This window comes from Nonomuraea sp. NPDC050663, from assembly GCF_044456985.1.
GTDB lineage: Bacteria > Actinomycetota > Actinomycetes > Streptosporangiales > Streptosporangiaceae > Nonomuraea.
This window is the reverse complement of record NZ_JBITGL010000005.1, coordinates 335759-390082: the sequence shown is the minus strand read 5'-3', so window position 1 is coordinate 390082 and position 54324 is coordinate 335759. Positions and strand designations below refer to the sequence as shown.

At 70.7% G+C, this 54324-nt stretch carries 57 protein-coding genes and 1 riboswitch (2 of these 58 only partly in view); of the genes, 36 read left to right on the top strand and 21 right to left on the bottom strand.

From position 1 onward, the window contains the following. The 3 genes in view from ACIBH1_RS18795 to ACIBH1_RS18785 are tightly spaced (at most 58 nt apart) and all read right to left on the bottom strand, a layout consistent with a single transcriptional unit that may run on beyond the window. Positions 1-593, bottom strand: the 5' portion of a protein-coding gene (locus tag ACIBH1_RS18795; protein ID WP_397315046.1) for a pentapeptide repeat-containing protein. Its footprint begins 145 nt before the window's first position; 593 of the gene's 738 nt are visible here — the first part of the coding sequence; it begins with the start codon at positions 591-593; the stop codon falls past the left edge of the window. Between the two features lie 38 nt (positions 594-631). Further along, positions 632-1156: an EF-hand domain-containing protein gene (locus ACIBH1_RS18790; protein ID WP_397315045.1), complete on the bottom strand. Its 525-nt coding sequence runs from the start codon at positions 1154-1156 to the stop codon at positions 632-634. A 58-nt stretch (positions 1157-1214) separates the two neighbouring features. Next, on the bottom strand, positions 1215-1631 hold the full coding sequence (locus ACIBH1_RS18785) for a DUF6463 family protein (RefSeq protein ID WP_397315043.1): 417 nt from the start codon (positions 1629-1631) through the stop codon (positions 1215-1217). Between the two features lie 65 nt (positions 1632-1696). Between ACIBH1_RS18785 and ACIBH1_RS18780 the strand changes: the two genes are divergently transcribed. Continuing rightward, positions 1697-2272: a TetR/AcrR family transcriptional regulator gene (locus ACIBH1_RS18780; protein ID WP_397315042.1), complete on the top strand. Its 576-nt coding sequence runs from the start codon at positions 1697-1699 to the stop codon at positions 2270-2272. On the opposite strand, the gene ACIBH1_RS18775 is transcribed toward ACIBH1_RS18780, so the two are convergent. Continuing rightward, a complete protein-coding gene (locus ACIBH1_RS18775) occupies positions 2243-2872 on the bottom strand; it encodes an RICIN domain-containing protein (protein WP_397315041.1) in 630 nt (209 codons plus the stop codon). The two genes, ACIBH1_RS18780 and ACIBH1_RS18775, sit on opposite strands and share 30 nt — an antisense overlap. A gap of 117 nt (positions 2873-2989) precedes the next feature. After that, on the bottom strand, positions 2990-3571 hold the full coding sequence (locus ACIBH1_RS18770) for a TetR/AcrR family transcriptional regulator (protein WP_397315039.1): 582 nt from the start codon (positions 3569-3571) through the stop codon (positions 2990-2992). Positions 3572-3658: 87 nt separating this feature from the next. Between ACIBH1_RS18770 and ACIBH1_RS18765 the strand changes: the two genes are divergently transcribed. Together ACIBH1_RS18765 and ACIBH1_RS18760 are read left to right on the top strand one after the other, a co-directional pair. Beyond that, the gene (locus ACIBH1_RS18765) at positions 3659-4048 is read left to right on the top strand and encodes a nuclear transport factor 2 family protein (protein ID WP_397315038.1); all 390 of its coding nucleotides are present in this window, start codon (positions 3659-3661) and stop codon (positions 4046-4048) included. Then, complete coding sequence (locus ACIBH1_RS18760) at positions 4041-5045, top strand: NAD(P)-dependent alcohol dehydrogenase (RefSeq protein WP_397315037.1); 1005 nt, start codon at positions 4041-4043, stop codon at positions 5043-5045. The genes ACIBH1_RS18765 and ACIBH1_RS18760 overlap by 8 nt, the downstream gene beginning before the upstream one ends. A 719-nt stretch (positions 5046-5764) precedes the next feature. Here ACIBH1_RS18760 and ACIBH1_RS18755 read toward each other — a convergent pair. Both ACIBH1_RS18755 and ACIBH1_RS18750 read right to left on the bottom strand, forming a co-directional pair. Further along, positions 5765-6697, bottom strand: coding sequence for a tetratricopeptide repeat protein (locus tag ACIBH1_RS18755; RefSeq protein ID WP_397315035.1), 933 nt, complete (start codon positions 6695-6697; stop codon positions 5765-5767). Next, the gene (locus tag ACIBH1_RS18750; RefSeq protein WP_397315034.1) at positions 6681-7211 is read right to left on the bottom strand and encodes a MarR family winged helix-turn-helix transcriptional regulator; all 531 of its coding nucleotides are present in this window, start codon (positions 7209-7211) and stop codon (positions 6681-6683) included. The genes ACIBH1_RS18755 and ACIBH1_RS18750 overlap by 17 nt, the downstream gene beginning before the upstream one ends. Positions 7212-7377: 166 nt before the next feature. Here ACIBH1_RS18750 and ACIBH1_RS18745 point away from each other — a divergent pair, with 166 nt between their 5' ends. The 6 genes from ACIBH1_RS18745 (at position 7378) to ACIBH1_RS18720 (ending at position 12108) form a co-directional block, all read left to right on the top strand. Further along, a complete protein-coding gene (locus ACIBH1_RS18745; RefSeq protein ID WP_397315033.1) occupies positions 7378-8724 on the top strand; it encodes a hypothetical protein in 1347 nt (448 codons plus the stop codon). Positions 8725-8752: 28 nt separating this feature from the next. Next, positions 8753-9394 carry a DUF4230 domain-containing protein gene (locus ACIBH1_RS18740; RefSeq protein WP_397315032.1) on the top strand — a complete coding sequence of 214 codons (642 nt, stop codon included), beginning with the start codon at positions 8753-8755 and terminating at the stop codon, positions 9392-9394. Between the two features lie 312 nt (positions 9395-9706). Continuing rightward, positions 9707-10276 (top strand): hypothetical protein, encoded by a 570-nt coding sequence (locus tag ACIBH1_RS18735; RefSeq protein WP_397315030.1) that lies wholly within the window; start codon positions 9707-9709, stop codon positions 10274-10276. Between the two features lie 2 nt (positions 10277-10278). Beyond that, positions 10279-11151: a hypothetical protein gene (locus ACIBH1_RS18730; RefSeq protein ID WP_397315029.1), complete on the top strand. Its 873-nt coding sequence runs from the start codon at positions 10279-10281 to the stop codon at positions 11149-11151. 51 nt (positions 11152-11202) lie between these two features. Continuing rightward, the gene (locus ACIBH1_RS18725; protein ID WP_397315027.1) at positions 11203-11343 is read left to right on the top strand and encodes a hypothetical protein; all 141 of its coding nucleotides are present in this window, start codon (positions 11203-11205) and stop codon (positions 11341-11343) included. 12 nt (positions 11344-11355) lie between these two features. Beyond that, positions 11356-11458, top strand: a riboswitch (TPP riboswitch). Then, a complete protein-coding gene (locus ACIBH1_RS18720; RefSeq protein WP_397315026.1) occupies positions 11446-12108 on the top strand; it encodes a TenA family protein in 663 nt (220 codons plus the stop codon). (Overlaps the previous riboswitch by 13 nt.) On the opposite strand, the gene ACIBH1_RS18715 is transcribed toward ACIBH1_RS18720, so the two are convergent. Then, positions 12105-12764, bottom strand: a complete 660-nt coding sequence (locus ACIBH1_RS18715) for a hypothetical protein (protein ID WP_397315024.1) — start codon at positions 12762-12764, stop codon at positions 12105-12107. The two genes, ACIBH1_RS18720 and ACIBH1_RS18715, sit on opposite strands and share 4 nt — an antisense overlap. A 51-nt stretch (positions 12765-12815) precedes the next feature. Beyond that, on the bottom strand, positions 12816-13985 hold the full coding sequence (locus ACIBH1_RS18710; protein WP_397315023.1) for an acetyl-CoA C-acetyltransferase: 1170 nt from the start codon (positions 13983-13985) through the stop codon (positions 12816-12818). A gap of 48 nt (positions 13986-14033) precedes the next feature. Between ACIBH1_RS18710 and mce the strand changes: the two genes are divergently transcribed. Next, the gene (mce, locus tag ACIBH1_RS18705) at positions 14034-14450 is read left to right on the top strand and encodes a methylmalonyl-CoA epimerase (protein WP_397315022.1); all 417 of its coding nucleotides are present in this window, start codon (positions 14034-14036) and stop codon (positions 14448-14450) included. Positions 14451-14659: 209 nt separating this feature from the next. Beyond that, positions 14660-15994 (top strand): DivIVA domain-containing protein, encoded by a 1335-nt coding sequence (locus ACIBH1_RS18700; RefSeq protein WP_397315021.1) that lies wholly within the window; start codon positions 14660-14662, stop codon positions 15992-15994. Positions 15995-16078: 84 nt separating this feature from the next. Here the strand turns inward: ACIBH1_RS18700 and ACIBH1_RS18695 are convergent, their stop codons facing one another. Then, the gene (locus tag ACIBH1_RS18695; protein WP_397315020.1) at positions 16079-16894 is read right to left on the bottom strand and encodes an alpha/beta fold hydrolase; all 816 of its coding nucleotides are present in this window, start codon (positions 16892-16894) and stop codon (positions 16079-16081) included. A 71-nt stretch (positions 16895-16965) separates the two neighbouring features. Next, entirely contained in the window at positions 16966-19599 is a 2634-nt protein-coding gene (locus tag ACIBH1_RS18690; protein ID WP_397315019.1) for an AAA family ATPase, read from the bottom strand. Between the two features lie 97 nt (positions 19600-19696). On the opposite strand from ACIBH1_RS18690, the gene ACIBH1_RS18685 reads away from it, so the two are divergent. Then, entirely contained in the window at positions 19697-20446 is a 750-nt protein-coding gene (locus ACIBH1_RS18685) for an alpha/beta fold hydrolase (protein WP_397315018.1), read from the top strand. 78 nt (positions 20447-20524) lie between these two features. Here ACIBH1_RS18685 and ACIBH1_RS18680 read toward each other — a convergent pair whose 3' ends face one another. Continuing rightward, positions 20525-23233: an ATP-binding protein gene (locus ACIBH1_RS18680; RefSeq protein ID WP_397315016.1), complete on the bottom strand. Its 2709-nt coding sequence runs from the start codon at positions 23231-23233 to the stop codon at positions 20525-20527. Between the two features lie 126 nt (positions 23234-23359). On the opposite strand from ACIBH1_RS18680, the gene ACIBH1_RS18675 reads away from it, so the two are divergent. The 14 genes from ACIBH1_RS18675 to ACIBH1_RS18610 all read left to right on the top strand — a co-directional run bounded on the left by ACIBH1_RS18675 (position 23360) and on the right by ACIBH1_RS18610 (position 38858). Further along, positions 23360-24274 carry an alpha/beta hydrolase gene (locus tag ACIBH1_RS18675; protein ID WP_397315015.1) on the top strand — a complete coding sequence of 305 codons (915 nt, stop codon included), beginning with the start codon at positions 23360-23362 and terminating at the stop codon, positions 24272-24274. A 107-nt stretch (positions 24275-24381) separates the two neighbouring features. Continuing rightward, positions 24382-26577, top strand: coding sequence for a tetratricopeptide repeat protein (locus ACIBH1_RS18670; protein ID WP_397315014.1), 2196 nt, complete (start codon positions 24382-24384; stop codon positions 26575-26577). Positions 26578-26690: 113 nt separating this feature from the next. Continuing rightward, positions 26691-27353, top strand: a complete 663-nt coding sequence (locus ACIBH1_RS18665) for an alpha/beta fold hydrolase (protein ID WP_397315013.1) — start codon at positions 26691-26693, stop codon at positions 27351-27353. Between the two features lie 86 nt (positions 27354-27439). After that, complete coding sequence (locus ACIBH1_RS18660; RefSeq protein WP_397315012.1) at positions 27440-28738, top strand: MFS transporter; 1299 nt, start codon at positions 27440-27442, stop codon at positions 28736-28738. Between the two features lie 65 nt (positions 28739-28803). Then, positions 28804-29625 (top strand): alpha/beta fold hydrolase, encoded by an 822-nt coding sequence (locus tag ACIBH1_RS18655; RefSeq protein ID WP_397315011.1) that lies wholly within the window; start codon positions 28804-28806, stop codon positions 29623-29625. Between the two features lie 14 nt (positions 29626-29639). After that, positions 29640-30440: an alpha/beta fold hydrolase gene (locus ACIBH1_RS18650; protein ID WP_397315010.1), complete on the top strand. Its 801-nt coding sequence runs from the start codon at positions 29640-29642 to the stop codon at positions 30438-30440. Positions 30441-30450: 10 nt separating this feature from the next. Then, on the top strand, positions 30451-31245 hold the full coding sequence (locus tag ACIBH1_RS18645) for an alpha/beta hydrolase (protein ID WP_397315009.1): 795 nt from the start codon (positions 30451-30453) through the stop codon (positions 31243-31245). A gap of 68 nt (positions 31246-31313) precedes the next feature. Continuing rightward, entirely contained in the window at positions 31314-31775 is a 462-nt protein-coding gene (locus tag ACIBH1_RS18640) for a Dps family protein (RefSeq protein ID WP_397315008.1), read from the top strand. After that, positions 31772-32368, top strand: a complete 597-nt coding sequence (locus tag ACIBH1_RS18635; RefSeq protein WP_397315007.1) for a sulfite oxidase-like oxidoreductase — start codon at positions 31772-31774, stop codon at positions 32366-32368. Before ACIBH1_RS18640 ends, ACIBH1_RS18635 begins: the two co-directional genes overlap by 4 nt. Continuing rightward, on the top strand, positions 32361-33050 hold the full coding sequence (locus ACIBH1_RS18630) for a ferredoxin reductase (protein WP_397315006.1): 690 nt from the start codon (positions 32361-32363) through the stop codon (positions 33048-33050). Before ACIBH1_RS18635 ends, ACIBH1_RS18630 begins: the two co-directional genes overlap by 8 nt. 44 nt (positions 33051-33094) lie before the next feature. Next, positions 33095-34048 (top strand): NAD(P)-dependent alcohol dehydrogenase, encoded by a 954-nt coding sequence (locus ACIBH1_RS18625; RefSeq protein WP_397315004.1) that lies wholly within the window; start codon positions 33095-33097, stop codon positions 34046-34048. Continuing rightward, positions 34048-34968, top strand: coding sequence for an AAA family ATPase (locus ACIBH1_RS18620; protein WP_397315003.1), 921 nt, complete (start codon positions 34048-34050; stop codon positions 34966-34968). The genes ACIBH1_RS18625 and ACIBH1_RS18620 overlap by 1 nt, the downstream gene beginning before the upstream one ends. A 98-nt stretch (positions 34969-35066) precedes the next feature. Further along, complete coding sequence (locus ACIBH1_RS18615; protein ID WP_397315002.1) at positions 35067-37655, top strand: chitinase C-terminal domain-containing protein; 2589 nt, start codon at positions 35067-35069, stop codon at positions 37653-37655. A 96-nt stretch (positions 37656-37751) separates the two neighbouring features. Then, on the top strand, positions 37752-38858 hold the full coding sequence (locus ACIBH1_RS18610) for an AI-2E family transporter (protein ID WP_397315001.1): 1107 nt from the start codon (positions 37752-37754) through the stop codon (positions 38856-38858). Between the two features lies 1 nt (position 38859). On the opposite strand, the gene ACIBH1_RS18605 is transcribed toward ACIBH1_RS18610, so the two are convergent. The 5 genes from ACIBH1_RS18605 to ACIBH1_RS18585 form a co-directional block, all read right to left on the bottom strand. Beyond that, positions 38860-39642, bottom strand: coding sequence for an alpha/beta fold hydrolase (locus tag ACIBH1_RS18605; RefSeq protein WP_397315000.1), 783 nt, complete (start codon positions 39640-39642; stop codon positions 38860-38862). A 63-nt stretch (positions 39643-39705) separates the two neighbouring features. Further along, positions 39706-40467, bottom strand: a complete 762-nt coding sequence (locus tag ACIBH1_RS18600) for an SDR family NAD(P)-dependent oxidoreductase (protein WP_397314999.1) — start codon at positions 40465-40467, stop codon at positions 39706-39708. 6 nt (positions 40468-40473) lie between these two features. After that, positions 40474-41187, bottom strand: coding sequence for an alpha/beta hydrolase (locus ACIBH1_RS18595; protein ID WP_397314998.1), 714 nt, complete (start codon positions 41185-41187; stop codon positions 40474-40476). 65 nt (positions 41188-41252) lie between these two features. Continuing rightward, on the bottom strand, positions 41253-41546 hold the full coding sequence (locus ACIBH1_RS18590) for an ATP/GTP-binding protein (protein WP_397314997.1): 294 nt from the start codon (positions 41544-41546) through the stop codon (positions 41253-41255). Positions 41547-41672: 126 nt separating this feature from the next. Further along, complete coding sequence (locus tag ACIBH1_RS18585; RefSeq protein WP_397314996.1) at positions 41673-42563, bottom strand: phosphotransferase; 891 nt, start codon at positions 42561-42563, stop codon at positions 41673-41675. 52 nt (positions 42564-42615) lie between these two features. On the opposite strand from ACIBH1_RS18585, the gene ACIBH1_RS18580 reads away from it, so the two are divergent. The 10 genes from ACIBH1_RS18580 (at position 42616) to ACIBH1_RS18535 (ending at position 51189) form a co-directional block, all read left to right on the top strand. Beyond that, positions 42616-43065, top strand: coding sequence for a hypothetical protein (locus tag ACIBH1_RS18580; RefSeq protein ID WP_397314995.1), 450 nt, complete (start codon positions 42616-42618; stop codon positions 43063-43065). A gap of 47 nt (positions 43066-43112) precedes the next feature. Next, a complete protein-coding gene (gene nucS, locus ACIBH1_RS18575) occupies positions 43113-43775 on the top strand; it encodes an endonuclease NucS (RefSeq protein ID WP_397314994.1) in 663 nt (220 codons plus the stop codon). Between the two features lie 32 nt (positions 43776-43807). Further along, on the top strand, positions 43808-44323 hold the full coding sequence (gene lepB / locus ACIBH1_RS18570) for a signal peptidase I (RefSeq protein ID WP_397314993.1): 516 nt from the start codon (positions 43808-43810) through the stop codon (positions 44321-44323). Between the two features lie 77 nt (positions 44324-44400). After that, the gene (locus tag ACIBH1_RS18565) at positions 44401-45225 is read left to right on the top strand and encodes an ABC transporter ATP-binding protein (RefSeq protein ID WP_397314992.1); all 825 of its coding nucleotides are present in this window, start codon (positions 44401-44403) and stop codon (positions 45223-45225) included. After that, on the top strand, positions 45222-46004 hold the full coding sequence (locus ACIBH1_RS18560; RefSeq protein ID WP_397314991.1) for an ABC transporter permease: 783 nt from the start codon (positions 45222-45224) through the stop codon (positions 46002-46004). Before ACIBH1_RS18565 ends, ACIBH1_RS18560 begins: the two co-directional genes overlap by 4 nt. Next, complete coding sequence (locus ACIBH1_RS18555; RefSeq protein ID WP_397314990.1) at positions 46001-47134, top strand: sensor histidine kinase; 1134 nt, start codon at positions 46001-46003, stop codon at positions 47132-47134. Before ACIBH1_RS18560 ends, ACIBH1_RS18555 begins: the two co-directional genes overlap by 4 nt. Beyond that, entirely contained in the window at positions 47131-47754 is a 624-nt protein-coding gene (locus ACIBH1_RS18550; protein ID WP_397314989.1) for a response regulator, read from the top strand. Before ACIBH1_RS18555 ends, ACIBH1_RS18550 begins: the two co-directional genes overlap by 4 nt. A gap of 34 nt (positions 47755-47788) precedes the next feature. Beyond that, positions 47789-49261, top strand: coding sequence for an aldehyde dehydrogenase family protein (locus ACIBH1_RS18545; RefSeq protein WP_397314988.1), 1473 nt, complete (start codon positions 47789-47791; stop codon positions 49259-49261). Positions 49262-49341: 80 nt separating this feature from the next. Next, positions 49342-49956 carry a TetR/AcrR family transcriptional regulator gene (locus tag ACIBH1_RS18540; RefSeq protein WP_397314987.1) on the top strand — a complete coding sequence of 205 codons (615 nt, stop codon included), beginning with the start codon at positions 49342-49344 and terminating at the stop codon, positions 49954-49956. Between the two features lie 261 nt (positions 49957-50217). After that, positions 50218-51189: a hypothetical protein gene (locus tag ACIBH1_RS18535; protein WP_397314986.1), complete on the top strand. Its 972-nt coding sequence runs from the start codon at positions 50218-50220 to the stop codon at positions 51187-51189. A gap of 89 nt (positions 51190-51278) precedes the next feature. Here ACIBH1_RS18535 and ACIBH1_RS18530 read toward each other — a convergent pair whose 3' ends face one another. The 4 genes from ACIBH1_RS18530 to ACIBH1_RS18515 all read right to left on the bottom strand — a co-directional run. Then, positions 51279-51596: an STAS domain-containing protein gene (locus tag ACIBH1_RS18530; RefSeq protein WP_397314985.1), complete on the bottom strand. Its 318-nt coding sequence runs from the start codon at positions 51594-51596 to the stop codon at positions 51279-51281. Positions 51597-51657: 61 nt separating this feature from the next. Then, the gene (locus ACIBH1_RS18525) at positions 51658-52776 is read right to left on the bottom strand and encodes a sensor histidine kinase (RefSeq protein WP_397314984.1); all 1119 of its coding nucleotides are present in this window, start codon (positions 52774-52776) and stop codon (positions 51658-51660) included. Between the two features lie 9 nt (positions 52777-52785). Beyond that, positions 52786-53901: a sensor histidine kinase gene (locus ACIBH1_RS18520; protein ID WP_397314983.1), complete on the bottom strand. Its 1116-nt coding sequence runs from the start codon at positions 53899-53901 to the stop codon at positions 52786-52788. Next, positions 53901-54324: the 3' end of an ABC transporter permease gene (locus tag ACIBH1_RS18515; RefSeq protein ID WP_397314982.1), read on the bottom strand. 686 nt of this gene lie beyond the right edge of the window; only the last 424 of its 1110 coding nucleotides appear in the window; its start codon lies off the right edge, out of view; it ends in the stop codon at positions 53901-53903. The genes ACIBH1_RS18520 and ACIBH1_RS18515 overlap by 1 nt, the downstream gene beginning before the upstream one ends.

Genomic DNA, 54324 nt, shown 5'->3' with positions numbered 1-54324 from the left:
TCGTCACCTCTGTACGCCGCGAGGAACTCGAGACTCCGGCGCGCCTCGTCGCGATGCCGCTCGTCCGGCCACCGCTCGACCAGCGGGAGCGTCGCGCGCACCCGGTCGGCGACGCGGTCGATCAGCGCGTAGCCCGGCAGGCCGGGGAAACGCTGGGCTCGCAGGTCGATGTCGTGGAAGGCGACGCCGTCCAGCTCCGCTCCTGTGAAGTCGTTGCCGGTGAAGGCGTTGGCGCGGCGGCCCTCGCTGGGGTGAGCGCGGCCCCAGAAGTTGATGTCACGCATCCTGCCGGTGAAGACACAGTCGACGAATTCGGCCAGCTGGGTGTCCACCTGGCCGCTGAGCCGGGATCGGTCGAAGACGCACCTTTCGAACCTGACGTTGCCGAAGAAGGCGAACGGCGGGAAGCGGGTGCGCCTGAAGACGCAGTCGCGGAAGGCCGTCTGCCGCGACGTCGACAAGCCCAGCGAGAGCTCGTCGAAGCCGGTCTCGGTGAAGTCGTTGCCGACGAACGCCGCACCGCTCGCGCGGACGCTGCTGAAGTGACGGCCGGAGAAGTCGACGCCGTGCAACCTTTCCCGATCGACATCCATGGCCCGGAGTCTGGCACGCGCCTGCGACAGTTCCCGTCTCAGGCGGCGCGTGGTGTGCCGAAGACGTAGGTGCCGGGGGCGGCGGGGTCGTCGCCCGCCCAGAACTCGCGCCAGTGCTGGGCGAACTCCGAGCGGGAGATGATGCCGTCGCCGTCGAGGTCGAGGCGGGCGAAGGCGTCGGAGGTGTCGGTGGGGCGGCCGTTCCAGGCCTCGATCATCAGCCGGTACTCCACCGGTGAGATCCGCCCGTCGCCGTCCTCGTCGACGGCCTCGAACATGGCCTCGGCGGTGGCCGTGACCGCGCCGGGCATCTGGCCGAGCAGGTCGACCACGGTGAGGACGTCGTCGACGGCCACCGACTCCGGGTCGCGCGAGCGGGCGGCCAGCGTGCTCCACCAGCCATGCATGATCGCGATCAGCCGGTCCTCGTCGCCCGCCACCCGCACGCTCGCCCACCGGCGCGCGAGGGCCGCGAAGTCGTCCTCGCGCAGGATGCCGTCGCCGTCGGAGTCCATCGCGGTGAAGACGAGGTTGACCTTGTCCCGCTGGAATGTGCTCGCCATGTCCCCGATGCTCCCCGGCCGCACCTGCGGTCACTCCAGCCCCAGGGATGGCATCCCCTCACGCGATGGTGACGGGATCGTCACTGTGGGTGCTCTTCCGTGCCGCCACGACGATGAGCAATCCTGCGACGGCGCCTGCGAAGAACGGCGACGGCACCAGCAGGACACCGCCCACCACGCACCAGGCGGCGACCGCCCAGCCGACGGCGGCGGGTACGGCGACGCCACGCCCGGCCAGGTGCCAGATCAGGCAGCCCAGCACGATCAGCGGTACGGCGAAGCTTCCCGGGCCGCTCCAGAAGGTCAGCTTGGTGCTCATGGTCGCGGCGTCCCCGCCGCCGCCCAGCGTCAGCGGAACGGCGGCCCACAGGCCTCGCTCCGCCCACCCGGCGATCTCCTCTCCCGCGCTCAGCGTCACCAGGGACAGGTGGCCCAGTCCCAGGACGATCATGATTCCGCTCGCCCATCGAAGCATTGGTCGCTCCTTTCTATGTTGACCAACATAGAACATGTTGGGCGACATTGGCTATGTTGGGTGCCATGGCCACGCGACGAGACGAGCGCACGCAGGAGAGCCGCAGGCTGCTGGTGACGGCGGCCGCCGAACTCTTCGCCGAGCAGGGATACCGGCGGACGAGCTTCATCGACATCGCCGACCGGGCCGGCATCAGCCGGGGCTCCATCCCATGGCACTTCGGCAACAAGCTGGGGCTGCTGGAAGCGGTGCTCGACGACCGCGTGCAGGCCGTACTGCACGGGTTCGACCGGCCGTCGGACGATCCGTTCGACCGGGTGATGGGGTTCGTGCGGCTGCCGGTGGCGCGCCTGTTCATCACCCTGCTGGCCGAGGCGGTGGAGGAGGACTCCCCCATTCGCGAGCACTACGCCAGGCTGCACGCGGCGCTCCGGGAGGGGCTCGGGCGGCATATTCCGGAGGGGGCGCTGCCGCCGGGGGTGGGGGCGGAGGCGTTCACCGTACTGCTGGTGGGAGCGGTCATCGGGGTGCACGCGCAGTGGCGGGTCGCTCCCGAGGCGGTGGATCTGGAGGCGGTGGGGGGTGCGCTCCGGGCGCTCCTGGAAGGGACGTCAGCTCTTCGCGACGGCGACGAAGCGTAGCCGCCACACCTGGTTGGCGCCGGAGCCGAGGCCGCCGCAGGTGCCCTGGATGACGTCCGCGGCGTGGGCGAGGCTCGCGTGCTTGACGTCCAGGCACTTGCCGCTGTGCAGGGCGACGAGCCTGAACGGCTGGAGCGTTCCGGAACGCAGAGACCTCATCTCCCACAACTGGTTCGCGGCCGCTCCCGGCCCGCCGCAGAAGGCCTGCAGGACGTTGGCGCCGTGCGCGGCGCTGACGTGAGCCACGTCCAGGCACTTGCCGCTGTGCCGGGCGATGACGCGGACGTGACGGGCGAAGCCGGGCACGCCTTCCAGCCGCCAGTGCTGGTTCCTGCCCGCGCCCGGGCCGCCGCAGGTGCCCTGGATGACGTCGGCCGCGTGAGCCGTGCTCGCGCCGGCGACGTCCAGGCACATGCCGCTGTGCTCGGCGACGATCTGGAACCACTGGAAGTTCTGGCTGCTCTGGGCGCCCTGAGTTCTCTGGGTGCTCTGGAAGCTCTGGGCGCTCTGGGTGCTCTCGGATGCCGCTGCCGCTCCGGAGGCGGAGATGACGCCGGCCAGGAGGCCGGCCGCGGCGAGCGCCATGCGGGTGCCGTTCATCGTGAGGATCCCTTTCGGGTCGGGTGGTGCGATGTCACGACAACGGTCGCCCGCCGCCCGAGGCGCTGTCCTGAGTACACCCATGCTCACGCCGTACGGCCGGGCCGGCGGCCATGCCTAAGCGGCTCCCTTCTGGGCGGCGTCGAGGATGTGTTCTGCCAGCTCGCGGGCTGATGCGGCCGGGTCGGTACCCGGGCGGGTGGCGCCGGCGGCCAGGGTGCCGTCGATCAGGAGCAGCAGCTGCTCGGCCGCGCGTGCCGGTCTCGGATGCCCGAGCGCGACCAGTTCGTGCTCGATGAGGCGGTGCACGCGCTTGCGGTAGTCGCGCGTGACGGCGTGCCCCGGATGGTCGGGGTCGGCCAGGGCGAGGTCGGCGGCGAGGTAGCGGCAGCCGCGGAAGTCGGGTTCCGCGATGATCTCGGCGAGCTTGTCGAAGATCGCCAGGAGCCGGTCGCGCGGGTCGTCCCCCGCGGCCCGCATCGTCTCCTCGTAGCGCCCCTCGTCCTCCGCGGTGCTGCGCTTCAGCACCTCGGCGATCAGCCCGTCCTTGCCGTCGAAGTGCTCGTACAGCGAGCGTCGCGCCACGTTGGCGGCCTTCAGGAGCGTGTCGACGCCGACGCCCATGCCCTGGCTGTAGGTCAGCTTCTGCGCGGCGTCCAGGAGGCGTTCGCGGGGGCCGGGTGCGGTGCGGGTGCTCATAGGTCTCAAGGGTGCCACGGGTTGACGGGTAGATCAACCGGTCTATATGTTCCTGGTAGACCGAACGTTCTATCTCCTGGAGTTCACGTGTCCCACCGCACCACGGCCGAGGTCATCGACCGCTTCAACCGCGCGTTCGTCCACCACGAGCCCGACGTACTCGACGACCTGATCGGCGACGACTGCGTGATGGAGGCCATCCAGCCCGCGCCCGACGGCGCCCGCTACGAGGGCCGCGAAGCCTGCCTGGCGTTCTGGCGGGCCCTCGCCGGCGACCGCACCAGGCAGTTCCAGCCCGAGGACGTGGTCGTGCTCGGCGACCGGGCCACGATCCGCTGGCGCTACCGCTTCGGCGACGGCCCCGCCGACTCCGTGCGAGGCGTGAACCTGATGCACATCCGCGACGGGCTCATCGTTGAAGCCCTCGGCTACAGCAAGACGGGCGCCGAGCTCATCGAGGTGGAACCGCATGCGTAGCTACCACCTCGACAGCGGCGCCGGGATCGACGGGCTGACCATGAGGCGGCACGAGGATCCGACCCCGGGCCCCGGCCAGGTCCTGCTCGCCGTACGGGCCACCTCGCTCAGCTACCGCGAGCTGATGGTGGCGCGCGGCGAGTACGTGCTGCCGGTGAAACCGGACGTGATCCCGAACTCCGACGGCGCCGGCGAGGTCGTCGCCGTCGGGCCGGGAGTCACCCGCTTCCGCGTCGGCGACCGCGCCGCCGCCACCCTCTTCCCCAGCTGGCACGACGGCCCCTTCGGCCGGGAACACCTCCCGCAGCGCGGTGGCTCGCTCGACGGAATGCTCACCGAACTCGCGGTGATCGACGAGGGCGGGCTGGTGGCGGTTCCCGATCACCTGACATGGGAGGAGGCCGCCACGCTCCCCTGCGCCGCGGTCACGGCCTGGAACGCCCTGACCGGCGACGGGCCCGGATCACCCGCCGGGCAGACGGTGGTGGTCCAGGGGTCGGGCGGGGTGTCGCTGTTCGCTCTGCAGTACGGCAAGGCGCTGGGAGCACGGGTGATCGCCACGACGAGCAGCGGGGAGAAGGCGCGGCGGTTGAAGGCACTGGGGGCCGACGAGGTCATCGACTACCGGGCCGTGCCGGACTGGGCCGGCGCCGTGGTGGAACTGACGGGCGGGCGAGGGGCCGATCGGGTCGTGGATGTGGCCGGGGCGCTGGAGACGTCGCTCAGGGCGGTGAGGATCGGGGGTCAGGTGGCCTGCGTGGGGTTCCTGGGCGGGGCGGCGGCGCCCTTGGATCCTCGGCTGCTGTTCGCTTCGGGGGCGAGCGTGCGAGCCGTCGCGGTGGGGAGCCGGGCGCAGTTCGAGGCGATGAACCGGGTGATCGAGGTCGGGGGGATCCGGCCGGTGGTTGATCGGGTGTTCGGGTTCGAGCAGGCGGTGGAGGCCTATCGGTATTACGGGGAGGGGCGGGCGTTCGGGAAGGTGGTCATTCGGATCTGAGCGCGGGAGCTCAGCGTGCATTCGACGCTCTCGAACGCGCCGGCCATCGCGGCTTCGTACAGTGAAGTCATGGATCCCGTGGCCTTTGTGGGCACGATGGCGGGTGTCGTCGCGGCGGTTGTCGCCGTAGTGCAGTTGCGTCGCACGCCTCGCGAGCGCCGTGTCCACGACCCCACGTCCGCCGCTACCCCTGCCGCCACGCCCACAGCTCCGCCGACGCCTTCGTTGCGCGCTCCGACGGGCAGTGACCCTTCGCCTCAGCACCGAATTCCTGGTCGGTACCCGAAAGCAGATGTCGTGCGCGGTCGCCTGCTGCTTGCCGGAAACGCGCCGTCAAGATGCGTCATCCCGCAACCCAGACTCTAGGCCTTCCGCGAGGTCCGACCTGGAAGGCAGCCCTACCCGAGAACCTCGGACGGGTAGTCGATGGCCCCCGGGCCATCGACCTCGGGGGTGTGGGGGTGGGCCGAAGGACCACCCCCACTGGACACAGCCCGAGCCCGACTAGCGCCGAAGGCGCCCGACCGGCGAGGCCCAAGCCGTGAAAGGGGTGCGTCTGGAGAAACCCCGGACGGGGTGTCGATGGCCCCCGGGCCATCGACCTCGGGGGTGTGGGGGTGGGCCGAAGGACCACCCCCACTGGACACAGCCCGAGCCCCACCAGCGCCGAAGGCGCCGACCCGTGAGGCCCAAAGCGCCGACCGGCGAGGTCCGAGCCGTCAGAAGAGGGCGCTGGAGAGCGCCCGACGAGCCTGCGCCAGCGCCGGGTCGTCCGAAGGCAGCGCCTCGAACAGCGACAACAGGTGCTTGCGCACCCTGTCCCTGTCATCCCCTGACGTCCGCTTCACCACCCCGATGAGCCGCTCGAACGCCTGCTCCACCCCGCCCGACAACATCTCGAGGTCGGCTGCCACCAGCTGGGCTTCGAGGTCGCCGGGGTCGCCCAGGCGACGGTCGATCTCGGCCGGGTCGACGGAGACGGTGCGCTGGATCAGCCCCACTCCCGCGAGTCCCATGCGAGCGTCCTCGTCGGCGGGGTTGCGGGCGAGCAGCCGCTCGTAGGCGGCCGCGGCGGCGTCGAGGTCGCCGGCGTCGATGGCCTGCTCGGCGGCGAGGAGGTCGGGGTCGGCCGGGGGCTCGGCGGGGCCTTCTGGCGCGTCTTCGAAGGTGGGTCGAAGCGAGGGGTTGGCTTCGTAGAACTTCTCGATGGCCCCCATGAGCTCGTCGACCCACCGGCGGACCTCGGGCTCGGGGAGCACCTGGGCGAAGCCGGTGACGGGCTGGCCCTGGAAGATGGCCAGGACGGTGGGGACGGCCTGCACGCGCAGGGCCTGGACGATCTGGGGGCTGGCGTCGACGTTGATGCGGGCCAGGACGGCGCGGCCGCCGAGTTCGCCGACGACCTTCTCGAGGATCGGGCTGAGCTGGGCGCTGCCGGGGGCGCGGGGTGACCAGAGGTCGACGATGACCGGCACGGCCATCGAGGCTTCGACCACGTCGGTGGTGAAGGTCTCCTCGGTCACGTCGACGATCGAGGCCGCCGCGGACTGGGGGCCTGCCGCCTCGCGCCGCGCCTGCGCGTCCAATGCCTGCTTTCTGGCGCCCAGATCCACAGCTCCGTAGAGCGATCCGGGCCTAGAGATGTCCGCCATGCTCTTCATCTTGCCGCATGGCGAAGTCACCTGCCGCCACCCGCAGGGTGCGGAGGAGGCCGAACATCTCCTCCAAGTCGGGAGTGGGGTAGGCGCTCATGCCGAACTCGGCGGCCATGAGGTCCGCCGTGGCCTGCCGTACGACGTCGCGGCCCTGGGGGGTGATCTCGGCCAGGACGCCGCGGCCGTCGCGCGGGTTGCGCTGTCGGCTGACGAGTCCGGCGCGTTCGAGGCGGTCGACGGTGTTGGTGACGCTGGTGGGGTGGACCATGAGCCGTTCGCCGATTTTCGACAGTGGGAGGGCTCCCGTTCTGCTGAAGGTCAACAGAACCAATGCCTCGTATCTGGCGAAGGTCAAGTCATAGGGCTTGAGCAGTGCGTCCAATTGCGACAGCAGGATCTGGTGCGCTCTCATGATCGAGGTGACGGCGGCCATGGCTGAGGACGGTCCGAAGTGAACACGCCAGCTCTCCGCGGCGCGCTCGATGGGGTCGAAAGGCAGGTTGAGCGGCACAGCGTAACGGTAGCGCCTGTTTCGTGCAGTTACGGAGAGCGAGCAAGGTTCATCGCTTGACCAAGAAACTGCTCGCGAAACATCACGCTCAGTTATGGTTCTCGCTACGAAGGGTGAACGGGGGTCACCTACCGGGGGGTAGTGATGTATTTCATCTGGACTTTGTGTGCGTGAAAGTGCGGCGATCACGCGTGAAGAACTGAAACTCAGCGCGGCGGTCACCGTGGCGGTCCTGCTGGCCGTGGGGCTGGTGGCCGCGTGGAGTGTGCTGATTCCCGGCGTCGACGCCTGGGAGAACATCGTCGTCGCGGTGATCGGTTCGCTGCGGCTGACCGGGCCGGTGGCGGCGGCGTTCGCCGCGTGGGTGGCGCTGCGCAAGCGGCGTGCGCTGCGAGCGCGGCCGAAGATGGCGCGGGTGAGCACGTGGGGGGCGCTGAAGGCGCCGCTGTCCATCGTGCTGGTAGTCGTGGGCGCGTTCGCGGCCACGGTGCTGGTGCTGGCGGTCAAGACAGTGCTGACCGAGCAGGCGGGACGGCTGAGCGTGGCCGGTCTGGGCATGGGGATGGCCGGGCTGGCGTTGTACGTGGTGATCGGCTGGGTGATCGGCTGGCTGCTGCCGCGCGCTCTGACGCCGCCGCTGGCCGGGCTGGGCTGTTATGCCCTGTTCACGTGGCTGGCCGACGGAAGCACCTGGGCCGACCGGCTGGCGCCGGGCACGGGCGAGCCGTACGACCTGTTCCAGGGTCTGACCAGCGCCGCCTTCCTCGACCAGACGATGTGGCTGCTGGGGCTGACGCTGGCGCTGCTGCTGGGCTGGGCGGCGGCGGTGACGCGGAAGCCTCTGGTGCTGGCGTGCGCGATGCTGGCCGTACTGGCCGCGGGCGCGGGGGTGGCGCGGCTGGTGACCAAGCAGGAGGTGGCCGCGACGCGGCCGATCGCCTACGCCTGCGAGGACTGGCCGATCACGGTGTGCGTGCATCCGGGCATGCGGGGCGGGCTTACGGAGCTGTCGGCGGCGTTCACGCGTATCGCGTCGAGGCTTTCCGGCACGCCCGCGGCCTTCACCCGGGTGGAGCAGCGGCCGCTAGGCTCCGAGTTGCGCGCGGGCGCGGGCATCGTGCCGATCCAGATGGCCGACCTGTCGAACGGCTTCGCCGACGAGGCGGTGGACGCCTACATCGAGAGCCTGGCGGCCAAATGCACCGATTCGCCCGGCGACGGGTATCGGGAGATCGTGGTGGCGTGGCTGCGCGGCGAGCCGCTGCCCGGCGGGCCGCTGCCGGAGCACCAGTACGCCGCGGCCTGGTTCTCCGGGCTCAGCGAGCACCAGCGGCGCGAGTGGCTGCGCATGTTCTACAACGACTTCCAGGCCTGCAGGCTGTCCAGCAGGCATTTCGGGGGCGGTCCCGCGCCGATGGCCGATCCGGCGAGGCCGACGCCGAGCGTGACGCAGGTCTACCCGATCTACCCGACGGCGACGGTCTCGGAGATCTCACCTCCTGGGTGGCGATGACGGCCCCGCAAGGGGTAGTGCTCAGATCATGAACACTGTCCTGCGTCGCAGGTGGCGATATGTCGCGTTGGTCCTCGTCCTGGTCGCGCTGTTAGCGGTAGGTCTGCGTCTTGCCTGGTCCTGGGTGGATCCGCTGGGCGAGCGCACCATCGACCGCAGCCAGCCCGTGCTGCTGCAGTCCATCCACAACCTGGCCCGCTTCGAGGCGGCGACCGGCAGCTTCCAGGTCGTGGTGGACCTGGAGAAGGACGCCAACTTCCTTCCCGCCTCGGTCAAGGGTGAGCGCACGCTCTTCGTCGGCGCCGGCAACGTCGACGCCTACGTCGACTTCTCCGGTCTGGCGAAGGACGCGGTGAAGGTCAACGAGGCCCGCACCGAGGCGAGCATCCGCATCCCCCGCGCCCAGCTCGAGAAGCCCAATCTCGACAACTCCCGCTCGTACGTCTTCGCCCAGCAGAAGGGCTTCGTCGACCGGGTCTCCGATTTCCTCGCGGGCTCCCCGCCCGACCAGCGTGAGCTCTACCTGCTGGCGGAGAAGAAGATCGCCGAGGCGGCGGTCTCCAGCGATCTGCGCAATCGGGCCGACACCAACACCAAGCTCATGCTGGAGGGCCTGCTGAAGTCGCTCGGCTTCACAAAGGTCAGCGTGACATTCACCGACGGCGCCTGAAAACACGCCAACAACAAATCTTGAAATAGCGGCATCCAACGGGACATGACGGTAGTCACGGGGGTTTTACTGATCGCGCTGCTCCAACCGCAGCCGCATCACGATGCGATCAGGTATGTCTCGCTGAAAGGTTGCCCGCTGATCTGCGGAGATTGGCGGCTGACCATGCACTCGGGCCGCGAGGTGCGGCTCGAGGATGCCCGTACGGCAAGCGACCACAGCAAAATGACCGCCGCTCCCATCGCGGTGAGCGGCGACGGTCATCATGTCGCCTATGTCGGCCGCTCCAACAAAACGCTTTATGTCTGGAAAATGGGTGACAAACCAATCACCGTCCCCGGCGCCACGGCAAGCACCCTGAAACTCTCGCAGAACGGCGGCCTCCTGGCCGCCGGAGACGGCGACGCCGTCCAGGTCGTCGACACCGCCACCGGGAGGACCCTGTGGCGGGCGGCCGAGCGGTTCGCGGGCTTCGGGGGAAGCCTCACCCTCACCAGGCGGCAGACCGCCGACCAGACGACAGAGCTCACCGTCCGCTCCCCCGCGGGAGCCGTCCTGAGGCGGGTCGTCCCGCCGCAGGTCGTGGCGGCCAACCAGCCGCTGGCCCTGAGCCCGGACGGCAGGCACGTCGCGCTCACCGTCAACCGCCTGCTGTTCGTCTACGACCTGGCCGCCGACCAGGTGCGCGCGGGCGTGCCCGTCAAACTGCCCGAGGACGTCTCGGCGATCGACTGGACCGGGACCGACACCCTGACCGTCCACGCCGAGCGCGCCAAGAAGGTAACGGTCATGACCTACGACGTCCGCACGGGGGCGGGCCAGGTCAGGGAGTCCTACCGGATCAAGGCCGACGCCTTCACGGCCGAGTTCTGCGGAGGCTGACGATGCGCCGCCTCCTCATCCTCTGCCTGCTCCTCACGGCCTGCACGGCGCAGCCGCCGCCCAGGGCCGCCGCGCCGCCCGACCCGGTCCGCCTCGCCTACGGGACCGGCTGCATCGACTCGTGCTCCCCCTGGACGCTGCTGCGGCGCTCGGGCAGGACCGAGCGCTTCCACGAGGCCAGGGCGCGGCCTGACGAGGAGATGAGCACCGGCCGCGCACCCCTGTCGGTGTCGGCCGACGGCCTCGTCCTCGCCTACTACCGCGACACGCGGCTCACGGTCCGCCATCTGACCGGCGCCGTCGTCGATCTCGGCCCTGTCCCCTTCGAGTTCCTGACGCTCTCGCCTGACGGCACCCGCCTGATCGGCTCGCGCGAGAACGGCCGGATCGAGCTGTTCGACACGACGACGGGCCGCCGCCTGTGGGTCGCGGACGACTCGGGCGGCGTCGCCTCGGTGAGCGGCGACCGGCTGCTGCTCACCCGGATGACCCTCCTCAACACCACGGACCTGGTCCTGCTCGGCGAGCAGGGCTCGCCGGCGCTCGTCGACACTCCGCCGCAGGTCGTGGCGGCCAACGCCCCGTTCGCCCTCTCCCCTGACGGCACCACGGTGGCCACGCTCGGCGCGGGCACGGGCCGGCTGCGCCTGTACGACCTGCGGACCGGGAAGATCACCCACGAGGCGCAGGCCACGGTGCCCGCCAAGCATCGCGTCGAGCACCTGTACTGGTCGGGCCGGGACGTGCTCACCGCGAGGTCGTGCCGTCGCACCGAGCACGCGGTGTTCCAGATCGACGCGCGCACCGGGCTCACCCGGACCCTGGACGCCTATAAGGCGCCCAAGTATGCCTACGACTGCGGGGAGGGCGAGTAATAGGGCATCTCCCTCATGTGGCGCGCCAGGCCTTAGCCAGATGATGGAAACATGTTCCCCGACATCGAGTACATGGCCATCAAGGGCCACATCGAGGACCTCCACCGCGAGGCCGCCGACGAGCGCCGCGCCCGCCAGGCGGCCGGGCGGCGCCACCACCGATGGGCGCCCAAGCGCCCGAAGGACACGTAGTCCGCTAGGGTGATCCATGACGCGGGGTGCCCTATTTGTCGCTTTGGGGCTGAGAACACACCCGTCGAACCTGATCTAGCTAGTACTAGCGAAGGGAACGTCATGTTCACCGATGACGTCTGGGCCCGCACGAGCACGCTGCTGGCCGCCATCCACGAGCACCCCTTCAACGCCGCCCTCGCCGACGGCACCCTGGACCGCGAGCGCTTCGCGTTCTACATCGTCCAGGACGCCCGCTACCTGGAGGCCTTCGCCAAGGCGCTGGCCACCGCCGCGGTGCGGGCGAGCGATCCCGACGAGATCGCCTTCTGGTCGCAGAGCGCCCACGGCGCCATCGCCGCCGAGCGCACCCTCCACGAGGGCTACATCGAGGAGTACGGCCTGACAGCGGACGACCTGTCCGGTGTGGCGACGTCGCCCACGGCGCTGGCCTACTCCTCCTGGCTGCAGGCCGTCGCGCTCGCCGCGCCGTACGAGGTGCTGGCCGCGGCGGTGCTGCCCTGCTTCTGGGTCTACCAGGACGTCGGCCAGGCGCTCGTCAAGCACAGCGGCGACGACCACCCTTACCGCGCCTGGATCGCCACCTACGCCGACCCGTCCTTCGAGGCCGCCGTCACCCAGGCCCGCGCGATCACCGACCGGCTGGCCGAGCGGGGCGACCGTACGGCCATGGCCGAGGCGTTCGTCAAGGCCACGGAGTACGAGTGGATGTTCTGGGACAGCGCCTGGAAGCTGGAGGCGTGGCCGACGAGCCGGTGGCTCTAGAGCAGCGCGCAGCCGATGTGCACCGGCACCCGCGTCGAGGTGCGGCCTGACAGCACGTCGTAGGCGTAGGCGTAGCCGTTGTACGGCTTGCCGGGCGACGAGCACTCCAGCTTGCCCGTCCGGTAGCCGAAGCTGCCGCCGCCGAAGCCCGCGTTGCGCTTGGCCGTGACCTTGCCCGACCACCACACCGCGTCGTTGTGCGACCAGCGGATGACCATGCGCACCTCGCCGAGGTTGAAGTGGCTGCCGTTGACCTGGATGCGCGGCAGCCGGTTGGCCTCGGGCCGGTAGCCGCTGATCCAGACCTTGGCCAGCACCTTGCGGTCGGAACTCGCCGCGTTGTCGCGCGCGACGCGGTTGCGCATGTCGGTGGTGACGCACACGTCGTCGCCGGCGAAGGCGTTGCGCCAGACGTACGGCACGGCGCACGTGTGGGGGCCGTAGGCGCCCTCGACCCAGCGGCCGGCGGCGTGGTGGTTGTCGGTGGCGACCTCGTCGCGCATCGCCGGCGTCACGCAGACCAGGTCGGCGGCACGGGCCACGCGCCAGACGTAGCCCTGCCGGCAGGTCTCGGGACCGGGTGCGGCCTGGGCCGCGGTGGTGGGCAGCAGCATCCCGGCGGTCAGAGCGGCCAGGGCCAGAGCGGTGCGCTTCATGGCACCGTTATGCACCCGGCCGCTTACAGACGGCCATCTGCAAGTGGCGTGTCAGGGAACCCTGATGATCAGGGCGTCGCCCTGGCCGCCGCCGCCGCACAGGCCGGCCGCGCCGAGCCCTCCGCCGCGGCGCTTGAGCTCGTGGGCGAGGGCGAGCACGATGCGCGCGCCGGAGGCGCCGATCGGGTGGCCGAGCGCGATGCCTCCGCCGTTGACGTTGACCTTGTCCATGTCGATGCCGAGCTCCTTGACCGACTGGAGCACGACGCTGGCGAACGCCTCGTTGATCTCGACCAGGTCGAGGTCGGACGCGGTCAGCCCTTGCTTGCCGAGGGCGTGCTTGATCGCGTTGGCGGGCTGCGACTGCAGAGAGGCGTCGGGGCCGGCGACGTTGCCATGGCGGCCGATCTCGGCGAGCCACGGCAGGCCGAGCTCCTCGGCCTTGGCCTTGGACATGACGACCACAGCGCAGGCGCCGTCGGAGATCTGCGAGGCGGAACCGGCGGTGATCGTGCCGTCGGCGGCGAAGGCGGGACGCAGGCGGGCCAGGGTCTCGGCGGTCGTGTCGCCGCGCACGCCCTCGTCGTCCTTGAACAGGCCCTTCTTCGGGATGTCGACGGGGACGATCTCGTCGTCGAAGACGCCGTTCTTGATCGCGGCGGCGGCGAGCTGGTGGGAACGGGCGGAGAAGGAGTCCTGCTCCTCGCGGCCGATGCCCAGGCGGCTGTTGTGCCGCTCGGTCGACTCGCCCATCGCGCACTGGTCGAAGGCGCAGAACAGGCCGTCGTGCGCCATCGAGTCGACCACCTGGCTGTTGCCGTACTTCACGCCCTTTCGCAGGCCGGGCAGCAGGTGCGGCGCGTTGGTCATGGACTCCATGCCGCCGGCGACCACGATGTCGAACTCGCCCGCGCGGATGAGCTGGTCGGCCATGGCGATCGCGTCGAGGCCGGACAGGCACACCTTGTTGATCGTGAGCGACGGCACGGTCATCGGGATGCCCGCGTTGACGGCGGCCTGGCGGGAGGGGATCTGTCCCGCGCCCGCCTGCAGCACCTGTCCCATGATCACGTACTCGACCTGGTCGCCGGTGATGCCGGACCGCTCCAGCGCCGCCTTGATGGCGATTCCGCCCAGGTCGGTGGCGGACAGGCCGGACAGGGAACCGAGCAGCTTTCCGATCGGCGTGCGAGCTCCGGCGACGATGACGGAACCAGACATGGGGACCTCCACTGGCATCAATGCGGCGTCCTTTGCCACGATAGTCGCATGCTGCTGCGCATCGATCACGTCGGCATCGCCTGCCACGATCTAGAGGCGAAGATCAAGCTGTTCTCCGAGCTGTTCGAGCTCGAGGTCGTCGCCCGGGAGGTGAACGAGGAGCAGGGCGTCAAGGAGGCCATGCTCCGCGTCTCCGGCGACTCATACATCCAGCTCCTCGAACCCCTGTCCCCCGACTCGCCCGTCGGCAAGTTCCTCGCCAAGCGCGGCGAGGGTGTCCATCATGTGGCCTTCGGGGTAGGGGACGTCTCCGACACCATGGAGCAGATCGCGGCCAAGGGTGTCAGGCTGCTCGACGAGAAGCCACGTCACGGCTCCATGGGCTCCTCCATCGCGTTCCTTCATCCGAAGGACGTGGGAGGAATGCTGACGGAGCTGGTCCAGGGGGCCAAGCCTGCGGTCTAGCACCGGTTCCGGCCGCAAACGCAAATAACGTTCACAAGTAACGGGTAACGCAGATAGTCGGACGGGGCCTCGTACGTGCCAACAGCGGAGTACGCTGGCTTTCCACCGGACATGGGAGCCTGGCTGTCGAGCCATGGCTCCCGGCTCGGGTGCCCCGAACCCCCCGTCCGGCACGTGTAGCCGTCTCGACAACCCAGGATCGAGCCTCCATGCAGTCCGACATCGACGCCCAGCTCAACAACTTCTTCGAGGACGCCCCCGCGCGCGAGTTCGACGTGGTGCTCCGTGGTTACGACCGGCACCAGGTCCACGATCACCTGAAGCAGCTCGACGGCGAGCTGCGAACGGCCCGCGAACAGGTCACCGCACTCCAGCGTGACCTGGGCGACTCCCAGCGCCAGCTCCAGGAGCAGGAGCGGCCGACCTACTCCGGTCTCGGCGCCCGCATCGAGCAGTTGCTGCGCCTGGCCGAGGAACAGGCGACCGAGCTCGTGCAGGCCGCCAGGTCGGAAGCCAACGAGATCAAGGCTGCCGCCAAGGTGGAGGCCGCCGACATGCGCGCCGCCGCCGAGAGCGAGGCCGCCTCCGTGCGCGCGCAGGCTTCCCGGGAGGCGGAAGAGGCGCGCACCACGGCCGAGCGCGAGGCCGACGAGACCCGCTCCACCGCCCGCCGCGAGGCCGACGAGCTCACCGCGATCACCGAGCGTGAGGTCGCCAAGCTGCGCGCCACCGCCGACCACGAGGTCGCCGAGAAGCGCGCCGACGCCGAGCGCGAGATCGCCAAGCTCCGCACCACCACCGAGCGCGAGGTCGCGCAGCTGCGCGCCTCGACCAAGCGCGAGCGCGACGAGGTCCTCACCACCGCCAAGCGCCAGGCCGACGAGATGCGCGCCCAGGCCCAGCGGGTCCTGGAGGAGTCCGAGGCCAAGCGCGCCCAGGACGAGGCCGAGTTCGAGATCCAGCTCGCCGCCCGCCGCGAGGAGGCCGAGCGACAGGACGCCGAGCGCCACGCCACCGCCCAGGCCAACACCCAGAAGCTGGTCGCCGAGGCCGAGCAGCGCGCCGCCACCGCCGAGTCCCGCTCGGCCAAGGCCACCCAGCAGGCCGAGCAGACGCGCCGCGAGGCCGACTCGCACGCCAAGCAGATGGTCGCCAACGCTCGCAAGCAGTCCGAGCAGCTCGCCACCGAGGCCAAGGCCAGCGCCGAGCACATCGTCGCCGACGCCAAGGCCGAGGCCGAGCGCATCCGCACCCAGATGCAGCGCCACGTCGACGACCTCACCCGCCAGCGCGACAGCATCACCAGCCACCTGGCCCAGCTGCGCCAGCTGCTCGGCGGCGCCTCGCTGCCGGGCATGGAGCCGGAGCCGGCCCCCGTCGCCGCGGCGCCCGTCAAGCCGGCGATCGCCCCGGCCAACGACAAGCCGACCCCCCAGCCGGTCGCGGCCGCCGCGCCCGCGGCGCCGAACTCGAATTCCAACTCGGCGAACTCCAAGGAGGAGTCCAAGACGGCCGACGACGACGCCGAGTGGTGGCAGGAGTAGCCATCCGCCGGTCCGGGGACTGATCGATTGACGGCTGGGCGAGCCCGGCGGCCTCCTCAGGGAGGGCGCCGGGCTCGTCTGTTGTCAGCGGGTGGCGGTGTGGGCGGCGACGATCTGCCGCACGACCGTGTCGGGCCGCGACATCATGACCACGTGCGACGCCCCCGCGACCTCCGTGATCGTGCCTCCCGCCCGCTTGGCCATGAACCGCTGCACCGCGGGCGGGATCACGTTGTCCTTCGACGGGATCACGAACCACGACGGCACGCTCTTCCACGCCGGGACGCCGCTGTGCCCTGACAGGCCGTCCACGCTGCCCGGCCGCTGGGTCGCGGCCATCAGCCGGGTCTGCGAGGCGGGCAGGTCGGCGGCGAACACGGAACGGAACTTCGCGGGGTCGATGTAGCCGTCCTTCCCGCCCGGGTAGGGCCTGACCACGAGCGCGTGGGGCAGCTCGCTGCCGGGGAACCTCCCCGCCAGCTCCAGCGGCGTCTCGCCCTTGTCGGGTGCGAAGGCGGCGACGTAGACCAGGGCCTTGACGTTGGCGTGGCCGCGGGCGGCGTTGGTGATGGCGGCGCCGCCGTACGAGTGGCCGACCATGATGACGGGGCCGGGGATGGTGTCGATGATGCTGGAGACGTAGGCGGCGTCGCCGTCCAGATCACGCAGGGGGTTGGCGGCGGCGATCACCGGGAAGCCGGCCCGCTGGAGCCTGGCGATGGTCTCGTTCCACCCGGAGGAGTCGGCGAACACCCCGTGCACGAGCACCACCGTCGGTTTGGCCGAAGAGGAGCCCGAGGCCGAGGCCGAGGCGGGGGTGACGGCGGCGGTCAGGCCGAGGGGCAGGGTGAGGGCGGCGATCAGCAGGCTCAGGCCGCGGTGCTTGGAACGGACGGTCATGACGGTCTCCTCGGTTCGTGCCGGTTCGATACGGCACGAGCATCGGCGACCGGCGGCCGGGGACGAATCGGTCAGTTGACTGCATCGCCCGCGCCGTCCAGCGCGTCACGCAGGGCCGCCCGCGAGGTGATCCCCAGCCGCGGGAAGATCCGATACAGGTGAGCGCTCACCGTGCGCGCCGACAGGAACAGCCGCTCCCCGATCTCCTTGTTGCTCAGCCCCGAGGCCGCCAGGCGGGCCACCTCCAGCTGCTGCGCGGTCAGCCCGTGCACGCCGCGCGAACGTTGCGCCACGGCCACGCCGGTGGCGCGCAGTTCCTGCTCGGCCCGCTGCTGCCAGGCGGTCGCACCGACGGAGGCGAACAGGTCGGCGGCCCTGCGCAGCTCCGGCCGGGCCTCGCCGGGCCGCAGCCGGCGGCGTTGCAGCTCGCCGAGCGCGAGCCGCACGCGGGCGTGGTCGAAGGGCCAGCGTTCGGTCCTGGGCAGCGCGAGCGCGGCCTTGAACAGCGCGACCGCCTCCTCGTCCGGCGCGACCAGGGCCTGGGCGGCCATGACGTGCAGCCGCAGCCGGGGGGCGCGGGCGGCCAGCGGGAGCGCGGCGGCGGCGTGCGCCTTCGCCTCGTCCGCGCGCCCGGTGCGCACCGCGGACTCCACCAGCTCGAAGACCGCCCACGGCGCGAACGCCACGTGCGAGGGGATGTCTCCTGCCGGGCTGATCCTGGTCCAGTGGGTGTAGGCCGTCTCGTAGTCGCCGTGCGCCATCGCGGCGAGCCCGAGGTTGCGCGCCGACAACGACAGGTGCAGGCCGCTGCCGCGCGGGGCCGCCCACTCCTCGACGGTCCTGCTGTATTCGCGGGCGCTGTCGGCGTCGCCCCTGGCGGCGGCCAGCCAGCCCAGGCTGCAGCGCAGGTCGTGGGCCAGCAGCTCCAGGTCGTGGCGGACGCACAGGTCGAGCCCCGCGTTGGCGGCGCCCTCCGCCTCCTCCCATCGCCCGGCCAGGAAGTGGTCGTGGGCGGCAAGCCAGTAGCCGCTGGCGGCGTGGGTCACCGCGCCCTGCCCGGTCTCGCCCTCGGTCAGGGCGCGGATGCGGTCGCGGTACTCCGGCAGCAGGTCCATCCAGGTGGCGGCGCGGAACAGCGCGGCCACCCGGCCGGGCGGCGCGTCGGCGGGCAGCGTGTCGAGCGCGGTGCGCACGACGTCGGACGAGCTGCTGCCCAGGAAGACGTCGTGCAGGAGGCGGGCGAGGTCGTCGTCGCAGCCGGCGACCACGTCCGACACCTCCGCCCACTCCCTGGCGTCCTGGACGTAGGAGGCCGCCATCACCCTGACCAGCGGTCCCGCCGAGGGCGTGCTGCGCAGCAGGCGGCGGGCGGCGTCGAGGTCGCCGTGCCGCAGCATGAGGATCTGCGCCCTGGTGGCCAGGGCCCTCGCGGGGTCGTCCAGGTGCTGGCGTGCCTGGTCCAGCAGGGTCTGGGCGAGGGCGAGCTGGCCGGACTCGCCGGCCAGCTCGGCGGCGTGCTCCAGCCGTACGGCACGCGCGGACGGGTCGGGGGTGAGGTCGGCGGCGCGCTGGAGCGCCTTGACGGCCAGGCCGCTGCCGCCCCGCATGGAGACAGCGCGGGCGGCCTTCTCGATCTCGGCGGCCACCTGCTCGTCCGGCTCGACGGTGGCCGCGGCCAGGTGCCACATGCGCAGCTCGGGGTCGGCCTGGTGATGGTCGGCCAGGACGGCGTGGGCCCCGCGGGTCTCCTCGGGCGAGGCCGTCCTGATGATCGCCGATCTGACCAGCGGATGGCGGAAGCGCAGGCCGGACGGCGTGGAGTCGCGGGTGACCAGGCCGGCGCGCTCGGCCTCCAGCAGTTCGTACGGCGACAGCTCCGCCCGATGCTCCAGCCGGTCGCCGTCGAGCGCGGCCACCAGCAGCGTCGTCCTGATCCGCGGCTCCAGCTCCAGCAGCCGGCCCGCGAACCCGGTCTCCAGCCGGGTCCGCAGGGGGGCGCCGCCGGGGAGCAGTTCCACGCCGACGGAGGTCTGCGGCAGCTCGGTGATGGCCAGCGGGTTGCCCGCCGCCTCGGCCAGCACCCGCTCGCGCACCGACGGCGGCAGGTCCGGGTGGAGCCGGTCGAGCAGGAGCCCGGCGGCCTGGTCGTCGAGCGGCCCGACATCCAGCATGTGCACGCCGGGGGTGACTCGCTCCGTGGCCGTCAGCGGGCGGCGGGCGAAGACGGCCCTCAGGTCGTAGGGTTCGAGCCGGAGCAGGATGAACATCATCACCTCGCGCGTGGGGTGATCCACCCAGTGGGCGTCCTCCACGGCGATCAGGACCGGCCCGTCCTCGGCCACCACGGCCAGCAGAGCCAGCGACGCCACCGAGATCGCCAGCCGGTCGGGCGCGGGACCCTCCTGCATCCCCAGCACGCGGCGCAGGATGTCGCGGTGGAAGGGCTCCACCCGGTCCAGGTAGGCCATCACCGGCGAGAACAGCTGGTACAGCCCGGCATAGGCCAGCTGGGCCTCCGACTCGAAGCCGCTGCCGCCCAGAACCCTGATGCCCTGCTGCCGCGCGTGGGCGATCCCGGCCCGCAGCAGCACCGACTTGCCCACGCCCGGGTCGCCGTGCAGCACGAGGTTGGGCAGCACGCCGGGTGCGCGGTCGATCGTCTGCCGGAGAGCGTCCAGCTCCGCGGCTCGTCCGATGATGTCCATGTGGTGTGCGTCTCCTGGGTGCAGTCATTTGACCGATTGCCTGGACTGCCGGTCGGGGCATGCTGGGCGAGTGCCGCGACTACAGGTGGGAACAGACGTGAGCCTCTTCTACGAGGACGTCGGCGACGGGCCGCCCGTCGTCCTGGTGCACGGCTGGCCACTGTCGTGCCGGTTCTGGGAGCCCCAGATCGGCCCGCTCGTCGAGGCGGGGCGCCGGGTGGTCTGCTACGACCGCCGCGGCTTCGGCGACTCCAGCCGTCCGTGGCACGGCTACGACCACGCCACGTTCACGGCTGATCTGGCGGCCCTGGTCGAGGCGCTCGACCTGACCGGGCTGACGCTGGTGGGCTTCTCCACCGGCTGCGCGGAGGCGGTCGGCTACGCGGCGGCGTCGCGGCGGGTGGCCCGCCTGGTCCTGGGCAGCCCGGTGGTGTATCCGGACCCGCTCGCCGACGAGCTCAGGACCGCCTCCCTGCGGCACCGCATCCCGATGCTCGACGACCTGCTGCTGCGCTTCTTCGCCGTCGACGGCTACAGCGCCCTGGACGAGCGGACCCGCCTGTACCTGCTCGGCCTGGCCGCCGGCGCCTCCCCCCGCGGCACCGCGGAGTCGATGGCGGCGTGGAGGTCGGCGGACCCGGCCGCCGACCTGTCGGCCGTCGCCGTGCCCACGCTGATCATCCAGGGTGAGGGTGACGCGTTCGTTCCCCAGCAGGACAGCGGGGCACGGCTGGTGCGGGCGATCGCGGGCAGCGTGCTCGTCACGATTCCCGACGCGCCGCACGGAGCCCTGCTCACCCACGACGAGCAGTGGAACCAGCTGCTGCTGGACTTCCTGGCGAGTTGACGGCATGCCACGACGGTAGGCAGCCCTCCCGCGCGCGGGGTATCGGTCGCATGACGTAGAAGCCGCGGGCGGCGTGGCTTAGAGGACGTCGCGCAGCTGGCCGCGTGAGGTGATGCCGAGCTTGCGGAAGGCGTGGTGCAGGTGGGTGCCGACCGTGCGGTGCGACAGGTAGAGCTGCTGGCCGATCTCGCGGTTGGACAGGCCCGTCGCGGCCAGCTTGGCGATGTGCAGCTCCTGGGGGGTGAGCTGCTCGGCGGAGCTCGGCACGCGCAGGTGGCTGCCCTCGCCCGTGGCGCGCAGCTCCTGGCGGGCCTTCTCGCCCCAGGCCAGCAGCCCGAGCTTGTCGCAGGCGTCGCGGGCGGCTCGCAGCGGGCCGCGGGCCTCGACGATCCGGCGCTGGCGGCGTAGCCAGACGCCGTGCGCGAGCAGCAGCCGTGCCCGCGCGGTGGGCCACGAGGACAGGTCGGCGGCGAGGGCCGCCTCGAACAGGGCGTCGGCTTCGTCGATGTCGTCGGCCAGCACGGCTCTGGCATGGCGCAGGCCCACATGCAGGTAGGGCGAGGGTGACCGGGCGCCCATGAGCTCCATCTCGGCCAGGGCCGTACGGGCCAGGTCGTGGTGCTCGGCCGTCACCGCGGCCTCGGCCAGCTCGCTGATCGTGACCGAGCCCCAGTTGGGGTGGTGGGCGGCGTCGCGGCGGTCGAAGATGCGCCACAGGTGGCCGAAGGCGGTGGCGTGCTGGCCCGCGCACAGGGCGATCAGGCCCCTGGCCCACTGGATCATGGCGATGTTGGAGGCGATGGTGACGCTTCCGAGCACCCGCTCGCTCCTGGCGGCCAGCTCCAGCCCGTGCTCCGCGTCGCCGCGCAGCCCCGTGAGCAGGGCCAGGATCGCCAGGGAGGCAGACTGCCAGCGGGGCTGATGGGTCTCCCTGGTCAGCCGCTCGCACTCCTCGGCCACCAGCATGGCGCTGGGCCAGTCGCCGCCCAGCACGCGGTTGACCGCCTGCGAGGTCAGCGACTGCGCCAGCACCCCGAGCCGGCCCTGGGCGCGCAACTCGCTGATGGAGTCGTCCAGGAACCCGGCCGACAGCTCGTAGGCGCCGATCGTGCTGGCGGCCACGCCCAGCAGCCTGCCCATGGCGCCGTCGAACCGGGTCTCCCTCAACCTGGTCAGCCGCTCGATCAGCTCGCCCGCCCGTTCCACGGGCGCGGCGGTGGCCAGCGCGACCAGCAGTTCGGGGTCGTCGTCGTGCGCGGCCAGCCGTTCGGCCAGGGAGACGACCCGGTCGCGCAGCTCAGGCCCTGGGTCGCGCCACCAGCAGCGCATCGCGGCGGCCCGGACGAAGTTGCGTGCCAGGGCCTGGTCCTGCGAGCTCTCCAGCTCCTCGGCGGTGGCGATGAGCCTGCGCACCCGCTGCGGCCCCTCGTTGCGGCCCTCCTCCAGCATCTCGTTCAGCCATGCGAGCCTGGCGCGTTCCGGCCCGGCGAGCAGGGTCGGGTCCATCAGGGCGAGCAGTTCGGTGATCAGCTCGCCGCGCCCCAGCTCGAAGGCGAGTTCCGCGGCGCGCAGCAGGCGCATGGCGCGGTCGGGCAGGTGCTCGCTGAGCTCCGCCGCGCGGCGCAGGGCGGTGACGGCCACGGTGAGCGCCCCGCGCTGCCTGGCCCGGAGCGCCACCTGCTCCAGGTCGGCGGCGACGCTCTCGTCGGGGTGGTCGAGCGCGGCCGCCCGGTGCCAGGCCCGCCGGTCGGGGTCCTGGGCGTGCACGTCGGCCAGAGCCAGGTGGACGACCTGCCGGTCGAGCGGCCCGGCCTTCTGGTAGATGGCCGAGCGCACGAGGGGGTGACGGAAGCGCACGACCCGCTCGTGCAGCATCACCAGGCCGAGGTCGATCGCCGGGGCCAGGTCGGCCAGCGACAGCTGGGTCCCGGTGGCCGCGCCCGCGGCCGTCAGGGCCTCGCGCAGGTCGTGGCTGTCGTTGGCGGCGCTGGCCAGCAGCACCATCCTCGTGCGTCGCGGCAGTTCGGCCAGGCGGGTGGCGAAGGAGCGCTCCAGCCGGGCCGTGAGCGGCAGGAACTCCCCTGAGGGCGGGCCGGGTTCCCTGTCGAGGGCGACCGGCAGCTCGACGAGGGCGAGGGGGTTGCCGGCGGCCTCGGCCAGCACCCGCCATCGCACGCCGGCCGAGAGCTTGGAGGGCCGGCTGTCGAGCAGTCTCTCCGCAGCCGACAGATCGAGCGTGCCCAGGCTCAGCTCCGGCAGGCCGATGTCGTCGAAGGTGGTGGCGTACCCTTCGCGCACGGCCAGGATCATCCCGATCGGCTCGGACCGCAGGCGCCGGGCGACGAAGGCCAGGACCTCCGTGGTGGGCCGGTCGAGCCATTGCAGGTCCTCCACCACGACGAGCAGCGGCCTGGCCGAGGCGGTCTCGCCGAGCAGGTTCAGTACGGCCAGCGCGACGAGGAAGGGCTGGGGCGCCTGGCCGTCGCCCATGCCGAACGCGTTGAGCAGCGCGTCGCGCTGGGCGACCGGCAGCTCGGAGGCGGTTTCGAGCATCGGCTGGATCAGCTGGTGCAGCCCGGCGAAGGGCAGATGGGTCTCGCTCTGCACGCCCGCGGCCATGGCCGTGGCGAAGCCGCGCGCCCGCGCGCAGTCGAGGGCGACCGCCAGCAGGGCCGACTTGCCGATCCCCGCCTCGCCCCTGACCACCAGCGCGTCGCCCTGTTCGGGGATCCGCGTCACCAGGCTCTCGACCTGGGCGGTCTCGCGCTCACGCCCGAACAGGGCCATCTGCGCTCTCCCGCTTCTCTCCCACAAATCGACTATTGTGCCGCGAAATACGTCATGCGACGCATACCCCCGGGCGTTTCCTCACCCTAGTGTCGGCACGCCGTCCGCTGTTGTCCGGGAGCCATCATGACAAAGCCGGTGCTGGACCCTGTCGCCCAGGCCTTCGCCGACGCCACCGCGAGCCCGCCGTTCCTGTACGGCATGGCGCCGCGGGAAGGGCGTCAGGCCATGCGCGACGTCCAGCAGCCGCAGATCCTGGTCCCCGGCACGGTCAGCCAGGAGATCGCCGGCCTGACCATCTACCGGCCGGAAGGCTGCGACGACGCCCTGCCGGTGGTGCTGTACGTGCACGGCGACTGGGTGTTCGGCGGCGAGCATTCCGACAGCAGGCTGGCGCGCGAGCTGGCGCTGAAGGCCAGGACGGCGGTGGCGTTCGTGCACTACAGCCTGGCTCCCGAGGCGCGCTACCCGGTCGCGCTGGAGGAGTGCATGGGCGCTCTGGACTGGGTGAGGCGGCACGGCGCCGGGCTCGCGCTGGACGCCTCCCGCATCGCGGTCGCCGGCGGGAACCTGGCGGCGGCCCTGGCCCTGCGCGCGGGCGCGCGGCTGGCCGGTCAGGTCCTGCTGTACCCGGCGACCGACGCCTCGTGCGACACCGGCTCCTACCGCGACTACGCCGAAGGCTATTTCCTGCGGGCCGACGGGATGCGCTGGTACTGGGACCAGTACATCCCCGACGACGGCAGGCGGGCCGAGAGCACCGCCTCGCCGCTGCGGGCCACACGCAGGGAGCTGAGCGGGCTCCCGCCGACGCTGGTGATCACCGCCGAGGCCGACGTGCTGCGCGACGAAGGCGAGGCCTATGCCGTACGGCTGCGCGGGGCGGGCGTGCCGGTGACGGCGGTCCGCTACCTGGGCGTCATCCACGGCTTCCTCACACTCAACGCCCTGCGCGGCACCCACTCCGCCCAGGAGGCGATCGACCAGGCGGGGCACTTCCTGGCCAGGGCCCTCGGCACCGCCGCGGCGGGCCGGTCCTGAGGCCACCCGCCACGTGACCGGCGGCGGGGCCGGCCGTAAGCTGTGCGTGATCTCACCGGATCGCGCAGAGGGAGCCCCCCATCGCCACTCCACTCAGCTTCGCGGAGGTGCTGCGACGCCACCGGCGCGCGGCGCGCCTGACGCTGGAACAACTCGCGGAGGCATCGGGAGTCAGCGCCCGCACGCTGTCCGACATGGAGCGCGGGCGCAGCAAGGGCCCGCAGCACCGGACCGTCACCGCGCTGGCCGACGCCCTGCGCCTGGCGGGGACCGAACGCGAGCAGCTGATGGAGCTGGCGCGCGAGGGGCGCCTGCGCGACCACTGGGCCAGGCCGACCGGGCTGTGCGAGCTGCCCAGGTCCGTCGACGACTTCACGGGCCGATCCGCCGAGCTGGCCTGGGCCGCGGAGCTGGTGCGGGCGGCAGACGCGGGGCCGGGACTCGTCACCGGATCCGCCGGGCTGGGCAAGTCCACCCTGGCGGTCCGCGCCGCCCACACGCTGCGGCAGGACTTCCCCGACGGGGTGTTCTTCCTCGACCTGTTCGGCATGTCTGCCGAGCCGCTGCCGTCCGACGAGGCGCTGGGCATGCTGCTGCGTGCGCTGGGCCTGGCAGATCAGCAGATCCCCTCCGACGTCGCCGAGCGGGCGTCCCTGTATCGCTCGCTCCTGCGCGAGCGGCGCGTCCTGGTCGTGCTCGACAACGCCGGCTCCGAGGAACAGGTCAGGCCGCTGCTGCCGGGCGGCGGCGCGGCCAGGGCCCTGGTGACCAGCCGCCGCCTGCTGGCCGGGCTGGAAGGCGTGCGCAGGCTCGGCCTCGGGCCGCTGCCGCCGATGGAGGCCACGCAGTTGCTGACCGGGATCCTGAAGGACCGCGGCACCCCTGACGCCGATCCCGCACTCTGGGAGCTGGCGCAGCTGTGCGGAGGGCTGCCGCTCGCGCTGCGGATCGCCGGCAACCGGCTGGCCAGCCGTCCGGGCTGGAACGCCGCCGACTTCGCCGCCCGGCTGACGGACGAGGAACGCCGCCTGGACCAGCTCAGCGCGGGCGACCTGAAGATCGCCACGGCGTTCGGGCTCTCCTACGACCAGCTCGCGGAGGCGACGCGGCGGGTCTTCCGCCGCCTGGCCCTGGTCCCTGGCCGCGATTTCGACGCGGCCCTGTCCTCCGTGGCAGGCGGCACGTCGATCGCCGGGGCGTGGGACGCCCTCGACGAGCTGGTCGACCTGGGCCTGCTGCAGGATGGCGCGTCGGGGCGCTACCGCTTCCACGACCTGGTCCTGCTGTTCGCCCGCGAGCGGCTCAGGGAGGAGGACTCCGCGGCCGATCGTGACGCGGTCGTCGACGCGGTGACGTCGTGGCTGCTGAAGATGGCCGTCACCGCCGGACAGTGGTTCGGGCCCGGGCGCCCGGAGAACGATCTGCCCGGCCTCTCCTCCACCCAGGAGGCCGACCTCTGGCTGCGTGTGAACGCTGACAACTGGCTGGGCGCCCTGCGCCAGGCCGCGGTTCTCGGCAGGCACGCCACCGTCGTCGACTTCGCCATGACGCTGATCCACTTCTCCAACCGGTGGATGCACGCCGTGCACTGGCACGACGTGTTCGTCCTCGGCGCCCAGTCGGCCGCCGCCCTGGGCGATCTGACCCATCAGGCCGCGCAGCTCAACGCGCAGGCCGGAGTGCACCTCATGTCCGACGGCGACCTGGAGGCCGCCCTGCGCCACACCGCGGATGCGATGGTGCTGGCCGTACGCGCGGGCAGCACCGAGGAGATCGCCTCCTCCCACCATTACGCGGCGGGCGCGCTGCGCAGGCTGGGACGGCTCGACGAGGCCATCGAGGCGCAGAGCAAGGCCGCGGAGATGTTCAGGGCCGACGGCGACATGGACGCCTACAGCCACAGCCTCGGCTCCCTGGGCACCTGTTTCCGGGACACCGGCCGTTACCCTCAGGCTCTGGAGCACTACTTCAAGCTGTGGGACCTGCTGAACGACGAAGTGTCGGGGGTGTCGCCGAGCAACGCCGCCTTCAGCCGGCCGATCGTGCTCACCCGCATCGGGGAGTGCCTGGGCCTTCTCGGCCGCAGGACCGAGGCGATCGGCAAGCTCACCGAGGCGATCGCCCTGTTCAAGGAGGTCCAGGTGCCCGCCATCCAGGCCGGCGCCCTGGAGACGCTGGCGGCCCTGCTGGCGGAGGAGGGCCGGAGCGGCGAGAGCCGCCAGGCCTACGCGCGGGCGGCCGAGATCTACGAGGCCATCGGCGACACCGACGCGAGCAGCCGCTGCCGCGACCTGGCGTCCTGACGGTTCCGCGCCACTTCTGCATGCTGTTCTGCGTGGTCCCGCGGAGCCCTGGCCACTTTGATGGGTTGCACCGGGACAGGCACAGGGCCTGTCCTCCCAGCTCGGGAGCGACCATGACCACGATCAAGGACATCGTGCTCGTGCACGGTGCCTTCGTGGACGGATCCGGCTGGCGGGGTGTCCACGAGGAGCTGACCTGGCACGGGCTGCGCGTCCACGTCGTCCAGAACCGGGCGAGGTCGCTCCAGGGCGACGCCGCCACGACCCGCCGGGTCCTGGACGGCCTCGACGGCCCCGCCGTCCTGGTCGGGCACTCGTACGGCGGGGCCGTCATCAGCGCCATCGGCACCCATCCCAACGTCGCCTCGCTCGTGTACGTCGCCGCGTTCGCCCCTGATCGGGGCGAGTCCGTCGGCACGCTCCTGCCCACCCCGCCGCCGGTGCTCCCTCCGGTGGAGGGAGCACATCTGCTCGACCGCGAGAAGTTCGCCGGCTGGTTCGCCGCCGACCTGCCCGACCGGCTGGCCGCGTTCATGGCCGACTCGCAGGTCCCGTGGGGCGTGGACGCCCTGCGCGGTCCGGTCGCCGAGCCGGCGTGGCGGCACCGGCCCAGCTGGTACCTGCTCGCGACCCAGGACCGGATGATCCCGCCGCCGACCCAGCGCATGATGGCCGAACGCGCCGGCTCCACCGTCGTCGAGGTCATCGGCAGCCACGCCGTCCACATCTCCCAGCCCGCCGCGGTGGCCGACCTCATCCGCCAGGCGGCCGTCTGACCCTCCCCTCCCCCCGGACGACTCGTGCATGACGCGCCGTCCGCCGATTCCGCACGCCTCAAAGCCGACGTCTCAAGGAGGCCGTCATGACCAACACATCCGTGACCAAAGCCGCCGTCATCGGCACCGCGGTCGAGTTCTACGACCTGGCGCTCTTCGGGCTGGCCGCGGCGATCGTCTTCAACGGCCAGTTCTTCCCCGCCGACGCTCCCCTGGCGGGCACCCTCGGCTCCTTCACCGCCTTCGCGGTCGGCTTCCTGGCCCGGCCCATCGGCGGAGTCGTGTTCGGGCACGTCGGCGACCGGCTCGGGCGCAAGCCCGCCCTGGTCCTGACGCTGCTGCTGATGGGGCTCTCCACGACCTGCATCGGCCTGCTGCCCACCTATGACCAGGTAGGGCTGGCGGCGCCCATCCTGCTCGTGCTGCTCCGGCTGCTCCAGGGATTCGGCGCCGGAGCCGAGTTCGCCGGCGCCCTCGTCATGGTCGCCGAGACCAGCGACCCGCGGCGGCGCGGCCTGTGGGCCTCGCTTCCCGGCACGGGCGTGCAGATCGGCATCCTGGTCGCCACCCTGGTCTTCACCGTGTTCGCTCCGCTGCCGTCGTTCGAGGCGTGGGGCTGGCGGGTGCCGTTCCTGCTCAGCCTGGTGGGCGTGGCCGTCGGGCTGTTCTTCAGGATCCGGGTGCCCGAATCGGAGCTCTTCGAGCGCGAGCGGGCGCGAGGGGTCAGCCGCTTCCCGGTGCTGGAGGTCCTCAGGCGGCAGCCGCGTCACCTGCTGATCGCCGTCGCCCTCAACGCCCCCTACGGGGCGATCGGCTACATCCTCAACGTCTTCGTGCTGTCGTACGTCACCAAGACGCTCGGCCTGCCCGCCACGGTGGGCCTGACCGCGAACATCGTCTCCTCCGTCGTGGGAATCGTGCTCATGCCGCTGTTCGGGCTGCTGGCCGACCGCGTCGGCCGCCGGCCCGTCTTCCTCGGCGCCGCGCTCGCGCTGTCCGCGTTCGCCTTCCCGATGTTCTGGCTGATCGACACCGGCCGGCCCGTGCTGGTCGTCCTCGCGCTCACGGTGGGATACGGCGTCTGCGTCACGGCGATGTTCGCCGTGCTGGGCTCGATGCTGACCGAGCTGTTCGGCACCCGGTACCGCTACAGCGGCATCGCCGTCTCCCGCGAGTGGACGGCCGCGCTGACCAGCGGCCCCGCACCCCTCGTGGCGGCCACCCTGGTCGCGGGAGCGGGCGGCGCGTCGTGGCCCATCGCCCTGCTGCTCATGGGCTGCTCGGCCGTCATCGTCATCGCGGTCCTGCTCGCCCCCGAGACCCGCGCCAAGGATCTGGATGACCGCTTAAGTCACGAGCCCGTCGGCTCACATGCAGTCATCTGACCGATTTCGACCCCACCACCGCCGACCTAGCGTCGTGCCATCGACACCGACTGAAGGAACCTGACATGCCTTACGTGACCACCTCTGACGGGACCGAGATCTTCTACAAGGACTGGGGCTCGGGCCGTCCGGTCGTCTTCAGCCACGGGTGGCCGCTCAACGCCGACGCCTGGGACAACCAGATGCACCTGGTCGCCTCGAACGGCTACCGCGCCATCGCCCACGACCGGCGCGGCCACGGCCGCTCCAGCCAGCCGTGGGACGGCAACGCCATGGACACCTACGCCGACGACCTGGCCCAGCTGATCGAGACCCTGGACCTGCGTGACGCCGTGCTGGTCGGCCACTCCACCGGTGGCGGCGAGGTCACCCGCTACATCGGACGGCACGGCACCTCGCGCGTGTCGAAGGCGGTCCTGCTGGGCGCCGTGCCGCCGCTGATGCTCAAGACCGACGAGAACCCGCAGGGCCTGCCCATCGAGGTGTTCGACGGCATCAGGGCCGGGGTGAGCAACGACCGTTCGCAGTTCTACAAGGACCTGGCCGTCCCCTTCTACGGCTACAACCGGCCGGGCGCCGAGGTGTCGCAGGGCGTCATCGACGCCTTCTGGCTGTGGAGCATGCAGGTCGGCGTCAAGGGGGCGCTCGACTGCATCAGGGCCTTCTCCGAGACCGACTTCGTCGAGGACCTCAAGAGCTTCGACATCCCGACCCTGATCGCCCACGGCGACGACGACCAGATCGTGCCCTTCGTCGCCTCCGCGCCCAAGGCCGCCGAGCTGGTCAAGGACGCCACGCTCAAGGTCTACCCGGGCGCACCGCACGGCCTGGCCGGCGCTTTCGAGCGCGAGTTCAACAACGACCTGCTCGCCTTCCTCGCCTCCTGAAAGGCCTTCCGATCATGCTCAAGCGGTTGCTCGCCGTCCTCACCATCGCCCTGCTCGCCATCACGGGGGCCGCCTCCGCGCAGGCGAACACGACCACCACCGCCAAACCCACCGTCGTCCTGGTGCACGGCGCCTTCGCCGACGCCTCCGGCTTCAACGGGCTCATCGCCCTGCTGCAGCGGGCGGGCTTCCCGGTCATCGCCCCGGCCAACCCGCTGCGCGACACCACGGCCGACGCGGCCTACGTCTCCAGCGTCATCGACACCATCCCGGGGCCGGTCATCCTGGCGGCCCACTCCTACGGCGGCGTCGTCATCACCAACGCCGCCCGCGGCCACGACAACGTCAAGGCGCTGGTCTACCTCGGCGCCTTCGCGCCGGACGAGGGCGAGAGCGCCCTGCAGCTGGCCGAGCAGTTCCCCGGCAGCGAGCTGGGCCACGCCCTCATCGCGCGCCAGTACCCGATTCCCGGCAGCACCAAGCCCGGGACCGACGGCTACATCGACCCCGCCCAGTTCCGTGCGGTGTTCGCCGCCGACCTGCCCGAGCACACCACCCGGCTGATGGCCGCCACCCAGCGACCCGGCAGCGTCGACGGGCTGTCCGGCGCCAGCGGCGCCCCCGCCTGGAAGACCATCCCGTCCTGGTACCTCATCCCGGCCCAGGACAAGGTCATCCCGCCGGCCGCGCAGCGGTTCATGGCCAAGCGCGCCGGCAGCAGGATCACCGAGATCAACTCCTCGCACGTCGTCATGATCTCCCACCCCGCCGCGGCGGCAGGCGTCATCCTCGCCGCCTACGCCTCAACCCGCTAGGAGCACCGCGATGAAACCCGACACGATCGTCCTGATCCACGGCTTCTGGGTCACCCCGCGCAGCTGGGAGAACTGGGTCGCCCACTACGAGCGCAAGGGCTTCAGGGTCCTGGCCCCCGCCTACCCCGGCTTCGAGGTCGAGGTCGAGGCGCTCAACGCCGACCCGACGCCGATCGAGCGGCTCAGCGTCCCGGAGATCATCGGCTCGCTGGAGAAGCTCGTCGGCGGCCTGGACAAGCCGCCGATCCTGATGGGCCACTCGGCGGGCGGCGTCTTCACGCAGATCCTGCTCGACCACGGGTACGGCGCGGCGGGCGTGGCGATCAACTCCGCGCCCACCGAGGGCGTCAAGATCATCCCGCTCTCGCAGATCAAGGCCACCTTCCCGGTGCTGAAGAACCCCGCCAACCGGCACCGTGCGGTCGGTCTCGACTACGACCACTGGCGCTACGCCTTCACCAACACCTTCCCCGAGGACGAGGCCCGCGCCACCTACGAGCGCTACCACGTCCCCGCCTCCGGGAACGTCTTCTGGGGCAGCGCGCTGGCCAACATCCACCCGGGCAAGGACGACAACTGGGTGAACTACCGCAACGACGCCCGCAAGCCGCTGCTGTTCATCTCGGGTGAGCACGACAACCTCATGCCGCCCAAGATCCAGCGCTCGAACGCCGCGCACTACAAGTCGGAGCACACCATCACCGAGGTGATCGAGTTCGCCGGCCGTTCCCACCTCATGCCCGCGGAGAAGGGCTGGGAGGAGATCGCCGACCACGCCCTCACCTGGGCCCTGGACCACTCCTGACACCGGGGGCCGGCCTCCGCGGCACGCGCCGCGGAGGCCGGATCCATTCACGAAAGGACGCGAAGAGCATGACCTCCACCCAGCCCGCCCACCTGGCGACCGCGGCCCTGCAGGACGTCCTCGTCGACGTCGCCGAGCTGGCGTCGCAGGCCAGGCAGGCGCACTGGAACGTGCGCGGCGCCACGTTCCTGCCCGTGCACCACTGGCTGGACGGGCTCGCGCAGGCGCTCGGTTCCCACGCCGACACGCTGGCCGAGCGCATCACCACCCTCGGCGGCTGGCCGGACGCCGGCAGCGAGACCCTGAGCGAACGCGCGACCCTCGAATCGTTGCCCTTCGGCCCGCTCACCACCGACCAGGCCCTGGCCGCCATGGACGCCGGCCTGGGCCGGGTCGCCGCCGTGGCGGTCGCCTGGCTGGAGAACCCCACCGTCGGCCGCGATCCGGTGACCGCCGACCTCCTGACCGCCGTCTGCCGCGACGCGCAGGTCCAGCAGTGGTTCGCCCGCGCCCAGCAGGATCCGTCGTGACGATCTTCTCCCGCGGGTTCCGCGGCAAGCACCACCGCGACGACCGGCTGCCGCCCGGGCAGTACCTCACCCAGGGCTTCCCGGTCCTGTCGGCCGGGCCGACGCCGCGGATCCCGCTGGACCGGTGGGAGTTCGCCATCGACACCGAGACCGAGCAGGTGCACCGGTGGAGCTGGGACGAGCTGATGGCCCTGCCGTCCGAGACGCCGACCGTCGACATCCACTGCGTGACCAGCTGGTCCAAGCTCGACACCCGCTGGCGCGGCGTCTCGCTCGACGTGCTCTTCGAGCAGGTGGAGACGGCCGCGGAGTACGCGCTGGTCTACTCCTACGGCGGCTACACCACCAACCTCCCGCTGGAGGATTTGCTGGACGGCAAGGCCTGGATCGCCTACGGCTACGACGGCGACGAGCTGGCGCCCTCGCACGGCGGCCCCGCCCGGCTGCTGGTCCCGCACCTGTACTTCTGGAAGTCGGCCAAGTGGGTGCGCGGCATCCGCCTGCTGCACCAGGACCACCCCGGCCTGTGGGAGAGCGCCGGCTACCACCTGTACGGCGATCCCTGGCGCGAGCAGCGCTACGCCGATGACTAGGTGGCGGCCCGTCCGCCTGGCCAGGGCCCACGACGAGACCCCCGGCTCCCGCACGCTGGTCTTCGACGCGCCCGGCTGGCCAGGACACCTGCCAGGCCAGCACGTCGACGTACGGCTGACCGCCACCGACGGCTACACCGCCCGCCGCAGCTACTCGCTGGCCGGCGCCGTGGGCGTGGAGCTGACCGTGGAGCGCATCGACGACGGCGAGGTCTCCCCCTACCTCACCGACCAGCTGAGGGTGGGCGACCAGGTGGAGATCCGCGGCCCGATCGGCGGCTGGTTCGTCTGGCGGCCCGCCGCTGCCCCGGTGTTGCTGGTCTCCGGCGGCGCGGGGATCGTGCCGATGATGGCCATGATCCGCGCCCGCCGGGAGGCCGGGGTGGACACCCCCTTCCACCTGGTCCACTCGCTGCGTTCGCCGGACCGGCTCCACTACGCCTCCGAGCTGCTGCGCCCCGACCCCGGGGTGCGGGTCAGCCTGCTCTACACCCGGGAGGCGCCCGGCGGCCACCCGCGCCCGCCCGGCCGCCTGACTGCCGCCGACCTCGACCCTCCCGGCGCCGCCTGCTTCGTGTGCGGGCCCACCGACTTCGTCGAGGCGGCCGCCGATCTGCTCGTGGGCCTCGGGCACGATCCGGGCGTCATCAGGACCGAACGTTTCGGACCGTCCGGATCATGAACGTTCTCAGCTTCTCCACAGCGGCCATCCTCCATGCTGGCCCCATGAAGGCAGCGGTCTACACCAGGTTCGGCCCGCCCGAGGTCATCAGCCTCCGCGAGGTGCCCAAGCCCGTCCCCGCCCAGGACGAGGTGCTCATCCAGGTGACAGCCACGACCGTCACCTCCGCCGAGTGCGCGATGCGGCGCGGCAGGCCGCTCTGGGGACGGATCATCATCGGCCTGCGCCGGCCGCGCAGGCGCATGCGCGTGCTGGGCACCGAGGTGGCCGGCCGGGTCGTGGCGGCGGGGGCCAAGGTCACCCGCTTCCGGCCGGGCGACGAGGTGTTCGGCTTCACCGGCTTCCGCCTCGGCGCCAACGCCGAGTACGTGTGCCTGCCGCAGAAGGCCTCGCTGCAGCTCAAGCCGGTGAACGTCGACTTCGGGCAGGCGGCGGCAGTGGTCGACGGGGCCTCCACCGCGCTGCACTTCCTGAGCAAGGCGGGCATCAGGAGAGGGCAGCGGGTCCTGGTCTACGGCGCGTCGGGCAGCATCGGGACCTACGCGGTCCAGCTCGCCAAGCATCTGGGAGCGCACGTCACGGCGGTGTGCGGGCCCGGCAACGTCGGCCTGGTCAGGGAGCTGGGCGCGGACGAGGTGATCGACTACACGAAGGGGGACTACACCAGGGCGCGCTACGACATCGTCTTCGACACCCTGGGCAAGACCTCCTTCCGCCGTGCCCGGGCCGCGCTGGGCCCGCGAGGCCGCTACGCCGTCACGACCGGGCTGCACAACATGTTCCTGTCCGTGCTGACGAGACGGGTGGTGAGCGGCATGTCGGTGGAGAAGAACCAGGCGCTCGAACTCATCAAGTCGCTCGTGGAGGCCGGCCAGCTCCGCATCGTCATCGACCGCCGCTACGGCTTCGACCAGCTCGCCGAGGCGCACCGGCACGTGGAGACCGGCCACAAGCGCGGGAACGTCGTGGTCGACGTGGCTGCGGTGGCGGCGACCTGATGGACGAGCTGCTCGCCGCCTCACCCGCGCTCCCCCGCCTGCGCTGGCTCCTGGCCGGCCTCGACGGCCGCTGGGCCGTACCGCCCGACGTCGGCGAGGCGATGTCGCCGGCCTTCGCCTTCCCCCACGAGCTCTTCCTGGAGCGCACGAGGGAACGGGCCGGACGTTTCTCGCCCATCCGGGTCGTCGGCGTCGACGCCGAGGGGTGCCGGGCGAGCGCCCGCTTCCGTGACAGGGACGGCGGGCTGTGGGTGGCGCACGTCGAGGTCGAGCCGGAGCCGCCGCACCGCATCACGACGACCCACACCCAGGGCTGGGTGCCCGACTACCTGACACCCCGGCTGCCGGAGGACTTCTCCCCCGACCGGCTGGAAGGCGCGGGCGGGGTGCTGCTCGTGTTCGCGGGGCTTCCCGGCAGCGGGAAGAGCACCGTCGCCGAGCGCGTCGGAGCGGAGCTCGGCATCCCGGTGTTCGCCCTCGACTGGCTCCTGGGCGCGTTGAGCCCGTTCGGCCTGCGGCACCATGACGACCTGATGGCGCTGGGCAACGAGTTGCTCACCACGCTGGCCTACCGCGAGCTGGCCGGGGGCCGCTCGGCCGTCTTGGACACCACCGGCGAGAATCCCGCGGACCGGGCTCGCTGGGAGAGCCTGGCCGATGCCGCGTCGGCGGCGTTCGTGCCGGTCGTGTGTGTCTGCGGCGACCGTCACCTGCACCGCCAGCGGGTGGAGGGACGGCGGAGGGGCATCCCCGGCTGGCACGACGCGGGTGACTGGGACGATGTGCGCGCCAGGCTCGAGTCCTTTCCGCCGTGGCCCGGCGCGCTGGTCGTGGACACGGCCAGGCCTCTCCAGGAGTGCGTCGCCTCGGTCCTGGACGCGGTCGGGCCGCCGCTGGTCACTGCGGCTTCCAGAGATTAATTATTTGGAAACTTTCCTAAAAGAAACCATTGACCCGGCCGTCCGCGCCGCCTTACGTTCGCGCTCAACAACGCCTTTTCACCCCCTGGACGGCGATGATGAGCACCACCCCCCGCTTAGCGAGACTGCGACTTGCCGCCTGCGCCGCGGCCCTGGCCCTGGCGGCGACGGCCCTGGCCGCCACGGCCGCCACACGGGTCGACGCCGCGGTCGACCACGAGACCTGCCGCCCCGACGGGCTGTACAAGACGGCCGACGTCACGGTCCCCTACTGCGACGTCTACGACGAGAACGGCCGCGAGAAGATGGGCGCGGACCACCCGCGCCGGGTCATCGGCTACTTCACCGGCTGGCGCCACGGGCAGAACGGCCAGCCCGCCTATCTGGCCAACAACATCCCGTGGTCGAAGATCACCCACATCAACTACGCCTTCGCCCACGTGGGACCCGACAACAAGATCTCGGTGGGCGCGGACAACGCGTCGAACCCGGCGACCGGGATGACCTTCCCCGGCCAGGACCCCGCCCTGCCGTACAAGGGGCACTTCAACCTGCTCAACACGCTCAAGAAGCAGAACCCGCACGCCAAGACGCTGATCAGCGTGGGCGGCTGGGCCGAGAGCGGCGGATACTTCGACGACGCGGGCAACCGGCAGGCGTCGGGCGGCTTCTACACGATGACCGACAGCCAGGCGGCGATCGACACCTTCGCCGACTCGGCCGTGTCGTTCATCCGCAAGTACGGCTTCAACGGCGTGGACATCGACTACGAGTACCCCACGAGCATGAAGGACGCGGGCAACCCGCTCGACTTCCAGATCGCCAACGCCCGGCGCGCCACGCTCATGGGCAACTACGTCAAGCTGATGAAGTCGCTGCGCGAGCGCCTGGACCGCGCCTCGGCGCAGGACGGGAAGTACTACCTGCTCACCATCGCCGCCCCGGCCAGCGGATACCTGCTGCGCGGCATGGAGACCTTCCAGGTCACGCAGTACCTCGACTACGTCAACATCATGTCCTACGACCTGCACGGCGCGTGGAACGAGTTCGTCGGGCCGAACGCCGCCCTGTACGACGACGGCAAGGACGCCGAGCTGGCCAAGTGGGGCGTCTACACGACCTCGCAGTACGGCGGCATCGGGTACCTGAACACCGACTGGGCCTACCACTACTTCCGCGGCGCCATGCCTCCGGGCAGGATCAACATCGGCGTGCCGTACTACACGCGCGGCTGGAAGAACGTCAACGGCGGCACCAACGGCCTGTGGGGCACGGCGCCCAAGAGCTCCGGCTGCCCCACCGGGCTGACGACCTGCGGCGACGGCGCGATCGGCATCGACAACGTCTGGCACGACCTGGACGGCGCGGCCGAGACGCCCGGCGGCGGCAACCCGATGTGGCACGCCAAGAACCTGGAGCGCGGCATCCAGGGCTCCTACATCGGGCAGTACGGCCTGGACCCGGCGGGCGACCCGAACGACCGGATCTCCGGCACCTACACCCGCCACTACGACTCGACGCTGGTCGCGCCCTGGTTGTGGAACTCCAGCAAGAAGGTGTTCCTGTCGACCGAGGACGAGCAGTCGATCAAGGCCAAGGCGGAGTACGTCCGCGACACCGGGCTCGGCGGCATGATGATCTGGGAGCTCGCGGGCGACTACAAGTGGACCGGCTCCGAGTACTTCATGGGTGACACCCTGACCACGCTGGCCCACGACACGCTCAAGACCGCCTCGCCGTACACCGCGACCCGCGCCAAGGTGGCCATCCCCTCCGAGAAGCTCGACATCACGATCGAGGCGGGCGGCTTCCCGGTCGGCGACAGCAACTACCCGATCAGCGCCAAGCTGAAGATCACCAACCGGTCCGCGGTGACCGTGCCGGGCGGCGCGGAGTTCCAGTGGGACTACTCCGCCGCCTCGCCGCCCAACGCCAAGGACCAGTCCGGCTTCGGGCTGACCGTGATCGGCAAGGAGCACACCGGCGCGAACAACATCGGCGGGCTCAAGGGCGACTACAACCGGGTCTCGGTCAAGCTGCCGGCCTGGCAGTCGCTCGCGCCCGGCGCCTCGGTGACCATGGACTACGTCTACTACCTGCCCGCGCCCGGACCGAACAACTACACCGTCACCTTCGGCGGCAAGTCGTACGGCCTGGTGCAGGACCTGGCACGCGGGGGCACCGTGGTCACGCCCACGTCCTCACCCACGTCCTCGCCCACGTCCTCGCCCACCGTCACGCCGACGGGTGGCACGTGCACGGAACCGCCGTGGGAGTCGGGCAAGATCTACACCGGTGGTCAGCGGGTCTCGCACAAGGGCAAGGTGTGGGAGGCCAGGTGGTGGACGCAGAACAACGAGCCGGGCACCAACGACGTGTGGCGCGAGGTCGGGCTCTGCAGCGGTCCCACCAGCAGCCCGACCGTGACCCCGACCGTGACCCCGACCGTGACGTCCAGCCCGACCGTCACCCCCACGGTCACGTCCAGCCCGACGATCACCCCCACCGTGACGTCCAGCCCGACCGTCACCCCGACGGGCACGTACCCCGCCTGGCGGGCGGGCACCGCGTACGTCGCCGGTGACCGGGTGACCTACCAGGGCGTCAACTACCAGTGCCGCCAGCCGCACACCGCGCTGGCCGGCTGGGAGCCGTCCAACGTTCCGGCGCTCTGGCAACGCCTGTAGCAGCGAACCCGCCCAAGGAGAGCCTGGCCTTTCGCTAGGCTCTCCTTTCGCATTTCGTACGGCTAAAGCCGGATTTATCCCCCACTTGGAGCTGCCGTGTCCCAGCAAGACGAGCCCGCGCACGCCGTCACGGAGGAGCCCACCCCCTCGGACACCCACGTCTACGGCCTGCCCGGCAAGCCGCTGACCAGGGGACCCTTCCTGTTCGGCCTCATCGGCGGCCTCGGCGTGCTGACCGCGATCGCGATCGGCCAGATGGTCATCCACTCCCTCAGCGTGATCATCCTCATCGTGGTGGCGATGTTCCTGGCCATCGGCCTCAACCCGGCCGTGGAGGCGTTGCAGCGCAGGGGGCTGGCCAGGCGCTGGGCCATCTCGATCGTCTTCGCCTCGGTGATCGTGCTGTTCGCCCTGTTCGGCCTGGCCATCGTGCCGCCGGTGAGCCGCGAGCTGACCGCCTTCATCCAGGCGCTGCCCGGCTACCTGACCGAGTTGCAGCAGAACCCGACGGTCCAGCAACTCGACGCGGAGTACGGGATCATCCAGCAGGCGATCTCCTTCGTCGCCTCGCAGCTCGGCCCCACGCTCGCGGGCGGCATCCTCAACGCGGGCGTCGAGGTGCTCGGGGGCGTCTTCAACGGCCTCACCCTGCTCGTGCTGATGCTCTACTTCCTCGGCTCCCTGCACACCACCAAGCAGTATCTGCTCAAGCTGGTGCCCGCCTCCCGGCGCTACCGCACGGAGTCGATCACCGACCAGATCCTCAGCGGCATCGGCGGCTACGTCGCGGGCAACATCCTCATCTCCGTGATCGCGGGCGTCGTCAGCTGGATCTTCCTGCACTTCGCCGGGGTCAAGTACGCGCTCGCCCTCGCCCTGGTGATCGCGGTGCTCGACCTCATCCCCCTGGTCGGCGCCACGATCGGCGCGGCGGTCGTCACCCTCGTGGCGCTGCTGCAGTCGCTGCCGCTGGGCCTGGCCTGCCTGGTCTTCTTCGTGGTCTACCAGCAGGTCGAGAACTACCTGATCTACCCGCGCGTCATGACGCGCTCGGTGAACGTCACCCCGGCGGTCACCGTGATCGCGGCGCTCATCGGCGGCGCGCTGCTCGGGATCGTCGGCGCGTTGCTGGCCATCCCGGTGGCCGCCGCCATCGCCCTGATCATCCGCGAGCTGGTCCACCCCCGGCAGGCGGGCCAGTAGGTCACGGGTGGGAGGCCAGCTCCCTGACGAACCGGGCGACCGCCGCGTTGAACGCCTCCGGCTGCTCGACCGCGCTCAGGTGTCCCGCCTTCTCGATCACCGTCAGCGAGGAACCCTCGGGTACGGCACGCGCCATGGCCTCGGCGTCGGCCACCGGCGACAGCTCGTCCTCCTCCCCCACGATGACCAGCACCGGCACCTTCAGCGCCGCGAGCGTGTCGAAGCTGTCGGGCCGCGCCGCCATCGCGCGTTGCGCCCACGCGACCGCGCCGGGCGGGGCCGAGCGCACGAGCTCCCGCACCCTGCCGTGCACCATGGCCCGCCGCTGCTTGGTGGTGGTGCCGGTGAGCGCGGGCAGCACCTCCTGGATCAGCACCTCGGGCCCGCTGTCGAGCACGGCCCGCGCGATCCGCTCGCGGTTGTCGCGCGCGGCCTCCTGGTCGGCGCTCGCCTTGGTGTCGGCCAGGACGACCCCCAGCACCCGGTCGGGGTGGCGGCGGCAGAAGGCCATCGTGACGTAGCCGCCCATCGACTGGCCGCCGATCACCGCCCGCTCGATCCCCTCACGGTCGAGCAGCTCCGCGACGTCGTCGGCCATCAGGTCGAGCGACGGCTCCTCCTCCGGCAGCCGCGATCCGCCGAACCCCCGCAGATCGGGAGTGATCACACGGCAGGTCGCCGCCAGACCCTCCCGTTGGGCCAGCCACATGGCCGACGAGAGCGGGAAGGCATGGAGCAGGACGACAGGGAGGCCGCTCCCGGCTGATCTCGTGTGAAGCTGCACGGATCACACGGTAGCCCGGTTGCTGACCGGACGCCCTTTGGTCATCCACCGAAATATCGGTTATCAGCCGACCGTCAAACCGCCGTCCACGACCAGGACCTGACCCGTCATGTACGCGGACGCGTCACTCGCCAGGAAGACCGCCGGGTGCGCCATCTCCTCCGCGGTGCCCCAGCGCCGCAGCGGCACGTTGCCGACGGTGCGCTTGCTGGTCTCCTCGTCCTCCCAGAGGTTCCTGTTGAGATCGGTGGCCACCCAGCCAGGGCACAGCGCGTTGACGCGCACCCCCATCGAGCCCCACTCCACCGCCAGCGACTTGGTCAGCGACACCAGGGCCGCCTTCGCCGCGCCGTACGGGGCCAGGAACGGAGCGGCGCCCAGCCCGCCCACCGACGCCACGTTGATCACCGACCCGGACCAGCGGCCCAGCAGGTGCGGCGCCACCGCGTGACAGACCGCCATCGCCGAGTCGAGGTTGAGGCGCATCAGCTTGTCCCAGCCCGACAGGCGCAGGTCCTTGAACTCGACCATGAAGTTCGAGCCGCCCGCGTTGTTGACGACGACGTCGAGATGGCCGAGGTCGGCGATGCTCTGGTGTACGGCACGCGTCGCGGCGTCACGATCGCTCAGGTCGGCGGGGATCACCACGGCCCGCCTGCCGTACTGCCGGACCTCCTTGGCCACCGCGTCCAGCGACTCCGCGGACCTGGAGACCAGCGCCACGTCGGCGCCCGCCTGCGCGTAGGCCACCGCGATGGCCCTGCCGATGCCCCGCGACGCCCCCGTGACGAGCGCCGTCTTGCCGGAAAGATCGAAAGCCTGCATAGAACGTTATTCTAGTGACCACTCCGTGGGCAGAGGGAAGGCCGCGGGGTTCACCCTTTTCACGATCTCGTCCAGCACGATCCTGACGTACGGCTCGCCGACCCACAGATGCTTGGCCCCGTCGACCCCGATCACCTCGGCCTGCGGCACCCGCGAGAACCGGGCCCGCGCCTCCTCCGGCCGCAGATAGTCGTCGAACTCCGGCACCAGCACCGTCAGCGGCCTGCCGAACTCCGCCCACCTGTCAAGATCCTCGTCGGTGGCCCTGTGCAGCGGCGGCGACAACAGGATCGCCCCCTCCACCAGCGGATCGTGCGCCCACTTCAGCGTCAGCTCGGTGCCGAACGACCAGCCCACCACCCACACCCGCGGCAGATCGTGGAACTCGGCGTACTCCAGCGCCGCCGCAACGTCGAACCGCTCACCCTCCCCGCCGTCGAACGCCCCCTCCGAAATGCCGCGATCGGACGAGGTGCCCCGGGTGTTGAAGCGCAGCACCGCCAGATCCGCCAGCGCCGGCAGCCGGTTGGCGGCCTTCTTGTAGATGTGGCTGTCCATGAACCCGCCGTGCGTCGGGAGCGGATGCAAGGTCACCAGCGTCGCCACCGGCGCCCTGCCCTCCGGCACGGCCAGCTCGCCGACAAGCGTCAGATCGTCGGCGGTGTGCAACTCGATGTCCTCGCGCCGCGCCGGCAACTCCGTGGCCGCACGAATCTCCATGCCCATCCTTCCGTCACCGTTCCGTCCCGCCAGCACAGTACGGCCCCGGCCACACGCCCGTGACCTCAGTACCGGCTGCGCCCAGGACCCCGATCGAGCCGCTTACGCCAGCAGTTCGTGTGCCAGTGGCGCCGCTCCTCGTCACCGCCCGTCCAGTCGGGCCAGGTCACCAGATGCGGCTTACCCGCGAGGATCTCCTGATCACATCCGGGACAGCGGTACTGCTTGCCCGACGACGCCCCGGACAACGGCCGCACCCGCCAGTCGCCGTCGGGCCACTCCTCGACCTTCTCCCCGCCGGACAGGAAGCTCAGCGGCCGCTGGTCGTCGCCACGGCGACGTGCCTTGCGCGGACTCATGCCGCCGGCCCACCCAGAACCGCCAATTCAACCGCCATTCCCCCATCTTCCCACTTCGGAGCACACCGACGGCCCTCCAGAACAGCTCGGTCCTCCCAGCGGCACCTTCGGCGCGAGCGGCGCGCATCACACACCCTTCAGAACCCGCTCAAGCCCCGCCCGCCCCACCGGCCCCCAGTGCGGCTTCCCTCCAGGCAGCCCCCGCTCCCCGTTCTGCCCCATGAGCATCAAGAAGAGGCCCTTCAAAGCGGCCAGCCCCCGAGCACGTTGAACAGCCCCCTCATCCGCCACCCCGTACCGGTCGAAGAACCGCGACGCCGCCCCCTCCGGCAGCAGCACCCAGGCCGCGGCGAGGTCCCACGCCGGATCGCCCGCGAACATGTCGCCGAAATCGACCACCCCCGCAAGCGTCCCGTCCGCGACGACGACGTTCGCGGGATGGAGGTCGCCGTGCACCCACACCGGCCTGCCCTCCCACGCCTCGGCCGCCACGGCGTCGTCCCACACGGCCCGGAGGTCGGCGGCGATGTCGGCGGGTGCGACAGCCTGGAAGAAGTGCTCGAAACCCTGCACGCAGTCCCGCGGGTGGGCGCCACGATCCCCGGCGACCGGCGCGTCGGCGGGCGCCTCCACATGGAGCGCCCGGAGGAACCCCGCCAGGGTGTCAGCCGCGTGATCACCTCGGCTGATCGTGCCGCGGTCGAGCGGCTCACCGTGAACCCACGTCATCACGGTCCAGTGCTTGGGGAAGCGCTCGGACGGTTCGCCGAACCGCACCGGCGTCGGCACGGGCAGCGGCAGGAGCGGGGCGAGCACGGGCAGCCACCGCCACTCCTTGAGCTGGAGCTCCGGGGTGGGGTCCATGCGCTGCATACGGACGGCCAGTTCGTCGCCGAGGCGCCACATCTGGTTGCCCCACCCGCCCGCCACCTCACGGACGGGCAGCGCCGCAAGGTCGGGATGTTGCGCCTGCAGCAGGGCGCGCACCAGGTCTGCGGTGATCTCGGTGTCGGTCATGCGAAGCCACCGTACTGATCCTCACCGAGCGGCGTCACGGCACACTGGACCCATGCTGTTGAAGACCATCCAGGCGATCGCGCACGAACCAGTGTCGCTGTCTGCCGACCGCGACAACACGCATTGGCTCAGCGCGACAGCGGATGAGTGTTCCACGCTCAGCACCGAGCAGGTGGTCGCCGCGCTGCTGGAGACCGCCCGAGCCGTCCGGCGTCAGATCAGGGCAGCGGACCATGACGGGCCGGCGACCTTCTACGTCTGGCACGACGAACAAGCCGGGCAGTTGCGGTGCTCGACAGCGTCCCGTGCTGCGACCGACCTGCCCTTCGGCGGCGCCTATCAGCCCACCGACGATCTCGATGGCATCGTCACGGGCTTCCTCTCCGACGAGATGCCGGGACTCGTCCCCTGGACGGACCTCGAACCGGTGGCCGACGGCGATCCGGATCCGACCATCCCGCCGTTCCCGGTGTGGACCTTCGACGTGACGCCCCGGCGGTAGTCCGGAGAAGGCACCCACCACCCGGCGCCTCTGGGAGACTGCTCTCCATGCGTCTGGTCATCGCGCGCTGCAGCGTGGATTACATCGGGCGGCTCACGGCACACCTGCCGATGGCCCCCCGCCTCATTCTCATCAAGGCCGACGGCAGCGTCAGCATCCACGCCGACGACCGTGCCTTCAAGCCGCTCAACTGGATGAACCCACCCTGCAAGCTCTCCGAGGACGGAGGCACGTGGACCGTCACCCACGGCAAGACGGGCGAGAAGCTGGTCATGACGATGGAGGAGATCCTGCACGACTTCTCCCACGAGCTCGGCATCGACCCGGGCCTGATCAAGGACGGGGTGGAGGCGCACCTGCAGGAGTTGCTCGCCGAGCACATCACCACCCTCGGCGAGGGCTGGAGCCTGGTGCGGCGTGAGTTCATGACGGCGATCGGGCCGGTCGACATCCTGTGCCGCGATGCCAAGGGCGCCACGGTCGCCGTGGAGATCAAGCGCAGGGGCGAGATCGACGGCGTTGAGCAGCTCACGCGCTATCTGGAGCTGCTCAATAGGGATCCGCTGCTGGCTCCGGTGAAGGGCATCTTTGCCGCGCAGGAGATCAAGCCGCAGGCCAGGGTGCTGGCGGCCGATCGGGGCATCGCCTGCGTGACGCTCGACTACGACGCGCTGCGCGGCATCGAGCCGGAGAATCCGACGCTGTTCTGATCGCGTGAGCGGGCACCAGCACAATGTTCCGTATGAGATCGAAAGTGCTCGGCTGCCTGCTGGCCGTGCTTCCGTTAGCGACAGCCTGCGGCCTCATCCAGGGGGCCGTCGGCGTCAAGAACTTCCAGGCCAGCGGTGAGTCGATGCAGCCTCTGCTCCAGCCCGGCGAGACGTTCGCCGCCAGGCTGATCGACGAGGACTATCGCCCCAACGTGGGCGACGTCGTCGTCTTCAACACCCCACCGGGGTGGGGCGAGGACAGGAGCAAGCCCAGGGTAAGCCGGATCATCGGCCTCCCCGGTCAGCTCGTCCAGTGCTGCGACGAGAACGGCATGGTGACCCTCGACGGCAGGGCGCTGCACGAGCCGTACCTCAAGGGAGAGCCGTCGTTGATGCGGTTCGAGCGGCGGGTGCCGGCGGGCAGGATCTGGGTGATGGGCGACAACCGGGACGTGTCCATGGACTCGCGCAGTCACCGTGACGCCCCCGGCGAGGGCACGGTCGCCGTCTCCGACGTCATCGGCGTGGCGGAGATCATGAACGAGTAGCCGTCCTCCGTTCGGAGGACGGCACGGTCGGTCCACCGGTGGTCCCGCGCGAGCCGTATGGCACGGACGCTTGACGCATGGACCCAGTGGTGAGCATCAAGGGGCTGACCAAGAGCTACGGCAGCCTGCAAGCAGTCCAGGCCATCGATTTGACCATCGGCAGCGGCGAGATCTTCGCGATCCTCGGCCCCAACGGCGCGGGCAAGTCCACGACCGTCGAGATCCTCGAGGGTCACCGCAGGCGCGACGGTGGCGAGGTGTCGGTTCTGGGCGAGGATCCGGGCCGGGCGGGCAGGAGGTGGCGGGCGCGGATCGGCATCGTGCTCCAGACGTCGAACGACACCGCCGAGGTGTCGGTGCGCGAGGTGGTGCGTCATTTCGCGACCTTCTACCCCCATCCCAGGAATCCCGACGAGCTGATCGAGCAGGTGGGGCTCGGTGAGCAGCGCCATCAGCGCATCAATCGCCTGTCCGGAGGGCAGCGCCGCAGGGTGGACGTGGCGCTGGGCCTGGTGGGCAATCCCGAGTTGCTCTTCCTGGACGAGCCGACGACGGGGTTCGATCCGGAGGCGCGCAGGCAGTTCTGGGAGCTGATCAAGGGATTGCAGGGGACGACGATCCTGCTGACCACGCACTATCTGGACGAGGCGGAGGCGCTGGCGGACCGGGTGGCGGTGATCGCCGGGGGGCGCATCGTGGCGGAGGGCGATCCGCGCACGCTGGGTGGCAGGTCCGCTGCCATGGCGACGGTGAGCTGGGCGGAGGGCAGCGTGCGGACGGACAGTCCGACCGCGACGGTGGCGGAGCTGGCGGAGCGGTACGACGGCGAGGTCCCGGGCCTGCAGGTGGTCAGGCCGACGCTGGAGGACGCCTACCTGGAGCTGATCGGAGGGGCGCGATGACGGTGGCGCTGGCCAGGGCGGGGTTCGAGCTGAGGCTGTTCTTCCGCGAGCGTGACCAGGTGGTCTTCACCTTCTCGCTGCCGATCGTCCTGCTGCTGCTGTTCGGCTCGATCTTCACGGGCGAGTATCCGGGCACCGGTGTGACGGTGGCCGAGGTCTACACGGCCGGGATGATCGGCGCGGCGGTGCTCGCGGTGAGCCTGCAGAACCTGGGGATCAGCATCGCGGTGGAGCGCGAGGAGGGGGCGCTCAAAAGGCTCAGTGGCACGCCGATGCCGAAATATGCGTACTTCGCGGGGAAGGTCGGCAGCGTTCTGGTGATGGCGCTGTGCGAGATCGCCCTGCTCCTCGCGGTGGCCGTCCTGCTCTACGACATCGACCTGCCGCGGGGTACGGCGTGGCTGACCTTCGCCTGGGTGGTGTTCCTGGGCCTGACCTCGGGATGCCTCCTCGGCATCGCCGCCAGCAGCCTGGCCAGGTCGGCCAAGAGCGCGGGCGCGGTGATCACACTGCCCTTCCTGGTGCTGCAGTTCATCTCGGGGGTGTTCATCCCCTTCACCGAGTTGCCGGGCTGGCTGACGGACGTGGCGGCGATCTTCCCGCTCAAGTGGATGTGCCAGGGGCTGCGCGCGGTGTTCCTGGGTGACGGCGGCCTGGTGCTGCAGCCGACCGGTTCCTACGAGCTGGCCAAGACGGCCCTGGTCCTGGGAGCCTGGGTGATCGGAGGCTTGGTGTTGTGCCTGATGACATTCCGGTGGAAGAGCCGCCGCGACGGATGAGCAAGGACGACATTAGAACGACGGAGATCTACGACCGGCTGTGGGGCTGGGAGCTCGTCCTGGTCATCTCGATCGTGGTGCCGGTCTTCTTCGTCCTGCTGATCAACGAGTCCGCCCTGACCAAGGCGACCGTCACCGGCTGCCTGCTGGCGATCCTGCCGCTCTATGTCCTGCTGGGGCGCCCGGCGATCGTCGGCGGCGACGATCGCCGCGGCCTGGCCTACATCGTCGTGATGCTCGCGCTCTACATCCCGCCCGCGCTGATCTCGGGGCCGGCCACCTACGCGCTGTTCGGCCTGTGCGCGCAGTGTTTTCTGGCCCTGCGTGCCCGGTGGGCGATCGCTGCCGTGGTGCTTCTCTGCATACCGCCGGTGATCTACAGGTTCTACGAGGGCCACTTCTACGAGATCATCGTGATCGTCACGATCACGCTGTTCTTCTCCTCGGCCTTCGGCATCTGGGCGACGCGGATCATCGAGCAGAGCAGGGAGCGGGCCGAGCTGATCAAGCAGCTGGAGGCGAGCAGGGCCGAGGTGGCCAGGCTGTCGGCGGAGGCGGGGGCCCGTCAGGAGCGCGAGCGCCTGGCCGGCGAGATCCACGACACGCTGGCGCAGGGCTTCAGCAGCATCATCATGCTCCTCCAGGCGCCCGACCCGGCCAGGAACGTGCCGCTTGCCGTACGGACCGCGCGGGAGAACCTGGCCGAGGCGCGTGCCCTGGTCGCGGCGCTGGCCCCGGCCCCGCTCGACGAGCGCACGCTGCTCGACTCGATGCGCAGGATCGCGGGGCGGACGGCCGAGGAGATCGGGGCGGGCGTCACGTTCGGGGCGGAGGGCGAGAGCAGGCCGCTGCCGCCGGCCATCGAGGTGGTGCTGGTCAGGGCCCTGCAGGAGGGCCTGTCGAACGTGCGCAAGCACGCGGCCGCGCGCGAGGTGCGGGTCACGGTGACGTACGGCACGCGCACGGTACGGCTGCGCGTCGAGGACGACGGCGTGGGCCTGGTGGCGAGCAACCCCCAGGGGTACGGCCTGCGCGCGATGCGCACCCGCGTGGAGGAGGCGGGCGGCACGGTCGAGCTGGCCGGACCGCCGGGAACGGGGACGACGTTGACGGTGGAGGTACCGGCATGACCGCGGAGCAGCGCACCCGGGTCCTGATCGTCGACGACCATCCGGTGGTCCGCGAGGGGCTGCGCGGCATGCTGGAGGCCGACGTCGAGGTGGTGGGCGAGGCGGCCTCCGGCGACGAGGCGGTGGTCAGGGCGCGTGAGCTGGAGCCTGACGTGATCCTCATGGACCTGCGCATGCCGGGCGGCGACGGCGTCGACGCCATCGCCCGGATCATGAAAAATCAGCACACGAGGGTGATCGTGCTCACCACCTACGAGACCGATCACGACATCGTGCGCGCCGTGGAGGCGGGAGCGGCCGGTTACCTGCTCAAGGACACCAGCAGGCCCGATCTGCTCAGGGCGATCCACGGAGCGCTCAGGGGCGAGACGGTCCTGTCGCCGTCGGTGGCGACGAAGCTGGTCACGAGGATGCGCGCCCCTGCCGCCGAGTCGCTGACCCCGCGCGAGACCGAGGTGCTCGCCCTGGTGGCGCGCGGCCTGACGAACGCCGAGATCGGCCAGGAGCTGTTCATCAGTGAGACCACGGTCAAGACGCATCTGCTGCGGGTCTTCGGCAAGCTCGGCGTCTCCGACCGCACGGCTGCGGTCACGACGGCGATGAACAGAGGCTTGCTCTAGTAAGCGCTGAGTTACAGGACTATCGTTACGAGTCATGACGACCCTGACGTTCGACTCCCTCAATCCCGCGACGGGACAGGTCGTGGGCAGCTATCCCAAGCAGGCCGCCGACGCGGTGCACGAGGCTGTGGGCAGGGCCGAGGAAGCGGCCCGCTGGTGGGCCGGCATCGGCCACCAGGAGCGCCGCCGCAGGCTCCTCGACTACAAGGCGGTCGTCACCAGGAACCTGCGCGAGCTGGCCCAGGTGGTGCACGACGAGACCGGCAAGCCGATCGCCGACGCGACGCTCGAGATCGTCCTGACGATCACCCACCTCGACTGGGCCGCGCGCAACGCGCACAAGGTCCTGCGCCCCCGCCGCGTCTCCACCGGCATGATCGGCATGAACATGGCCGCCACGCTGGAGTACCTGCCGCTCGGCGTCGTCGGCGTCATCGGGCCGTGGAACTACCCGGTCTTCACGCCGATGGGCTCTATCGCCTACGCGCTGGCCGCGGGCAACGCGGTCGTCTTCAAGCCCAGCGAGCTCACGCCGGGCGTGGGCGTCAAGCTGGCCGAGCTGTTCGCCGAGTCGGTGCCCGAGTATCCGGTCCTGCAGACCGTCACGGGCCTGGGCGAGACCGGCGCGGCTCTGGCGAAGGACCCCCGGGTCAAGAAGATCGCCTTCACCGGTTCCTACGCCACCGCCAAGCGGGTCATGGCCGCGTGCGCGGAGAACCTCACCCCGCTGGTCGCCGAGTGCGGCGGCAAGGACGCCTTCATCGTCGACGCCGACGCCGACCTCGACGCCGCGGCCGACGCGTGCCTGTGGGGCGCGATGTCCAACGCCGGGCAGACCTGCGTGGGCGTGGAACGTGTCTACGTGGTCGACCAGGTCTACGAGTCCTTCGTCGGCAAGCTCACCTCGCTGGCCAAGGAGGTGAAGGCCGGGGAGCACTACGGGCCGATCACGATGCCGGGGCAGCTCGACATCATCAAGCGCCACATCGACGACGCGGCCAAGACCGGCAAGACCCTGGTGGGCGGGCCGGATTCGGTGCGCGTGCCGTACGTCGAGCCCGTCATCATCGAGGACGTGCCCGAGGACTCTCCCGCGGTGCGCGAGGAGACCTTCGGCCCGACGATCACCGTACGGCGCACGCGCGACGCGCAGGAGGCGCTGGAGCTGGCCAACGCCAGCGCGTACGGCCTGGCGGGAACGATTTTCACCAAGAACTCCCGCAGGGCGATGGAGCTGGCGCGCCTCATGCGCAGCGGCATGACCGCGATCAACTCCGTCATCTCGTTCGCCGCGATCCCGTCGCTGCCCTTCGGCGGCGTGGGCGAGTCGGGCTTCGGGCGCATCCACGGGGCCGATGGCCTGCGGGAATTCGCCCGGCCCAAGGCCATCTCGCGCCAGCGCTTCGCCATGCCGGGCATGAACCTGACCACCTTCAAGAAGGGCGAGGCGGAGGTGGAACGGTTGATCAGGCTTGTCACGTTCCTCCACGGTCGCCGCAAAAGGTGATCTGTCCCATCTTTCCCAAATAAGATCATCCGTCCATAATTGTGGGTTCTGGGGGCTCACGATCATTTGGACGGGGTGCAATGAACCGGTCTTACCGGGGAATGTCGGCTGAGCAAAGACTGGCCGACAGACGCGAGCGGCTGATGGCGGCCGCTTACACGCTGTATGCCAAGCCTGGTTTTACGGCGACCACAATCGAGCGGCTCTGTGCGGAGGCGCGGATCTCCAACCGCGCCTTCTACGAGTGTTTCGGAGGCCGAGAGGAACTCCTGCGCGCCATCCACGAACAGTGCGTGGAAGAAAGCATGGCCGCCATCACCAAAGCCCTCCAGGACGCCCCGCAGACACTGGATGGACAAATAAAGTCCGGAATACGCGCATATATCGAGTTCACAACATCCGACTGGCGCCGCGCGCGCATCATGCACCTGGAAGTACGCAGGTCAGGCGACGTGCTCACGGCGTCGCGCCAGCGCGCCGTCGAGATGTTCGCCCGGCTCATCGAAGAGGCGACGATCGCCTACGAGCCCCCTCCGGCCAATCTGCACCTGCTCTCGCTGGCCATGGTCGGCGCGATTCAGGAGTTGCTCATCGAATGGGTCCTGGCGGATCCCGGCCCCTCGGTCGAGGAACTGGTTCAGGTCGCCCTGCTCGTGTTCAGAAGGTCATTCCGCACCGTTGATGACGGAGTGTGATTACATGACAAGGTGACTCGGGGGGTATTCACACCGCTTATCGGCATGTCACTCGCCTTGAGCGCGTGTGGTCAAGTCACCGCGGCGCCACTGTCGGAACGGCTCGGAATCACGGGCCGTTCCGTCGATTCCGCGAAAACACCGCAGGCGCCGCCTCCCGAAGCCAAGCCCACCGCTTCCGCCGCCGCGCCCACGCGGCCGGCGGTCGCGGCCGGCGGCGTTCACCGGAGCTGGTGCCCGGAGAGCGGCGGGACCACCGAGGTGTTCGAGCGCTGCCGGCTGCGCGACGGCGAGCGTCCGCCGCAGTTCGTCGTCATCTCCTTCGACGGCGCGGGCGTCGACGACCAGGGCTGGTTCCCGGTCTTCCGCGAGACCGCCGAGCGCAACGAGGCGTTCCTGACGTTCTTCCTGTCGGGCGTCTACCTGCTGCCGTCCGACCGCAAGGAGCTCTACCGCCCGCCAGGACGCCGCCCGGGCAGCTCCGACATCGGCTTCCAGCGGCCGGGCAGAATCGACGAGCAGGCCGAGGAGCTCTCCGCGGCCTACACCGCGGGCCACGAGATCGGCACCCACTTCAACGGCCACTTCTGCGGAGCCGACGGGGTCAGGAGCTGGTCGGCCGACGACTGGCGCAAGGAGATCGAGCAGTTCCACACCATCGTGGAGAACTGGCGGGCCAACTCCGGCCGCGACCACCGGCCCGACCTGCCCTTCCGCATCCGCGAGGTGGTCAGGGGCGGCCGCACACCCTGCCTGGAGGGCCGCCGCGAGGCGATGTTCAAGGCCTTCAAGCAGTACGGCTGGCGCTACGACGCCTCGGGCACCGGCACGGTCTCGTGGCCGCACCGGCGCGCGGGCCTGTGGCAGTTCCCGCTGCCCAGCATCCGCATACCCGGCAGCGGCCGCATGGTGCTGGCCATGGACTACAACTTCTTCGCCCTGCAGAGCGGCGCCAAGTCGGGACGACCGCACGAGTGGAACCGCTGGGAACGCCAGACCACGGGGGCCTACCTGCGCGCCATCGAGAACAGCCTCGACGGCGACCGCGCGCCGGTCTTCATCGGCAACCACTTCGAGAGCTGGAACGACGGCATCTACATGCGCGCCCTCATCACGGTGATGGACGAGGCGTGCCGCCGCGACGAGGTGCGCTGCGTCTCCTTCGAGCAGCTGGCCGACTGGCTCGACGCGCAGAGCCCGCAGACCCTGACCAGGCTCCGGCAGCAGATGTGAGGGGAGACAGGCGGCGGCTGATCGCCGCCTGTCTCGAATACGGGCAGGATTCCGGCGTACTCCCGAGAACCGCCGGACCCCTGGCCCCCTCAGGCCACCGCGGCCGCGGGCGCCTCCACCCGCAACACCCGATTCAGCCGGGTCACGGCCAGCACCCGCATGATCCTCGGCGGCACATTGCGGAGAACAAGGTGACGGTGCGCGCCAAGTGCGCGCCGATGCGTGCCCACCAGCACCCCGAGACCGGTGGCGTCGATCATCTCCAGCTCGGAGAGGTCGACCACCAGGTCTCCGTCGCCCGAATCGACCGCATGGTGCAGTCGCGGGCGTACTCCGGCGACGGTCCCCGCGTCGAGCCGAGGCCCGACCCTGACCACCTGTGCTCCCGGAGTCTTACGGACTCGCATGTCACCTCCTCGATCCAGACATAGACCATTTAGCGTGATCAAACATGCCTGCCCAGGTGAACTACCCGATCGTCGCCGACCTACTCCAGGGCACGACGACTCCGACGACGAAGTGGCCCCCGGCCTCTGGGCCAGCCCGAAACTCACCACGGAGAGTAGTGACACGCTCGGCCAGCCCGGTCAACCCGGTGCCGTTCCCCGCCCCCGCCTCACCGGCTCCGTCGTTGCGCATCAGGAGTTCCAGCTCGCCTTCGCGCACGTCGAAGGTGATAGCCACGGTGGTCGCGCCGCTGTGCCTGAGCACGTTGGTGGTGCCCTCCCTGGCCACCCAGGCCAGGAGCGTGGCCACCTCGGCGGGCAGGTCGCGGGGCGGCTCGTCGACCGAGCAGGCGATGCCCGCCGCCTCGAGCGTCTGACGCATGGCGCGCAGCTCGGCGGCCAGATCGACGCTGCGGTAACCCTGGACCGCCGAGCGGATCTCCCCGAGTGCCTGCTTGGCCAGGGTGCGCACCTCGGCCATCTCGTTCCCGGCCCGCTCCTGGTCACGCCCGGCCAGCTTCACCGCCAGCTCGCTCTTGACCGCGATGACCGAGAGGCTGTGGCCGACCAGGTCGTGCAGGTCGCGGGAGAAGCGCAGCCGCTCCTCGGCCACCGCCAGCGCCGCCTGAGCCTTCTTGCCCGCCTCGGCCTGCTGGATGATCTTCCAGAACCACAGTTGGAGCCGGTTGGCCCACGGGATGCCGAAGCAGAGCGTCACATAGGTGAAGGCCGTGCCGGAGTCCGTCCCCAGCGTCAGCACGAGGTAGCCGCCGGCGACGGCCGCGCAGACCAGCATCCCCGGCCACGGGCTCATGACCAGCACCGCCGCCGAGGCCCAGATCGGCCCGAGCAGCGCCCACAGGCGGGGCTCGCCGCCCACATCCATCAAGGCGACCAGCGCCAGCGCGATCACTCCGGCCGCCGCCAGGTCCACCCACCGCCGACCGCCGGCCACCGCGGCCCGGCTGATGCGGACGTAGAACACGCTGAACGCCACCATCGCGGCGATCGCGCCCGCCGCCCGCCAGGCTCCGACGGGGTGCTCGATCAGGCCTCGCACCGCTCCCGTCCAGGCGAGCGCCACGCCCATCGTCAGCGCCCAGACGGTCGCCATGCGCGGGACGTTGCCGCGTAAGATCACGAGCGCACGTTAGCCGAGGGGGACACTCGCGACAAGAAGGAACTCACCGCCGGCCGGGCGGGCGGTGAGCTTGCCCCCGATGGCCTCCAGCCGCTCGGTCAGTCCGCTCAGGCCGCTGCCCAGGTCCTCGGCCGCGCGCCGTACGATCCCGTCGTTGCGCACCTCCAGCACCGCCTCCTCGCCGGTGAAGCGCACGGTGATGTCGCACTGCGTGGCCCGGCTGTGCTTGAGCACGTTCGTGGCCGCCTCGCGCACCACGTAGGCGAAGACCGGCGCCGCGACATCCGGCACGTCCCGGTACGGCAGGTGCAGCTCGCACCGCACCCCCGCCGCCTCCAGCACGCTGCGCACGCTGGTCAGCTCGGCGTTGAGATCCAGCTCGCGGTAGCCGCGCACGGCCTCGCGCAGCTCCCTCAGCGCCTTCCTGGTCAGCCCGTGGACCTCGGTGAGCTCGTCGGCCGCCTCGGCGCGGCCGGCCCGCGTGAGCCGTACGGCCAGCTCGGTCTTCACGGCGATGGCCGACAGCTGGTGTCCGACCAGGTCGTGCAGGTCACGGGCGAAACGCAGGCGCTCCTCCGCGACCGCCAGCCGCGCCCTGGCCTCCTTGCCCTCCTCGGCCTGGATGGCCAGGGTGTAGATCCAGACCCACAGCCGGTTCGAACTGGGCACGCTGAGCAGCAGCACGATGACGATGACCAGCTGGACCGCCACCGGCGCGAGGTCGAATGTGATCACGAACGGCAACATCGCGCCCCAGGCCGCGCCGACCACAGCGCTCATGATCGCCGACGTACGCTTGCTGACGTTGACCACGGCCACCGACAGCCACGCGACCAGGGCGAACCCGCACCCGAACGGCTCGAACCCGCCCGCGACCGCGATGAAGACCGCCAGGCCGCCGGCGACGGCGACCTGGCGGGCCGGATAGGCGCGGTCCAGCAGGACCTTGAGAATGCCCAGATAGGAACGGCTGAAGGCGATCAGCCCGATCAGCACAAGCACGCCGCGCCACCAGATCGGCTCGGGTGTGGCGAAGAAGGCGGCGATCGCGCATCCCCACGTCATCCACAACGCCAGGCCGAGCATGTGCCAGGTGGCACGACGTGCCTTGCCGAACTCTCCCATCAACGACTGCGCAGCACTTCGGTGAACTTCAGCCGGGCTCCGGTGCGCAGGACGGCGCGCTCGTAGACGCGGGCGCCCACGGCCGCGATGCCCGCGACGGCGGCCATCATGATCAGCATGGCCAGGCCCACCTCCCACAGCGGCACCTCCGCCGCGGCCATGCGGACCGGCATGACCATCGAGGAGAACGGCGGGATCAGCGACATGACGGTCGACAGCGTGCTCGACGGGTCGCCGGTGGCGTAGATCGAGACACCGTAGGTGACCATCACGGTGAGCATCATCGGGCCGAGCACGTTGCCCACCTCCTCCTGGCGCGAGACCAGCGACGCCAGCGACGCCGAGTAGGTGGCGAAGAAGGCGTAGCCCAGGAGGAACCAGATCATCGTGCCCGCGATGATGCCCGCCATGCCGGGCGGGAAG

Excerpts from the sequence above, each read along its gene's own strand:
- ACIBH1_RS18790 (WP_397315045.1), bottom strand. The coding sequence starts at position 1,156 with ATGGCGAGCACATTCCAGCGGGACAAGGTCAACCTCGTCTTCACCGCG.
- ACIBH1_RS18785 (WP_397315043.1), bottom strand. The coding sequence starts at position 1,631 with ATGCTTCGATGGGCGAGCGGAATCATGATCGTCCTGGGACTGGGCCAC.
- ACIBH1_RS18780 (WP_397315042.1), top strand. The coding sequence starts at position 1,697 with ATGGCCACGCGACGAGACGAGCGCACGCAGGAGAGCCGCAGGCTGCTG.
- ACIBH1_RS18775 (WP_397315041.1), bottom strand. The coding sequence starts at position 2,872 with ATGAACGGCACCCGCATGGCGCTCGCCGCGGCCGGCCTCCTGGCCGGC.
- ACIBH1_RS18770 (WP_397315039.1), bottom strand. The coding sequence starts at position 3,571 with ATGAGCACCCGCACCGCACCCGGCCCCCGCGAACGCCTCCTGGACGCC.
- ACIBH1_RS18760 (WP_397315037.1), top strand. The coding sequence starts at position 4,041 with ATGCGTAGCTACCACCTCGACAGCGGCGCCGGGATCGACGGGCTGACC.
- ACIBH1_RS18755 (WP_397315035.1), bottom strand. The coding sequence starts at position 6,697 with ATGGCGGACATCTCTAGGCCCGGATCGCTCTACGGAGCTGTGGATCTG.
- ACIBH1_RS18740 (WP_397315032.1), top strand. The coding sequence starts at position 8,753 with ATGAACACTGTCCTGCGTCGCAGGTGGCGATATGTCGCGTTGGTCCTC.
- ACIBH1_RS18735 (WP_397315030.1), top strand. The coding sequence starts at position 9,707 with ATGGGTGACAAACCAATCACCGTCCCCGGCGCCACGGCAAGCACCCTG.
- ACIBH1_RS18730 (WP_397315029.1), top strand. The coding sequence starts at position 10,279 with ATGCGCCGCCTCCTCATCCTCTGCCTGCTCCTCACGGCCTGCACGGCG.
- ACIBH1_RS18725 (WP_397315027.1), top strand. The coding sequence starts at position 11,203 with ATGTTCCCCGACATCGAGTACATGGCCATCAAGGGCCACATCGAGGAC.
- ACIBH1_RS18720 (WP_397315026.1), top strand. The coding sequence starts at position 11,446 with ATGTTCACCGATGACGTCTGGGCCCGCACGAGCACGCTGCTGGCCGCC.
- ACIBH1_RS18715 (WP_397315024.1), bottom strand. The coding sequence starts at position 12,764 with ATGAAGCGCACCGCTCTGGCCCTGGCCGCTCTGACCGCCGGGATGCTG.
- ACIBH1_RS18710 (WP_397315023.1), bottom strand. The coding sequence starts at position 13,985 with ATGTCTGGTTCCGTCATCGTCGCCGGAGCTCGCACGCCGATCGGAAAG.
- mce (WP_397315022.1), top strand. The coding sequence starts at position 14,034 with ATGCTGCTGCGCATCGATCACGTCGGCATCGCCTGCCACGATCTAGAG.
- ACIBH1_RS18700 (WP_397315021.1), top strand. The coding sequence starts at position 14,660 with ATGCAGTCCGACATCGACGCCCAGCTCAACAACTTCTTCGAGGACGCC.
- ACIBH1_RS18695 (WP_397315020.1), bottom strand. The coding sequence starts at position 16,894 with ATGACCGTCCGTTCCAAGCACCGCGGCCTGAGCCTGCTGATCGCCGCC.
- ACIBH1_RS18690 (WP_397315019.1), bottom strand. The coding sequence starts at position 19,599 with ATGGACATCATCGGACGAGCCGCGGAGCTGGACGCTCTCCGGCAGACG.
- ACIBH1_RS18680 (WP_397315016.1), bottom strand. The coding sequence starts at position 23,233 with ATGGCCCTGTTCGGGCGTGAGCGCGAGACCGCCCAGGTCGAGAGCCTG.
- ACIBH1_RS18675 (WP_397315015.1), top strand. The coding sequence starts at position 23,360 with ATGACAAAGCCGGTGCTGGACCCTGTCGCCCAGGCCTTCGCCGACGCC.
- ACIBH1_RS18665 (WP_397315013.1), top strand. The coding sequence starts at position 26,691 with ATGACCACGATCAAGGACATCGTGCTCGTGCACGGTGCCTTCGTGGAC.
- ACIBH1_RS18660 (WP_397315012.1), top strand. The coding sequence starts at position 27,440 with ATGACCAACACATCCGTGACCAAAGCCGCCGTCATCGGCACCGCGGTC.
- ACIBH1_RS18655 (WP_397315011.1), top strand. The coding sequence starts at position 28,804 with ATGCCTTACGTGACCACCTCTGACGGGACCGAGATCTTCTACAAGGAC.
- ACIBH1_RS18650 (WP_397315010.1), top strand. The coding sequence starts at position 29,640 with ATGCTCAAGCGGTTGCTCGCCGTCCTCACCATCGCCCTGCTCGCCATC.
- ACIBH1_RS18645 (WP_397315009.1), top strand. The coding sequence starts at position 30,451 with ATGAAACCCGACACGATCGTCCTGATCCACGGCTTCTGGGTCACCCCG.
- ACIBH1_RS18640 (WP_397315008.1), top strand. The coding sequence starts at position 31,314 with ATGACCTCCACCCAGCCCGCCCACCTGGCGACCGCGGCCCTGCAGGAC.
- ACIBH1_RS18630 (WP_397315006.1), top strand. The coding sequence starts at position 32,361 with ATGACTAGGTGGCGGCCCGTCCGCCTGGCCAGGGCCCACGACGAGACC.
- ACIBH1_RS18625 (WP_397315004.1), top strand. The coding sequence starts at position 33,095 with ATGAAGGCAGCGGTCTACACCAGGTTCGGCCCGCCCGAGGTCATCAGC.
- ACIBH1_RS18620 (WP_397315003.1), top strand. The coding sequence starts at position 34,048 with ATGGACGAGCTGCTCGCCGCCTCACCCGCGCTCCCCCGCCTGCGCTGG.
- ACIBH1_RS18615 (WP_397315002.1), top strand. The coding sequence starts at position 35,067 with ATGAGCACCACCCCCCGCTTAGCGAGACTGCGACTTGCCGCCTGCGCC.
- ACIBH1_RS18600 (WP_397314999.1), bottom strand. The coding sequence starts at position 40,467 with ATGCAGGCTTTCGATCTTTCCGGCAAGACGGCGCTCGTCACGGGGGCG.
- ACIBH1_RS18595 (WP_397314998.1), bottom strand. The coding sequence starts at position 41,187 with ATGGAGATTCGTGCGGCCACGGAGTTGCCGGCGCGGCGCGAGGACATC.
- ACIBH1_RS18590 (WP_397314997.1), bottom strand. The coding sequence starts at position 41,546 with ATGAGTCCGCGCAAGGCACGTCGCCGTGGCGACGACCAGCGGCCGCTG.
- ACIBH1_RS18585 (WP_397314996.1), bottom strand. The coding sequence starts at position 42,563 with ATGACCGACACCGAGATCACCGCAGACCTGGTGCGCGCCCTGCTGCAG.
- ACIBH1_RS18580 (WP_397314995.1), top strand. The coding sequence starts at position 42,616 with ATGCTGTTGAAGACCATCCAGGCGATCGCGCACGAACCAGTGTCGCTG.
- nucS (WP_397314994.1), top strand. The coding sequence starts at position 43,113 with ATGCGTCTGGTCATCGCGCGCTGCAGCGTGGATTACATCGGGCGGCTC.
- lepB (WP_397314993.1), top strand. The coding sequence starts at position 43,808 with ATGAGATCGAAAGTGCTCGGCTGCCTGCTGGCCGTGCTTCCGTTAGCG.
- ACIBH1_RS18565 (WP_397314992.1), top strand. The coding sequence starts at position 44,401 with ATGGACCCAGTGGTGAGCATCAAGGGGCTGACCAAGAGCTACGGCAGC.
- ACIBH1_RS18560 (WP_397314991.1), top strand. The coding sequence starts at position 45,222 with ATGACGGTGGCGCTGGCCAGGGCGGGGTTCGAGCTGAGGCTGTTCTTC.
- ACIBH1_RS18555 (WP_397314990.1), top strand. The coding sequence starts at position 46,001 with ATGAGCAAGGACGACATTAGAACGACGGAGATCTACGACCGGCTGTGG.
- ACIBH1_RS18550 (WP_397314989.1), top strand. The coding sequence starts at position 47,131 with ATGACCGCGGAGCAGCGCACCCGGGTCCTGATCGTCGACGACCATCCG.
- ACIBH1_RS18545 (WP_397314988.1), top strand. The coding sequence starts at position 47,789 with ATGACGACCCTGACGTTCGACTCCCTCAATCCCGCGACGGGACAGGTC.
- ACIBH1_RS18540 (WP_397314987.1), top strand. The coding sequence starts at position 49,342 with ATGAACCGGTCTTACCGGGGAATGTCGGCTGAGCAAAGACTGGCCGAC.
- ACIBH1_RS18530 (WP_397314985.1), bottom strand. The coding sequence starts at position 51,596 with ATGCGAGTCCGTAAGACTCCGGGAGCACAGGTGGTCAGGGTCGGGCCT.
- ACIBH1_RS18520 (WP_397314983.1), bottom strand. The coding sequence starts at position 53,901 with ATGGGAGAGTTCGGCAAGGCACGTCGTGCCACCTGGCACATGCTCGGC.